General features: G+C 70.2%; 60 protein-coding genes and 1 pseudogene (1 of these 61 cut by a window edge). 36 read left to right on the top strand and 25 right to left on the bottom strand.

Annotated elements, in window-relative coordinates; translation table 11 throughout:
• The 12 genes from ACAG26_RS25535 to ACAG26_RS25480 all read left to right on the top strand — a co-directional run.
• Nucleotides 1–543, top strand: partial view of a DMT family transporter gene (locus tag ACAG26_RS25535; RefSeq protein WP_370485872.1) — the 3' portion only. Its footprint begins 366 nt before the window's first position; the window shows 543 of its 909 coding nt (coding positions 367–909); its start codon lies beyond the left edge, outside the window; it ends in the stop codon at nt 541–543.
• 139 nt (nt 544–682) lie between these two features.
• Nucleotides 683–1,594: a DMT family transporter gene (locus ACAG26_RS25530; RefSeq protein WP_370485871.1), complete on the top strand. Its 912-nt coding sequence runs from the start codon at nt 683–685 to the stop codon at nt 1,592–1,594.
• A 32-nt stretch (nt 1,595–1,626) separates the two neighbouring features.
• The gene (locus tag ACAG26_RS25525; protein WP_370485870.1) at nt 1,627–2,541 is read left to right on the top strand and encodes a DMT family transporter; all 915 of its coding nucleotides are present in this window, start codon (nt 1,627–1,629) and stop codon (nt 2,539–2,541) included.
• 9 nt (nt 2,542–2,550) lie between these two features.
• On the top strand, nt 2,551–3,231 hold the full coding sequence (locus ACAG26_RS25520; protein ID WP_370485869.1) for a hypothetical protein: 681 nt from the start codon (nt 2,551–2,553) through the stop codon (nt 3,229–3,231).
• Nucleotides 3,228–4,133: a tRNA (adenosine(37)-N6)-dimethylallyltransferase MiaA gene (miaA, locus tag ACAG26_RS25515; protein ID WP_370485868.1), complete on the top strand. Its 906-nt coding sequence runs from the start codon at nt 3,228–3,230 to the stop codon at nt 4,131–4,133. Before ACAG26_RS25520 ends, miaA begins: the two co-directional genes overlap by 4 nt.
• Before the next feature lie 4 nt (nt 4,134–4,137).
• Nucleotides 4,138–5,004, top strand: a complete 867-nt coding sequence (dapF, locus tag ACAG26_RS25510; RefSeq protein ID WP_370485867.1) for a diaminopimelate epimerase — start codon at nt 4,138–4,140, stop codon at nt 5,002–5,004.
• A 46-nt stretch (nt 5,005–5,050) separates the two neighbouring features.
• Nucleotides 5,051–6,460, top strand: a complete 1,410-nt coding sequence (gene hflX, locus ACAG26_RS25505; RefSeq protein ID WP_370485866.1) for a GTPase HflX — start codon at nt 5,051–5,053, stop codon at nt 6,458–6,460.
• Between the two features lie 156 nt (nt 6,461–6,616).
• Nucleotides 6,617–6,751: a hypothetical protein gene (locus tag ACAG26_RS25500; protein ID WP_095407231.1), complete on the top strand. Its 135-nt coding sequence runs from the start codon at nt 6,617–6,619 to the stop codon at nt 6,749–6,751.
• Nucleotides 6,752–7,065: 314 nt separating this feature from the next.
• The gene (locus ACAG26_RS25495) at nt 7,066–8,445 is read left to right on the top strand and encodes a DEAD/DEAH box helicase (protein WP_370485865.1); all 1,380 of its coding nucleotides are present in this window, start codon (nt 7,066–7,068) and stop codon (nt 8,443–8,445) included.
• 138 nt (nt 8,446–8,583) lie between these two features.
• Nucleotides 8,584–8,823 (top strand): AbrB/MazE/SpoVT family DNA-binding domain-containing protein, encoded by a 240-nt coding sequence (locus ACAG26_RS25490; RefSeq protein ID WP_370485864.1) that lies wholly within the window; start codon nt 8,584–8,586, stop codon nt 8,821–8,823.
• 14 nt (nt 8,824–8,837) lie between these two features.
• Nucleotides 8,838–9,254 carry a PIN domain-containing protein gene (locus ACAG26_RS25485; RefSeq protein WP_370485863.1) on the top strand — a complete coding sequence of 139 codons (417 nt, stop codon included), beginning with the start codon at nt 8,838–8,840 and terminating at the stop codon, nt 9,252–9,254.
• 121 nt (nt 9,255–9,375) lie between these two features.
• Nucleotides 9,376–10,536, top strand: coding sequence for an acyl-CoA dehydrogenase family protein (locus tag ACAG26_RS25480; RefSeq protein WP_370485862.1), 1,161 nt, complete (start codon nt 9,376–9,378; stop codon nt 10,534–10,536).
• A gap of 106 nt (nt 10,537–10,642) precedes the next feature.
• On the opposite strand, the gene pcaD is transcribed toward ACAG26_RS25480, so the two are convergent.
• Nucleotides 10,643–11,413 carry a 3-oxoadipate enol-lactonase gene (gene pcaD / locus ACAG26_RS25475; RefSeq protein WP_370485861.1) on the bottom strand — a complete coding sequence of 257 codons (771 nt, stop codon included), beginning with the start codon at nt 11,411–11,413 and terminating at the stop codon, nt 10,643–10,645.
• 217 nt (nt 11,414–11,630) lie between these two features.
• Here pcaD and ACAG26_RS25470 point away from each other — a divergent pair, with 217 nt between their 5' ends.
• Nucleotides 11,631–13,679 (top strand): LGFP repeat-containing protein, encoded by a 2,049-nt coding sequence (locus ACAG26_RS25470; protein ID WP_370485860.1) that lies wholly within the window; start codon nt 11,631–11,633, stop codon nt 13,677–13,679.
• Nucleotides 13,680–13,690: 11 nt separating this feature from the next.
• Here the strand turns inward: ACAG26_RS25470 and lexA are convergent, their stop codons facing one another.
• On the bottom strand, nt 13,691–14,404 hold the full coding sequence (gene lexA, locus ACAG26_RS25465; RefSeq protein WP_370485859.1) for a transcriptional repressor LexA: 714 nt from the start codon (nt 14,402–14,404) through the stop codon (nt 13,691–13,693).
• A 205-nt stretch (nt 14,405–14,609) separates the two neighbouring features.
• Between lexA and ACAG26_RS25460 the strand changes: the two genes are divergently transcribed.
• The 3 genes from ACAG26_RS25460 (at nt 14,610) to ACAG26_RS25450 (ending at nt 16,180) form a co-directional block, all read left to right on the top strand.
• On the top strand, nt 14,610–15,071 hold the full coding sequence (locus ACAG26_RS25460; RefSeq protein ID WP_370485858.1) for a LysM peptidoglycan-binding domain-containing protein: 462 nt from the start codon (nt 14,610–14,612) through the stop codon (nt 15,069–15,071).
• 90 nt (nt 15,072–15,161) lie between these two features.
• On the top strand, nt 15,162–15,641 hold the full coding sequence (nrdR, locus tag ACAG26_RS25455; RefSeq protein ID WP_370485857.1) for a transcriptional regulator NrdR: 480 nt from the start codon (nt 15,162–15,164) through the stop codon (nt 15,639–15,641).
• Nucleotides 15,642–15,694: 53 nt separating this feature from the next.
• Nucleotides 15,695–16,180, top strand: a complete 486-nt coding sequence (locus ACAG26_RS25450) for a peroxynitrite isomerase (protein ID WP_370485856.1) — start codon at nt 15,695–15,697, stop codon at nt 16,178–16,180.
• Nucleotides 16,181–16,187: 7 nt separating this feature from the next.
• Here the strand turns inward: ACAG26_RS25450 and ACAG26_RS25445 are convergent, their stop codons facing one another.
• From ACAG26_RS25445 to sthA, 3 genes are all read right to left on the bottom strand, one after another.
• Nucleotides 16,188–16,874 (bottom strand): PhzF family phenazine biosynthesis protein, encoded by a 687-nt coding sequence (locus tag ACAG26_RS25445; protein WP_370485855.1) that lies wholly within the window; start codon nt 16,872–16,874, stop codon nt 16,188–16,190.
• 23 nt (nt 16,875–16,897) lie between these two features.
• Nucleotides 16,898–17,878, bottom strand: a complete 981-nt coding sequence (locus ACAG26_RS25440) for a proteasome assembly chaperone family protein (RefSeq protein WP_370485854.1) — start codon at nt 17,876–17,878, stop codon at nt 16,898–16,900.
• Between the two features lie 145 nt (nt 17,879–18,023).
• Complete coding sequence (gene sthA, locus ACAG26_RS25435; RefSeq protein WP_370485878.1) at nt 18,024–19,430, bottom strand: Si-specific NAD(P)(+) transhydrogenase; 1,407 nt, start codon at nt 19,428–19,430, stop codon at nt 18,024–18,026.
• Nucleotides 19,431–19,585: 155 nt separating this feature from the next.
• Here sthA and ACAG26_RS25430 point away from each other — a divergent pair, with 155 nt between their 5' ends.
• A complete protein-coding gene (locus ACAG26_RS25430; RefSeq protein ID WP_370485853.1) occupies nt 19,586–20,641 on the top strand; it encodes a DUF4192 domain-containing protein in 1,056 nt (351 codons plus the stop codon).
• A 3-nt stretch (nt 20,642–20,644) separates the two neighbouring features.
• Here the strand turns inward: ACAG26_RS25430 and ACAG26_RS25425 are convergent, their stop codons facing one another.
• The 3 genes and pseudogenes from ACAG26_RS25425 to ACAG26_RS25415 form a co-directional block, all read right to left on the bottom strand.
• Entirely contained in the window at nt 20,645–21,337 is a 693-nt protein-coding gene (locus tag ACAG26_RS25425; protein ID WP_370485852.1) for an iron dependent repressor, metal binding and dimerization domain protein, read from the bottom strand.
• 120 nt (nt 21,338–21,457) lie between these two features.
• Nucleotides 21,458–22,447 carry a sigma-70 family RNA polymerase sigma factor gene (locus ACAG26_RS25420; RefSeq protein WP_370485851.1) on the bottom strand — a complete coding sequence of 330 codons (990 nt, stop codon included), beginning with the start codon at nt 22,445–22,447 and terminating at the stop codon, nt 21,458–21,460.
• A 122-nt stretch (nt 22,448–22,569) separates the two neighbouring features.
• Nucleotides 22,570–22,990, bottom strand: a pseudogene (locus tag ACAG26_RS25415) (DUF3099 domain-containing protein).
• A 61-nt stretch (nt 22,991–23,051) separates the two neighbouring features.
• On the opposite strand from ACAG26_RS25415, the gene ACAG26_RS25410 reads away from it, so the two are divergent.
• A complete protein-coding gene (locus tag ACAG26_RS25410) occupies nt 23,052–23,291 on the top strand; it encodes a DUF3039 domain-containing protein (protein WP_370485850.1) in 240 nt (79 codons plus the stop codon).
• Here the strand turns inward: ACAG26_RS25410 and ACAG26_RS25405 are convergent.
• Both ACAG26_RS25405 and ACAG26_RS25400 read right to left on the bottom strand, forming a co-directional pair.
• Nucleotides 23,278–24,255, bottom strand: a complete 978-nt coding sequence (locus tag ACAG26_RS25405; protein WP_370485849.1) for a YihY/virulence factor BrkB family protein — start codon at nt 24,253–24,255, stop codon at nt 23,278–23,280. The two genes, ACAG26_RS25410 and ACAG26_RS25405, sit on opposite strands and share 14 nt — an antisense overlap.
• 70 nt (nt 24,256–24,325) lie before the next feature.
• A complete protein-coding gene (locus ACAG26_RS25400; RefSeq protein WP_071026859.1) occupies nt 24,326–24,523 on the bottom strand; it encodes a hypothetical protein in 198 nt (65 codons plus the stop codon).
• A gap of 155 nt (nt 24,524–24,678) precedes the next feature.
• Between ACAG26_RS25400 and ACAG26_RS25395 the strand changes: the two genes are divergently transcribed.
• A complete protein-coding gene (locus ACAG26_RS25395) occupies nt 24,679–25,062 on the top strand; it encodes a DUF952 domain-containing protein (RefSeq protein WP_370485848.1) in 384 nt (127 codons plus the stop codon).
• 12 nt (nt 25,063–25,074) lie between these two features.
• On the opposite strand, the gene ACAG26_RS25390 is transcribed toward ACAG26_RS25395, so the two are convergent.
• Complete coding sequence (locus ACAG26_RS25390; protein ID WP_370485847.1) at nt 25,075–26,544, bottom strand: RNA polymerase sigma factor; 1,470 nt, start codon at nt 26,542–26,544, stop codon at nt 25,075–25,077.
• 179 nt (nt 26,545–26,723) lie between these two features.
• Nucleotides 26,724–27,542: a polyphosphate--glucose phosphotransferase gene (gene ppgK / locus ACAG26_RS25385; protein WP_370485846.1), complete on the bottom strand. Its 819-nt coding sequence runs from the start codon at nt 27,540–27,542 to the stop codon at nt 26,724–26,726.
• 81 nt (nt 27,543–27,623) lie between these two features.
• Between ppgK and ACAG26_RS25380 the strand changes: the two genes are divergently transcribed.
• Nucleotides 27,624–28,481, top strand: coding sequence for an inositol monophosphatase family protein (locus tag ACAG26_RS25380; protein WP_370485845.1), 858 nt, complete (start codon nt 27,624–27,626; stop codon nt 28,479–28,481).
• A gap of 4 nt (nt 28,482–28,485) precedes the next feature.
• Here the strand turns inward: ACAG26_RS25380 and cei are convergent, their stop codons facing one another.
• A complete protein-coding gene (gene cei, locus ACAG26_RS25375; protein WP_370485844.1) occupies nt 28,486–29,136 on the bottom strand; it encodes an envelope integrity protein Cei in 651 nt (216 codons plus the stop codon).
• Between the two features lie 185 nt (nt 29,137–29,321).
• Between cei and ACAG26_RS25370 the strand changes: the two genes are divergently transcribed.
• The gene (locus ACAG26_RS25370; protein ID WP_071026850.1) at nt 29,322–29,624 is read left to right on the top strand and encodes a DUF4193 domain-containing protein; all 303 of its coding nucleotides are present in this window, start codon (nt 29,322–29,324) and stop codon (nt 29,622–29,624) included.
• Nucleotides 29,625–29,645: 21 nt separating this feature from the next.
• Here the strand turns inward: ACAG26_RS25370 and ACAG26_RS25365 are convergent, their stop codons facing one another.
• Nucleotides 29,646–30,113, bottom strand: a complete 468-nt coding sequence (locus ACAG26_RS25365) for a DUF3093 domain-containing protein (RefSeq protein ID WP_370485877.1) — start codon at nt 30,111–30,113, stop codon at nt 29,646–29,648.
• A gap of 43 nt (nt 30,114–30,156) precedes the next feature.
• On the opposite strand from ACAG26_RS25365, the gene dut reads away from it, so the two are divergent.
• Complete coding sequence (dut, locus tag ACAG26_RS25360) at nt 30,157–30,621, top strand: dUTP diphosphatase (RefSeq protein ID WP_370485843.1); 465 nt, start codon at nt 30,157–30,159, stop codon at nt 30,619–30,621.
• A 13-nt stretch (nt 30,622–30,634) separates the two neighbouring features.
• Nucleotides 30,635–31,366 carry a DUF3710 domain-containing protein gene (locus ACAG26_RS25355; protein WP_370485842.1) on the top strand — a complete coding sequence of 244 codons (732 nt, stop codon included), beginning with the start codon at nt 30,635–30,637 and terminating at the stop codon, nt 31,364–31,366.
• On the opposite strand, the gene ACAG26_RS25350 is transcribed toward ACAG26_RS25355, so the two are convergent.
• A complete protein-coding gene (locus ACAG26_RS25350; protein ID WP_370485841.1) occupies nt 31,353–32,066 on the bottom strand; it encodes an alpha/beta fold hydrolase in 714 nt (237 codons plus the stop codon). The genes ACAG26_RS25355 and ACAG26_RS25350 overlap by 14 nt on opposite strands.
• 159 nt (nt 32,067–32,225) lie before the next feature.
• Between ACAG26_RS25350 and ACAG26_RS25345 the strand changes: the two genes are divergently transcribed.
• Together ACAG26_RS25345 and ACAG26_RS25340 are read left to right on the top strand one after the other, a co-directional pair.
• A complete protein-coding gene (locus tag ACAG26_RS25345; protein WP_071028318.1) occupies nt 32,226–32,597 on the top strand; it encodes an OB-fold nucleic acid binding domain-containing protein in 372 nt (123 codons plus the stop codon).
• Between the two features lie 47 nt (nt 32,598–32,644).
• Nucleotides 32,645–33,295 (top strand): DUF3159 domain-containing protein, encoded by a 651-nt coding sequence (locus ACAG26_RS25340; RefSeq protein ID WP_370485840.1) that lies wholly within the window; start codon nt 32,645–32,647, stop codon nt 33,293–33,295.
• A 144-nt stretch (nt 33,296–33,439) separates the two neighbouring features.
• On the opposite strand, the gene ACAG26_RS25335 is transcribed toward ACAG26_RS25340, so the two are convergent.
• The 3 genes from ACAG26_RS25335 to ACAG26_RS25325 all read right to left on the bottom strand — a co-directional run bounded on the left by ACAG26_RS25335 (nt 33,440) and on the right by ACAG26_RS25325 (nt 35,040).
• Complete coding sequence (locus tag ACAG26_RS25335; protein WP_071028321.1) at nt 33,440–34,102, bottom strand: TrkA family potassium uptake protein; 663 nt, start codon at nt 34,100–34,102, stop codon at nt 33,440–33,442.
• A 52-nt stretch (nt 34,103–34,154) separates the two neighbouring features.
• On the bottom strand, nt 34,155–34,826 hold the full coding sequence (locus ACAG26_RS25330) for a TrkA family potassium uptake protein (RefSeq protein ID WP_370485839.1): 672 nt from the start codon (nt 34,824–34,826) through the stop codon (nt 34,155–34,157).
• A 91-nt stretch (nt 34,827–34,917) separates the two neighbouring features.
• The gene (locus tag ACAG26_RS25325; protein ID WP_370485838.1) at nt 34,918–35,040 is read right to left on the bottom strand and encodes a hypothetical protein; all 123 of its coding nucleotides are present in this window, start codon (nt 35,038–35,040) and stop codon (nt 34,918–34,920) included.
• Here ACAG26_RS25325 and ACAG26_RS25320 point away from each other — a divergent pair.
• Both ACAG26_RS25320 and ACAG26_RS25315 read left to right on the top strand, forming a co-directional pair.
• Nucleotides 34,985–36,961, top strand: a complete 1,977-nt coding sequence (locus ACAG26_RS25320) for an APC family permease (RefSeq protein ID WP_370485876.1) — start codon at nt 34,985–34,987, stop codon at nt 36,959–36,961. The genes ACAG26_RS25325 and ACAG26_RS25320 overlap by 56 nt on opposite strands.
• On the top strand, nt 36,958–38,130 hold the full coding sequence (locus ACAG26_RS25315; protein WP_370485837.1) for a class I SAM-dependent RNA methyltransferase: 1,173 nt from the start codon (nt 36,958–36,960) through the stop codon (nt 38,128–38,130). The genes ACAG26_RS25320 and ACAG26_RS25315 overlap by 4 nt, the downstream gene beginning before the upstream one ends.
• A gap of 74 nt (nt 38,131–38,204) precedes the next feature.
• Here the strand turns inward: ACAG26_RS25315 and ACAG26_RS25310 are convergent, their stop codons facing one another.
• Nucleotides 38,205–38,642 carry a GbsR/MarR family transcriptional regulator gene (locus ACAG26_RS25310; RefSeq protein WP_370485875.1) on the bottom strand — a complete coding sequence of 146 codons (438 nt, stop codon included), beginning with the start codon at nt 38,640–38,642 and terminating at the stop codon, nt 38,205–38,207.
• Nucleotides 38,643–38,715: 73 nt separating this feature from the next.
• On the opposite strand from ACAG26_RS25310, the gene ACAG26_RS25305 reads away from it, so the two are divergent.
• Genes ACAG26_RS25305 through ACAG26_RS25295 form a run of 3 tightly spaced genes read left to right on the top strand, consistent with a single transcriptional unit; the run spans nt 38,716 to nt 41,053 of the window.
• Nucleotides 38,716–39,615: an ABC transporter ATP-binding protein gene (locus ACAG26_RS25305; RefSeq protein ID WP_370485836.1), complete on the top strand. Its 900-nt coding sequence runs from the start codon at nt 38,716–38,718 to the stop codon at nt 39,613–39,615.
• Complete coding sequence (locus ACAG26_RS25300) at nt 39,612–40,313, top strand: fluoroquinolone transporter permease (RefSeq protein WP_370485834.1); 702 nt, start codon at nt 39,612–39,614, stop codon at nt 40,311–40,313. Before ACAG26_RS25305 ends, ACAG26_RS25300 begins: the two co-directional genes overlap by 4 nt.
• The gene (locus tag ACAG26_RS25295) at nt 40,313–41,053 is read left to right on the top strand and encodes an ABC transporter permease (protein WP_370485833.1); all 741 of its coding nucleotides are present in this window, start codon (nt 40,313–40,315) and stop codon (nt 41,051–41,053) included. The genes ACAG26_RS25300 and ACAG26_RS25295 overlap by 1 nt, the downstream gene beginning before the upstream one ends.
• Here the strand turns inward: ACAG26_RS25295 and ACAG26_RS25290 are convergent.
• On the bottom strand, nt 41,041–41,760 hold the full coding sequence (locus ACAG26_RS25290; protein WP_370485832.1) for a TetR/AcrR family transcriptional regulator: 720 nt from the start codon (nt 41,758–41,760) through the stop codon (nt 41,041–41,043). The two genes, ACAG26_RS25295 and ACAG26_RS25290, sit on opposite strands and share 13 nt — an antisense overlap.
• Before the next feature lie 78 nt (nt 41,761–41,838).
• Here ACAG26_RS25290 and ACAG26_RS25285 point away from each other — a divergent pair, with 78 nt between their 5' ends.
• Nucleotides 41,839–43,389 carry an FAD-dependent monooxygenase gene (locus tag ACAG26_RS25285; protein WP_370485831.1) on the top strand — a complete coding sequence of 517 codons (1,551 nt, stop codon included), beginning with the start codon at nt 41,839–41,841 and terminating at the stop codon, nt 43,387–43,389.
• Between the two features lie 9 nt (nt 43,390–43,398).
• On the opposite strand, the gene ACAG26_RS25280 is transcribed toward ACAG26_RS25285, so the two are convergent.
• The 3 genes from ACAG26_RS25280 to ACAG26_RS25270 all read right to left on the bottom strand — a co-directional run bounded on the left by ACAG26_RS25280 (nt 43,399) and on the right by ACAG26_RS25270 (nt 45,735).
• A complete protein-coding gene (locus ACAG26_RS25280) occupies nt 43,399–43,854 on the bottom strand; it encodes a DUF5078 domain-containing protein (protein ID WP_370485829.1) in 456 nt (151 codons plus the stop codon).
• Between the two features lie 50 nt (nt 43,855–43,904).
• Nucleotides 43,905–45,194 carry an SLC13 family permease gene (locus tag ACAG26_RS25275; protein WP_370485828.1) on the bottom strand — a complete coding sequence of 430 codons (1,290 nt, stop codon included), beginning with the start codon at nt 45,192–45,194 and terminating at the stop codon, nt 43,905–43,907.
• A gap of 97 nt (nt 45,195–45,291) precedes the next feature.
• A complete protein-coding gene (locus ACAG26_RS25270; protein WP_370485827.1) occupies nt 45,292–45,735 on the bottom strand; it encodes a CBS domain-containing protein in 444 nt (147 codons plus the stop codon).
• A gap of 83 nt (nt 45,736–45,818) precedes the next feature.
• Here ACAG26_RS25270 and dxs point away from each other — a divergent pair, with 83 nt between their 5' ends.
• Nucleotides 45,819–47,735 (top strand): 1-deoxy-D-xylulose-5-phosphate synthase, encoded by a 1,917-nt coding sequence (dxs, locus tag ACAG26_RS25265; protein ID WP_370485826.1) that lies wholly within the window; start codon nt 45,819–45,821, stop codon nt 47,733–47,735.
• A 113-nt stretch (nt 47,736–47,848) separates the two neighbouring features.
• Here the strand turns inward: dxs and ACAG26_RS25260 are convergent, their stop codons facing one another.
• A complete protein-coding gene (locus ACAG26_RS25260; protein ID WP_370485825.1) occupies nt 47,849–49,105 on the bottom strand; it encodes an HRDC domain-containing protein in 1,257 nt (418 codons plus the stop codon).
• A gap of 1 nt (nt 49,106) precedes the next feature.
• The gene (locus ACAG26_RS25255) at nt 49,107–49,697 is read right to left on the bottom strand and encodes a DUF3000 domain-containing protein (protein WP_370485824.1); all 591 of its coding nucleotides are present in this window, start codon (nt 49,695–49,697) and stop codon (nt 49,107–49,109) included.
• A 147-nt stretch (nt 49,698–49,844) separates the two neighbouring features.
• On the opposite strand from ACAG26_RS25255, the gene hemE reads away from it, so the two are divergent.
• The 4 genes from hemE to ACAG26_RS25235 all read left to right on the top strand — a co-directional run bounded on the left by hemE (nt 49,845) and on the right by ACAG26_RS25235 (nt 53,824).
• Nucleotides 49,845–50,906, top strand: a complete 1,062-nt coding sequence (gene hemE / locus ACAG26_RS25250; protein ID WP_370485823.1) for a uroporphyrinogen decarboxylase — start codon at nt 49,845–49,847, stop codon at nt 50,904–50,906.
• A gap of 77 nt (nt 50,907–50,983) precedes the next feature.
• Nucleotides 50,984–52,330 carry a protoporphyrinogen oxidase gene (locus ACAG26_RS25245; RefSeq protein ID WP_370485874.1) on the top strand — a complete coding sequence of 449 codons (1,347 nt, stop codon included), beginning with the start codon at nt 50,984–50,986 and terminating at the stop codon, nt 52,328–52,330.
• 4 nt (nt 52,331–52,334) lie between these two features.
• Nucleotides 52,335–53,030 carry a hydrogen peroxide-dependent heme synthase gene (hemQ, locus tag ACAG26_RS25240; protein WP_370485822.1) on the top strand — a complete coding sequence of 232 codons (696 nt, stop codon included), beginning with the start codon at nt 52,335–52,337 and terminating at the stop codon, nt 53,028–53,030.
• Between the two features lie 44 nt (nt 53,031–53,074).
• Nucleotides 53,075–53,824 carry a class I SAM-dependent methyltransferase gene (locus ACAG26_RS25235; protein WP_370485821.1) on the top strand — a complete coding sequence of 250 codons (750 nt, stop codon included), beginning with the start codon at nt 53,075–53,077 and terminating at the stop codon, nt 53,822–53,824.
• The last annotated feature ends 123 nt before the right edge of the window (nt 53,825–53,947 follow it).

The raw sequence follows: 53,947 nt of genomic DNA, 5'->3' as shown, positions 1-53,947 counted from the left end.
GGCCATCCCACCGCCGGTCAGGCGCGGGCGTCGCTGGGCACCTGGATCGCGGTGGCCGCCGTGTTCGGGCCGGTGCTGGTGCTGTGCATGCTGGGGGCGCGGTATCGGCCCGGGCGGGTGGCGGCGGTGCTGTTGGCGGTGGTGTCGGCGTCGTCGTGGGGGCTGTTCGCGGTGCTCACCAAGGGGGTCGTCGACCTGCTCGGCCGCGGCCCGCTGCCGCTGCTGCGGTCACCGGAACTGTATGCGTGGCTGGTGGTGGCCACGGCCGGGACGGTGTTTCAGCAGTCGTCGTTTCGGGCCGGCGCGCTGACCGTCACGTTGCCGACGATGACGGTGACCGAACCGGTGGTGGCCTCGGTGCTGGGGGTCGCGCTGCTCGGTGAGGTGTTGCGGCCCGGCAAGCTGGGCTGGGCGACCCTGGTCGCGGCGGTGGTCGTGATGATCGTGGCGACCGCGGCGCTGGCCCGCGACGAGGCCGCCGACGCGCAGCTCGACCGCGCCGACGACATGGCCGCCGCGGCTAACCGGTCCGCGGGTCACTGACCGGTATCGTTCCCAGCAATAACTTGCAGAGTTTCGGCGCGCGACGCGCCACACCTTGACGTTGTCCAGCCACACTGGCGTGCCCGGTCACCGGGGTGTACCGCTGGCCGGGCCGGGACATGGGTTGAGGAGGCCGTCTATGCAGCCCGCGAACATCATCGCGGCGCTTTTGGCGCTATGCGCCGCCCTGGCGTCCGCGGTCGGCGATGTGATCCGGCAACGCTCCGCGCAAGAAATCACCGACGACGAGGTCGGCCACCTCGAGCTGTTCCGGATGTCGCTGCGCGATCCGCGCTGGTGGGGCGGCGGCGGGGCGGCCGTCGCCAATTACGCGCTGCAGGCGGCCGCGTTGGCGGCCGGATCGGTGATGCTGGTGACCGGGCTGCAGGTGACGGCGCTGCTGTTCGCCTTACCGATCTACGCCCGGCTGACCCGGCACCGGGTCAGCCGCCGGGAGTGGACCTGGGCGGCGCTGCTCGCCGCCGCGTTGGCGGTGGTCGTCGTGGTCGGCGACCCGTCCCCGGGGGCGGAGCCCGCCCCGGCCGGCACCTGGATCGCGGTCGCCGTGGCGCTGGGCGCGGTGCTGGTTGGCTGTGTGCTGGCGGCACGGGCCTTCGTCGGCCGGCCGGCCGCGGCGGTGCTGCTGGCGGTGGTGGCCGGCACCTCGCTGGCGGCGTTCGCGGTGCTGACCAAGGTGCTGGTCAACACGCTGCAACACGACGGATTCCTCGCGGTGCTGACCGCACCCCAGCTGGTTCCGTGGCTGCTGGCGACGCTGGCCGGGATGATCTTCCAGCAGTCGGCGTTTCGGGCCGGCGCGCTGACCGCCTCGATGCCGACCATGACGGTGGCCAAGCCGATGGTGGCCGCCGCACTCGGTGTGCTGCTGCTCGGGGAGACGATCGATGCCGGCGGCGTCGAGAATGTGGCGGTGGCGGCCGGGGCGGTGCTCATCATCGTCGCCACCGCGGCGCTGGCCCGCGGCGAAGCGGCCACGCTGGCGGCCAACGCCGAGGGCAGCGACAAGGCCCTGGCCATGGCGTCGCTGTAACGCCGCTCGTTCGGTAGCGAGGAGCACACGTGATGGCGAAGGCGGATATGGCGGTATTGCTGGCTTTGGCGGCCGCGCTGGCCTGCGCGATCGGCAATGTGATCCGCCAGCGCTCCGCGCAGGAGATCACCGACAATCCGGTCGGGCACCTCGCGCTGTTCCGCATGTCGGTGCGCGACCGTCGCTGGCAGCTGGGCGCCGCGGCGGCGGTGGCCAATTACGCCTTACAGGCCGCGGCCCTGTCGCTGGGGTCGGTGCTGTTGGTGACCGGGCTGCAGGTGGCGGCGCTGCTGTTTGCGTTGCCGATTTACGCGCGGCAGAGCGGTCAGCCGGTGACCCGCTGGCAGTGGCGGTGGGCGGCGTTGCTGGCCGGCGCATTGGCGGTGGTGGTGACCGTCGGCGATCCCACGGCTGGTCTCAACCGGGCTCCGGCGGAGACCTGGATCGTGGTCGGGGCGGTGGGCGGACCGGTGGTGGCGCTGTGCCTGTTGGGGGCGCGGATCTGGTCGGGACGCCCGGTCGCCGCGGTGTTGCTGGCGGCGGTGGCGGGGGCGTCGATGGCGCTGTTCGCGGTGCTGGTCAAGGGCGTTATCGAGGTGATCGGGCACGGGGTGGGGGCGGTGCTGGGTGCGCCCGAGGTGTATGGCTGCATCCTGGCTGCGCTGGCCGGGATGATGCTGCAGCAGTCGGCGTTTCGTGCCGGTTCCTTGACCGCCTCGATGCCGACGATGATCGTGGCAAAGCCGGTGGTGGGTTCGGTACTGGGAATCACGGTGCTCGGGGAGACGCTGCGGATCGATGGTCCGCAGGATTTCGCGCTGGTTGCGGCGGTGCTGCTGGTAATCGTGGCGACCGCGGCGTTGGCTCGCGGCGAGGCCGCCACCATGACGGTCCACCCCCGGGGCGGGGAAGCCACCGGCGAACCCGCCGCGGTGGTGAACCGTTAATTTGGTGGCGTGCTAGGCACCATCGCGATCATCCCGTCGGCACCGGTGCTGGTGCCCGCACTGGTCGGTGCCGCCGCTGTGGAGCTGACCGAGCTGCGTGACGCCGTGCTCACCGCCGCCGCCGCGTTGCCGCCGCGCTGGGTTGCGCTCGGCGCGGGCCGCACCGACGCCGTGATCGGCCCCGAGGCGGTCGGCACATTAGCCGGGTTCGGGGCCGACGTGCGGGTGCGGCTGTCCCCGCAGGCCGGCGGCGACCCGGTCGCGGTGCCGCTGTGCGCGCTGATCGCCGGCTGGGTGCGGGGGCAGACCCACCCCGACGCCGCCGTGCAGGTCCGCATCTACGGCGACGACGTGGCCGCGGCCCGCCGCCACGGCCGGCGGCTGCGCGCTGAACTCGACGACGCCGCCGACCCGATCGGGGTACTGGTCCTCGCCGACGGCGCCACCACCTTGACCGCGGCCGCCCCCGGCGGCTACCACCCCGGCGACGGCGAGCTGCAACGCCGGCTCGACGACGCCCTCGGCCGCGGCGACACCGCCGCCCTGACCGACCTGCCCGCCCAGGTCGCCGGCCGGGTCGGCTACGCGGCGCTGGCCGGGCTGGCCGAGCCGGGGCCGCGCTCGGCCAAGGAACTGTACTGCGGTGCCCCCTACGGGGTCGGCTACTTCGCCGGCGTCTGGCAGCCGTGAGACCCATCGCGATCGTCGGGCCCACCGGCACCGGCAAGTCCGCATTAGCGCTCGACGTCGCCGAGCGGGTGGGCGGCGAGATCGTGAACGCCGACGCCATGCAGCTCTACCGCGGGATGGATATCGGCACCGCGAAACTGCCGGTCGCCGAGCGCCGCGGCATCCCGCACCACCAGCTCGACGTGCTCGAGGTCACCCAAACCGCGACCGTCGCCCGCTACCAGCAGGCCGCCGCCGCCGACGTCGAGGCGATCGCGGCGCGCGGGGCGGTGCCGGTAGTGGTGGGCGGCTCGATGCTCTACCTGCAAGCGCTGCTGGACGACTGGGCGTTTCCGGCGACCGACCCGGCGGTGCGGGCCCGCTACGAGCGGCGGCTGGCCGAGGTGGGGGTGGCCGCTTTGCACACCGAGCTGGCCGGGGTCGACCCGACGGCGGCCGCGGCGATCTTGCCCACCGACGGGCGACGCATCGTGCGGGCGCTGGAGGTGGTGGAACTGACCGGCCAGCCGTTCGCCGCGTCGGCCCCGGTGATCGGCGCCCCCCGCTGGGACACCGTGATCATCGGATTGGATTGCGACACCGCGCTTCTCGACGAGCGGCTGGCCGCCCGCACCGACACGATGTTCGCGCACGGCCTGGTCGACGAGGTGCGCACCCTGCTGGGGCGCGGGCTGCGCGACGGCGTCACCGCCGCCCGGGCGCTGGGCTATGCGCAGGTGATCGCCGACCTGGACGCGGGCGGCGACGGCGCCGCCGCGCGGGAACCGACGTTCATCGGCACCCGCCGCTACGTGCGGCGGCAGCGGTCGTGGTTTCGCCGCGACCACCGGATCCACTGGCTGGACGCCACCGCGGCGGGCCTCCTCGAGGCGGTGGCAACCGCGTGGCGGCACGTATCCTGAGCAGGTGAGGTTCGCCAAGGGGCACGGCACCCAAAACGATTTCGTGCTGCTGCCCGACCTCGACGCCCACCGGCAGCTGACCCCCGCGGCGGTGGCCGCGCTGTGCGACCGGCGCCGCGGGCTGGGCGCCGACGGGCTGCTGCGGGTCACCACCGCGGGTGCGGCGCTGGCGGCCGGGGTGCTGGACCGCCTGCCCGACGGGGTCACCGCCGCCGACTGGTACATGGACTACCGCAACGCCGACGGCTCGATCGCCGAGATGTGCGGCAACGGGGTGCGGGTGTTCGCCCACTACCTGCGCGCCGCCGGGCTGGAGGACCGCGACGAATTCCTGGTCGGGTCGCTGGCCGGGCCGCGCCCGGTGGTGATGCATCACCTCGACGCGACCCGCGCCGAGGTGACCGTGGAGATGGGCAAGACCAACGAGCTGGGGGTGGGGGACGCCATCGTCGGCGGTCGGCCGTTCGCCGGGCTGGCGATCGACGTCGGCAACCCGCACCTGGCGTGTGTGGACTCCGACCTGACCGTCGACGAGTTGGCCGCCCTAGATGTGGGCGCCCCGGTCCGCTTCGACGCCGCGCAGTTCCCCGACGGGGTGAACGTGGAGGTGCTGACCGCACCGCACGACGGCGCGGTGACGATGCGAGTCCACGAGCGGGGGGTCGGCGAAACCCGGTCGTGTGGCACCGGAACGGTCGCCGCCACCGTCGCCGCGCTGGCCTGGGCCGGCGCCACCACCGGAACGCTGGCGGTGCGCATCCCGGGCGGTGAGGTCACCGTCACCATCACCGACGCCACCAGCTACCTGCGCGGGCCGTCGGTGCTGGTGGCCCACGGCGACATCGCGGAGGAGTGGTGGTGCGCGCTTTAATTCGGGTGCACAATCGCGCCGGTGCGGGCACCATCGGGTATTGACTATGAGCTATCCCGACATCCCCAGCACCGGTGAACTCGCCCTCGACGACCGCTCGGCGTTGCGCCGGGTCGCGGGCCTGTCCACCGAGCTCGCCGACATCTCCGAGGTCGAATACCGCCAGCTGCGCCTGGAGCGGGTGGTGCTGGTCGGCGTATGGACCGAGGGCAGCGCCGCCGACGCCCAAGCCAGCATGGTGGAGCTGGCCGCGCTGGCCGAAACCGCCGGCTCGCAGGTGCTCGAGGGCCTGATCCAGCGCCGCGACAAGCCGGACCCGTCGACCTACATCGGCTCCGGCAAGGCCGTCGAGCTGCGCGAGGTGGTGTTGGCGACCGGCGCCGACACCGTCATCTGCGACGGCGAGCTGTCCCCGGCGCAGCTGACCGCGCTGGAAAAGGCGGTGCGGGTCAAGGTGATTGACCGCACCGCGCTGATCCTCGACATTTTCGCCCAGCACGCCACCAGCAGCGAAGGCAAGGCGCAGGTGGCGCTGGCGCAGATGGAGTACATGCTGCCGCGGCTGCGGGGCTGGGGTGAGTCCATGTCACGGCAGGCCGGGGGACGCGCCGGCGGCAGCGGCGGCGGAGTGGGGCTGCGCGGGCCCGGCGAGACCAAGATCGAAACCGACCGGCGCCGCATCCGGGAGCGGATGGCCAAGCTGCGCCGCGACATCAAGGCGATGAAGCAGGTCCGCGACACCCAGCGCAGCCGCCGGCGGGCCAGCGACGTGGCCTCGATCGCGATCGTCGGCTACACCAACGCCGGCAAGTCCAGCCTGCTCAACGTGTTGACCGGGGCCGGGGTGCTGGTGCAGGACGCGTTGTTCGCGACGCTGGAACCCACCACCCGGCGCGGGCAGTTCGACGACGAGCGGCCGTTCGTGCTGACCGACACCGTCGGGTTCGTGCGGCACCTGCCCACCCAGCTGGTGGAGGCGTTCCGCTCCACCCTGGAGGAGGTCGCCGACGCCGACCTGCTGGTGCACGTGGTGGACGGCTCCGACGCCAACCCGCTGGCCCAGATCGACGCCGTGCGCCAGGTGGTGCGCGAGGTGATCGCCGAGTACGACGGCGTCGGGCATCAGTCGGTGCCGGAACTGTTGGTGGTCAACAAGATTGACGCCGCCGGGGATTTGGCGTTGGCGCAGCTGCGCCGGGCGCTGCCCGAGGCGGTGTTCGTGTCGGCGCACACCGGGGACGGGGTGGACCGGCTGCGGCAGCGGATGGGGGAGCTGGTGGCCTCCACCGACACCACCGTCGACGTCACCATCCCCTATGACCGCGGCGATCTGGTGGCCCGGCTGCACAACGAGGGCCGGGTGGACGCCACCGAGCACGGCGCCGGCGGCACCCGGGTCAAGGCCCGGGTGCCCGCGGCGCTGGCCGCCAGCGTGCGCGAGTTCGCCACCTTCTGAGGTGCGCTAATTGCGCCGAGTGTGCGGTTTCATACGCGATACGCCGCTGAGGCGTATGCAGCCGCACAGTCACGAACGAGCGGCTGCTAGGCACCGAACGCGAGCGTAGGCTCGGTGGATCGGGACCAACCAGGCCCCACAGTGAAGGGGTCAGCAGTGTCTGACAAGTCGCCCCGGCACATCACGTCGAAAAAGCCCGGCAAGTCGCTGAAGGAAAAGCGCGCCGCCAAGCGCGCCAAGGCGGAGCATCCCTCAGCGGTGGAAGCCTCGCTGCACCCGAAAAAGCGTTGAGGTGCCGTAGCTTTCACGGACCGGTCGGTACGCGCGGGGCGGGCTCGCCGCCCGCGGGCCGGTGCGTAATCACGGGCCGTCGCGCTCATGCGGTAGGCTGAGCGGCAACGTTGGCGTCACCGATGGCGCCAATACGTCGTGGAACGCTTAGTCACCCGTTCGGCCCCACCGCGGACCGGTGCGCTGCATCCGCACAAGCTCTTCTCGCGGCGATCGATTTTGCCCACCGGCAATCTCGCCACCTTGTGCCCCCATCCGCCAGACGCCGTCGTCGCGGCGATGCGGGCAACCGATGCCGGAAAGGCATGCCCCACATGACCACAACTTCATCCTTCGCTGACCTCGGCGTGCCCGGGCCGCTGGTGCGGGTGCTCGCCGAGCGCGGCATCACCAGCCCGTTCCCCATCCAGGTCGCGACCTTGCCGGACAGCCTCGCGGGCCGCGACGTGCTGGGCCGCGGCAAGACCGGCAGCGGCAAGACGCTGGCGTTTTCGCTGCCGCTGGTGACCCGGCTCACCGACACCAAACGGCAGCCCAGCCGACCGACCGGCCTGGTGCTGGCACCCACCCGCGAGCTGGCCACCCAGATCACCGCGACACTGGAGCCGCTGGCGAAGGCCCGCGGGTTGACGGTCACCACGATCTTCGGCGGGGTGTCGCAGACCCGTCAGGTGGCCGCGCTCAAGGCGGGCGTCGACCTGGTGGTGGCCTGCCCCGGGCGGCTCGAGGACCTGATGAAACAACGCCTGATCAGCCTGGACGCGGTGCAGATCAGCGTGCTCGACGAAGCCGACCACATGGCCGACCTCGGGTTTCTGCCCGGGGTGACCCGCATCCTGGCGGCGACCCCGGCCGGGGGGCAGCGGCTGCTGTTCTCGGCGACCCTGGACAACGGGGTGGACAAACTGGTGCGGCGGTTCCTACACAACCCGGTGTTGCACTCGGTCGACGAGGTCGACGCGCCACCGCCGGCGATGACCCACCACGTGTTCCACGTCGCGGGGGCCCAGGACAAGAAGGACCTGGTGCACCGGCTGGCGTCGGGCAGCGGGCGCCGGATCCTGTTCCTGCGCACCAAACATCAGGCCCGCAAGCTGGCCCGGCAGCTGACCGAATCCGGGGTGCCGTCGGTGGATCTGCACGGCAACCTGTCCCAGCCGGCCCGCGAGCGCAACCTGGCCGCGTTCACCGCCGGCCAGGCCCGGGTGCTGGTGGCCACCGACATCGCCGCGCGCGGGGTGCACGTCGACGAGGTCGAGCTGGTGGTGCACGTGGATCCGCCGGCCGAGCACAAGGCCTATTTGCATCGCTCCGGCCGCACCGCCCGAGCCGGCTCCGCCGGCGACGTGGTCACCGTGGTGCTGCCCGAGCAGCGCAGGGACACCCAGCTGCTGCTGCGCCGCGCCGGGATCACCGTCGCGCCGCAGCAGGTCACCGCCGACTGCGCGCCGGTGCACGCCCTGGTCGGCGAGGTCGCCCCGCTGCAGGCGCCCGCCCCGAAAGTGGTCGCGCCGGTGCAGCCCGCCGCCGGGCAGGCGCGGCGCACCGAGGGGGGCCGCCGGCGGCGACGCGGTGGCGGTCCGGGCCAGGGGCAAGGCCAGCAGCACGGCCGCGGTCACACCGGCACGCCGCGCGGTGACGGTCGCCGCCGCGCCCGTCGGAGCCAAGCCGGCCGGCCCCATCCGACGTCGTAGGTGCCGGGGGCGCAACCCCGCAGGTTGGACACGGCATGGGGCTTCATCCCGTCGGGGCAGGTGAGGGGTCGGCCCTGCCAGTTCGATCGATGGCTTGGCTGAATTGTCGACTGGGATCTCGTTGGTATCATGATCCCAATGGAGGCTGTGATTGATTCCGTGGGCCGCATTGTGGTGCCCAAACCGCTGCGCGACGCATTGGGTCTCACACCGGGAACGGTGGTCGACATTTCGCAGTACGGCAACGGGGTGCAGATCACGCCCGGCGGCCGTACCGCCAGACTTGTACGCGATGCGACCGGTCGGTTAGTCGCTCACAGCGACACCGCCGTCAGTGACGAGACGATGTTTGCGCTCATCGATGCGGGGCGCCGTTGACGGCGCCGGTTGTCGTGGCGGTCGATACCAGCGTTGCGGTACCGCTGCTTGTCGCTAACCATCAGCACCATGCGGAGGTTGCCGCGTGGGCCCGCGGCCGGACACTGTGCCTGAGTGGCCACAGTCTCGCCGAGACGTATGCGGTGCTGACTCGGCTGCCTGGCGATGCGCGCGTGTCCGCACCCGATGCGGTGCAACTCATTGACGACAACTTCGTTCAACCGCTGGTGCTCTCGGCTCGGGCCGCGCGATCATCCCACCGGGAGTGCGCCAGCAAGGGGGTGACCGGTGGCGCGACCTACGACGCCCTAGTCGCGCTAGCGGCTCGTGAGCACGATGTACCGCTGGCGACCAGGGATGCGCGGGCGCGGTCCACATATGAGGCGGTCGGAGTTGTCGTCGAGCAGGTGCCGGTCCAGATGGCTGATTGACGGCCAGCAGTGTCAGGCCGCCGCCGTAGCCCGGGGACCCGGCCCGCCGACCGACCAACCACCTGGTTGGTATATCTTCGGGGAAGGTTCGTTGCCCATTCCCTCAGACCTCGGAGGCCACATGACCAGCGCCGTCAAATACCAGCGCACCCTGTTCGAGCCGGAACACGAGCTGTTCCGCGAGTCCTACCGCGCGTTCTTGGACCGCCACGTCGCCCCGCACCACGAGGAGTGGGAGAAGGCCAAGATCGTCGACCGCGGCGTCTGGCTGGAGGCCGGGAAGCAGGGCTTTTTGGGGATGGCGGTGCCCGAGGAGTACGGCGGCGGCGGCAACCCCGACTTCCGCTACAACACGATCATTACCGAGGAAACCACCGCCGGCCGCTACAGCGGCATCGGGTTCGGCCTGCACAACGACGTCGTCGCGCCGTATCTGCTGCGGCTGGCCAACGAGGAGCAAAAGCAGCGCTGGCTGCCGAAGTTCTGCACCGGCGAGCTGATCACCGCGATCGCGATGACCGAGCCGGGCACCGGCAGCGACCTGCAGGGCATCAAAACCAAGGCGGTCAAGCAGGGCGACCACTACATCCTCAACGGCTCGAAGACGTTCATCACCAACGGCATCCACTCCGACCTGGTGATCGTGGTCGCCCAGACCGATCCGGAGAAGGGCGCCCAGGGCTTCTCGCTGCTGGTGGTCGAGCGCGGCATGGAGGGCTTCGAACGCGGCCGCCACCTCGACAAGATCGGCTTGGACGCCCAGGACACCGCCGAGCTGTCGTTCACCGACGTCAAGGTGCCCGCCGAGAACCTGCTCGGCCAGGAGGGCCTGGGCTTCATCTACCTGATGCAGAACCTGCCGCAGGAACGGATCTCGATCGCGATCATGGCCGCCGCCGCGATGGAGAAGGTGCTCGAGGACACCATCCAATACACCAAGGAGCGCAAGGCGTTCGGCAAACCGATCGGCAGCTTCCAGAACAGTCGATTCGTGCTGGCCGAGCTGGCCACCGAGGCCACCGTGGTGCGGATGATGGTCGATGAGTTCATCAAGCTGCACCTGGAGGAGAAGCTGACCGTCGAGCAGGCCGCGATGGCCAAGTGGTATGCCACCGAAAAGCAGGTGGAGCTCATCGACCGGTGTCTGCAGCTGCACGGCGGCTACGGCTACATGCGCGAATATGGGGTCGCCCGGGCCTTCCTGGATTCCCGGGTGCAGACGATCTACGGCGGCACCACCGAGATCATGAAGGAGATCATCGGGCGCAGCCTCGGCGTGTAGCCGCGGTCCGCGCCGGGTTGCACCGAGATCGACGTTTTCGCGGCCGGCACTCGCGCTTTTGCTACGAAACGTCGATCTCGGCGTACTCGTGCGCTACCCGGACGGCTCACGACGGCGCCAGATGCTCCAGGAGGGCCGGGGTGACGATCCCGGGCTGCTCGACGTTGGCGAGATGGGCGGCATCCGCGACGACCAGCAGCCGGCCGTCGCGGACCCCGTCGGCGATCTCGGTGAGCTTGGCCGGCGGCGTCGCCGGATCGTCGGCGCCGGCGATCGCCAGCGTCGGCGCGGCAATCGAGGCCAGGTCGGCGCGCAGATCGAGCGGCCCGATCGCCGCACAGCAGCCGGCGTACCCCTGCGCGGGGGTGGCGGCGACCATGGCCTGGTGCGCCGCTTTGACGTCGGGGTGGGCGGCCAGATACCCGGGCGTGAACCACCGCTGCACCACGGATTCGGCGACGGCGCCGGCGCCGTGGGCGCGCACCGTCGCGGCCCGCTCCGCCCAGTTGGCGGCCGGCGGCAGGCTGGTCGCGGTGCACAGCAGCACCAGCCGGTCCACCCGGTCAGGGTGGCGGGCGGCCACCCGCATCGCGGTCATCCCGCCCAGCGACAGCCCGACCAGGTGCGCGCGGCCCACACCGAGCCGATCCAGCAGGGCGATCAGGTCGCCGGCCAAATCGTCGATCGAGTACGGGCCGGCCGGAACGGGGGAGGCGCCGTGGCCGCGGGTGTCGTAGCGGATCACCCGGAACCGCCGCGCCAGGTCGTCGAGCTGGGCATCCCACATGCGGTGGGTGGCGCCCAGCGAGTTGGACAGCACCACCGCCGGGCCGTCGGCGCGTCCAGTGACGGAGGCGTAAACCGGAACTGCGCGCATGCCCTTCACGGTAGTGAGCGCCACCTCGGTGTCGGCCCGGCGTGGGTGAGCTCAACCGAGCCCGAATGAGCGACACGCGCAAACCTGCATCAATTGAACATCGGTTGTGCATCTATTTTCGTAATGTCGGAGGCACGCGTTCGCAATTTGTGTCCGGCGACGCAATAGTTATCCGCGACGTGACAGACAGCGGCATATGGGCGGCCGGGGAGGTTTGGTGACTGGGCAGAGAGGGCGACTAGGCAGGGCGGCCGTACGTGCGGCGCTCGGCCTGCTGACCACGGCGGCAACCGTCGTGCTGTGGGCACCCACCGCCGCGGCGACTCCGGAGTCCGACGCCGCCGACGCCATCAGCGCCGCGTGGGACGCCGCCGGCGGGGACAATTCCGAACTCGGCGCGCGGCAAGGTGATGTCTATCCGATCGGGGAGGGCTTCGCCGAGGACTTCGCCGGCGGGAAGATGTTTTACACCCCGGCCACCGGTGCCCGCGCGATGTACGGCGCGGTGTTGCAGAAGTACGAGTCGCTGGGCGGTCCCGCCGACAGCGACCTGGGCTTCCCGAACGTCGATGAGGCCCCCGGCTTGGCCAGCCCGGACAGTCGGTCGATCACCTTCGACGCCGCCGATCACCCGGTGCTCTTCTACACCCCCGAGCACGGCGCCTTCGTGGTGCGCGGGGCGATCAACGCCGCGTGGGACAAGTTGGGCAGTTCGTCGGGCACGCTGGGCGTCCCGGTTGCCGACGAAACCACCGACGGCGACGTGATCACCCAGAAGTTCAGCGGTGGTCAGGTGTCGTGGAACCGGGTGACCAAGGCATTCAGCACCGATCCGCCCGAGCTGGCTGGCGACCTCAAGGACTTGCAGGTCCCAATCGACGCGACCGCGTCCATCAACCGGGCGTGGCGGGCGGCCGGCGGCGCCTCCGGGCCGCTGGGCGCCAAACAGGGCGACCAATACACGGTCGGCACCGACGGTGCGGGCCAAGACTTCGCCGGCGGCAAGGTCTTCTTCTCCCCGGCCACCGGGGCCAACGCCGTCTCCGGCGACGTGCTGGCGAAATACGAGTCCCTGGGCGGGCCGGCCGGTAGCGATCTGGGCTTCCCGGTCAGCAGCGAGGCCGACGGGCCGATCCCGGGCAGCCGGGTCAGCACCTTCTCCGGCGAGGACAAGCCGGTGATCTTCTTCAGCCCCGATCATGGCGCCTTCGTGGTGCGCGGTGCGATGAAGGTCGCGTGGGACAAGCTCGGCGGCGCGTCCGGGAAGCTGGGCGCGCCGGTGGGCGACCAATCGGTCGACGGCAACGTGGTCTCACAGAAATTCACCGGCGGCACCATCTCCTGGGACCGGGTCGCCAACCGGTTCAGCACCGACCCGGAAAACCTGGCCGGCCAGCTGGCGGGGCTGCAGGTGCCGGGCCAGAACGCGCCGAGCGGTCCCGCGCTGAGTCACCACGGTGGCGGCGGCACCGGGCCCGGCTGGCATTGGTGGTGGCTGGCCGTCGCGCTGGCCGCGCTGGTGTTGCTGCCGCTGCTGGCGGGGCTGTGGTGGCAGCGGCGACGCAAGGCCGAACGATTCCTGTTGCGCCGCAACGGGCGTCGTCGCGCGACGGCCGGCGCGGTCGCCAACGGTGCCGCGCCGGGCATCGGCTATGACGCCGAGGACGACGAGCGGTGGTCGGCGGAGGCCGAGGAACCCGGAACCACGGTGCGCCTCTCGCGGTTCCCCGCTGGCTACGGCGAGGAGCCCGGCGGTTACGGCGAGGAGCCGGGCGGTTACGGCGAGGAGCCCGGCGGGCCGCCGTCGGGGGTGGACCTGTTCGGCGGGACCGGACCCGACGACAGCTGGATGCCCACGCCCGGCGGGTCGGCGGGCGGCTTCGGCGAAGCGCCGGTCGACGACGCGGAAGCCGACGAACTCGAGGAGGCCGAGGACCCCGACGCGGTCGACACCGCGCCGACCCGCATCCCGACCTCGTCGGAGGTGCAGGGCGCGCCGGAGCCGCAGACCGGGCGGCACGCGGCGTTGGGCGCCGCCGACGACGACGCCCCGGAGTCACCCGGCTACGACGGGGAGGCCTATCCAGCGGTGCACCTTCCGCTCGATGACCCCTATCAGGCGCCGGAGGGGTATCCGGTCAAGGCCAATACCGTGTCCGGCCTGTACTACACCCCCGACAGCCCCGCGTACTTCGAAAAAGCCGCCGAAATTTGGTTCGCCAGCGAGGAAGTGGCCCAGTTCAACGGTTTCGTCAAGGCCGACTAAAGCGCACCCGTCTAGATCTTGCGGATCACCGTGACGACTTTGCCCAGCACGGCGGCGTCGTTACCGGGGATGGGGTCGAACACCGGGTTGTGCGGCATCAGCCACACCTGGCCGCCGGTGCGCTTGAACGTCTTCACGGTGGCCTCCCCGTCGATCATCGCCGCGACGATGTCGCCGTTGTCGGCGACGTTCTGCTGACGCACCACCACCCAGTCGCCGTCGCAGATCGCCGCGTCGACCATGGATTCGCCGACCACCTTGAGCAAAAACAGCGCGCCCTCGCCGACCAGCTCCCGGGGCAGCGGGAACACATCTTCGACGGCCTCCTCGGCGAGGATCGGCCCGCCGGCGGCGATGCGGCCCAGCACCGGGATGTAGGCCGGCTCGGGTAGGGCATCGGAGCCGGCGACGTCGGTGTCGACCGGCGCCACCGCGGCGACGGTGCCGTGCGGGCCGCGCACGTCGACCGCCCGCGGCCGGTTCGGGTCGCGGCGCAGGTACCCCTTGCGTTCCAGGGTGCGCAGCTGGTGCGCCACCGAGGAGGTGGAGGTCAGCCCGACGGCGTCGCCGATCTCCCGGATGCTGGGCGGGTAGCCGCGTTTGGTGACCGAGGCGCGGATGACGTCCAGGATGGTGCGCTGCCGCGCGGTCAGCGTCGTATCCAGTGGCTTATCGGAACCTTGGTCCCGATCGCCGGGGCCCGAAGTGTCGCTGCTGTCGCTCATAGGAACGAATGTAGACCCGCAGCAGCCGATTCTCAAACACCTGTTCGACAAGTGTCGCGCCACCGGGGCCTGGGACTCATGTGACCGGTGTTGTCGGTGGGTCGGTCTAGAGTTCGACAACAGTTCGATCACATGTTCGTGCATCGAACACGTGATCGACTATAGTTCGAACACAGGAGCGATTGCGTCGGAGGAAGGAGCTCCCATGACACTCATCGAGACCGCCCCGCCGCGCCGGGTGATGCCGCGTCGGCCGGTCCGGGTACACCCGAACGGCCGGATGAGCGAGCAGGTGCGTCCGCCGCGGCCGCGGCCGGCCGGTGCGCCGCTGCGCTACCGGGGGACCGGCGTGCTGGTGTCGCGGGGTCCGCACCGTCGGCGCCCGATCACCCCGGGGACGACGGCGGCGCTGGCCATGCTGGCCGCCCTGATCACGGTGTGGCTGGGCCTGATCGCGCAATTCGGGGCGGCGGCCAACCACCCGGCGCCGGTGCCCGACCGGCTGGCCGTGGTGCGCGTCGAGCCGGGCGAAACCCTGCAGCACGTCGCCGCGCGGGTGGCGCCCGGGGCGTCCACCCGTCAGGTCGCCGACCGGATCCGGGAACTCAACGGGTTGGACTCGGCGGCACTGGACGCCGGCCAGACCCTGATCGCGCCGATCGGGTGAGTGGTGGTACCGCCACTGCTGACGCCGCACGCCGCGCAGGTACGCTCGGAGTCGTCTCAGACACCCTGCCCGCGCGGCGAAGGAGCGGCCATGCACTGCCCGTTTTGCCGTCACCCCGATTCTCGGGTGGTCGACTCCCGCGAAACCGATGAAGGCCAGGCGATTCGACGCCGCCGGTCCTGCCCGGAATGCGGGCGGCGGTTCACCACCGTGGAAACCGCGGTGTTGGCCGTGGTCAAGCGCAGCGGTGTCACCGAACCGTTCAGCCGGGAGAAGGTGATCAGCGGGGTGCGCCGCGCCTGCCAGGGCCGCCACGTCGACGATGACGCGCTCAACGTGCTGGCCCAGCAGGTCGAAGACACGGTGCGCGCGGCCGGATCGCCGGAGATTCCCAGCCACGAGGTCGGGCTGGCGATCCTGGGCCCGCTGCGCGAACTCGACGAGGTCGCCTACCTGCGCTTCGCCTCGGTGTACCGGTCGTTCACGTCGGCCGACGACTTTGAGCGGGAGATCGAGGCCCTGCGTGAGCACCGGGCGCTGGTGGGCCGAGCAGACGCAAAAGCACCGTAAAACGCGGTGTTTGGGGTGCGTTTGCGTCTGCTCGCGGTAGGTAGGCTGACGCCATGACGGCTGACCTGCACCCGAACCTTGCGGCATTGGCTCCACTATTGGGCACCTGGTCGGGCCGCGGCTCGGGGGTGTACCCGACCATCGACTCGTTCGACTATCTCGAGGACGTGGTGTTCGGCCACGTCGGCAAGCCGTTTTTGAGCTACGGGCAGAAAACCAAATCGGCCGCCGACGGGTTGCCGCTGCACGCCGAGACCGGTTATCTGCGGGTGCCGCAACCGGGTCGGGTGGAATGGGTGCTCGCCCATCCCAGCGGTATCACCGAGATCCAGGTGGGCACCTTGGCGGCCACTGGCGACGTCATCGAACTCGAGATGACCGCCGCCACCATCGGTTTGGCCCCCACCGCCAAGGAAGTGACCGCCCTGTCCCGGCGCTACCGGCTCGACGGCGACGAGCTGTCTTACACCCTGGAGATGGGTGCGGTCGGCCAGCCGCGGCAAAACCATCTGACCGCGGTGTTGCACCGGACCGGTTAGACGACCGTTAGACGACCGTCATCACCCCATCGCTGGCCACCCGGCCGGCGATGCGCACCCAGCCCTCGGGGCTCCAACGGGTGTAGATCACCGACCCGTTGCCCTGGGTAATGGTGAGGTCTCGGCTGAGGTAATCGGTGATGCGCACCGCGGCGGCGCCGGTCGCTTCGTCCTCGGGTACGCCCAGGTTGCCGGCGAACATCCGCGCGCGCAGCGCCCCGTTCTCCTGGTCGGTCCAGGTCCACAGGTAGTGCTGGGTGTCGTCGGGAAACTCGGCGGGATCGGCGGCGGCCAGCTCGTCGAGCGAATCCAGGTCGTGGATGGCGAATTCGGGCGCCCACTCCGAGCGGGCGCTGACCACGGTGAGCGCACCTTCGTAGCCGACCTGCACAATGCCGGCCGGCACCTGCAGGGTGCGGATCGGGCTGCCCCGCTCGCGCAGCCACCACGACACCCCGACGGTGGGGTGCCCGGCGAACGGCAGTTCGGTCATCGGCGTGTAGATGCGGGCGTGCGCGCTGGTCGACCCCGCTTCCGGCAGGTCGACGAATAGCGTTTCGCTGTACCCCAATTCGGCGGCGAGCCGCTGGCGGTCCGGGGGCGGCACCGCGGCCGCGTCGACGATGCCGAGCGGATTGCCGAAGTTGTCGTTCTCGTCGGTGAAAACGCGCACCACCGTCACGTCGATGCCCATAGGCCGACTCTACGTGTGGCCGCTCAGCTCTGGTCGTCGTCGCCGGACTTCTTCTTGCGGGCTTCGGCGGCCAAGAACCGCTCGAACTCCGCGCCGAGCTCGTCACCGCTGGGCAGGTCCTCGTCGCGCGCCAGCAGCGACCGGTTCTCCTGGGCGGTCATGAACGTGTCGTACTGGCGCTCCAGCGCCGTGACCACCTGCGCCACTTCGGGGCTCGCCTCGACCTGCTCGTCGATCTTGGCGCGGATGTCGGTGGCGGCTTCGCTCAACGCGGTCAGCGGCAGCTGCAGCGAACCGGTCTTGGCGACCTGTTCGAGCAGCGCCCGGGCGGCGTCCGGATAGTCGGTTTGGGCCAGGTAATGCGGCACGTGCACGGTGAAACCGACCACCTCGTGGCCGTGCTGGGCCAGCCGGTACTCCAGCAGGTTCGAGGCGCTGGCGGGCACCTGCACCTCGGCGATCCACGGGGTGTGGTCGGCGATCAGCTCGCGGTTGTTGGAATGCGCGGTCAACGTCACCGGCCGGGTGTGCGGAACCGCCATCGGGATGGTGCCCAGCCCGATGGTCTGGCGCACCCCGAGGCGTTCGGCCAGCAGCCGGACCGCGGTGATGAACCGCTCCCACTTCAGGTCCGGCTCCATGCCGGCCAACAGCAGAAACGGGGTGCCCACGCTGTCGTGCAGCGCGTACAGGCTCAACTCCGGCTCGTCGTAGGCGGTGAAGTGGTCGGTCTTGAACGTCATCAGCGGGCGCCGCGACCGGTAGTCCAGCAGCTCATCGATGGCGAACGAGGCCACCAGCTCGGTGTCCAATGCGTCCTTGAGGTGGCCGGCGGCCAGCCGGATCGCGTGGCCGGCGTCGGAGAAGCCCTGCAGCGCGTGGATCAGCACCGGGCCGCGGCCATCCGGTGACGACAGCTGCGGCGACGGGAACTCCAGCTCGTACATTCCGCCCTGCTCCGGCTGGTAGCGGTGCCCGTGATCTGGGTGTTGGTCCTGCTCCATCGGTTTCGCCTCCTCACCACGGTGTTGGTAGCACCAGGTTCCATTGTCCCCCAGTTGCGGTGGGTGCCCGTCGGCGCCCACGCCTACCCGGTGCCAACGCGGCGGCCGGCAGGTTTATTGCCGCACGTGAGCGGCCCGACACGCCTTAACTGCGGAACTGGTTGAGCGCCCGCATCTTGTTCATCACATCCAGCGCGGCCGTCTTGTAGGCCTCGGAGAACGTCGGATAGTTGAACACCGCGTCGACCAGGTACTCCACCGAGCCGCCGCAGCCCATCACCGCCTGCCCGATGTGCACCATCTCGGTGGCGCTGGTGCCGAAGATGTGCACGCCCAGCAGCTTGAGGTCCTCGGTGGACACCAGCAGTTTGAGCATGCCGTAGGAGTCGCCGGCGATCTGGCCGCGGGCCAGCTCGCGGTAGCGGGCCACCCCCACCTCGTAGGGGATCGCGTCCTTGGTCAGCTCCACCTCGGTGGCCCCGACATAGGACACCTCCGGAATCGAGTAGATGCCGATCGGTTGCAACTCGGTCATCCCGTCGGTCGGCTCGCCGAAGGCGTGGTAGGCGGCCAGCCGACCCTGCTCCATCGAGGTCGCGGCCAGCGCCGGGAAACCGATCACATCGCCGACGGCGTAGATGTGGTCGACCTTGGTTTGGAACTGGTCATCGACGAAGATCCGGCCGCGGTGATCGGTTTCCAGCCCGGCGTTGTGCAGGTCGAGGTGATCGGTTTGGCCCTGCCGGCCCGCCGAGTACATCACCGTCTCGGCCGGGATCTGTTTGCCGCTGGCCAACGTGGTGACGGTGCCCGCCGAGCCGACGTCGACGGCGGTCACCTCTTCGCCGAACCGGAACGTCACCGCCAGATCCCGCAGGTGGAACCGCAGCGACTCGACGATCTCGGGGTCGCAGAATTCCAGCATGGTGTCGCGTTTTTCCACCACGGTCACCTTGGTGCCCAGCGCGGCGAACATCGAGGCGTATTCGATGCCGATCACCCCGGCGCCGACCACCACCATCGACGCCGGGATCGATTTGAGGTCCAAGATGCCGTCGGAGTCCAGCACCCGTTCCTCGTCGAACTCCACCCCGGCCGGGCGGGCCGGCCGGGTGCCGGTGGCGATCACGATGTAGTCGCCGGTCAGGGTGGTCTTGTCGCTGCTGCCGTGCTCCTCGACCAGGATGGTGTGCGGGTCGACGAAGCGGCCGTGGCCCAGCACCAGGTCGATGCGGTTGCGCATCAACTGGTTGCGCACCACGTCGATCTCCTTGGTGATCACGTGCTGGGTGCGGGCCAGCAGGTCGGCCGGGGTGATGCGGTCCTTGACCCGGTAGCTGGCGCCGTACAGTTCGCGCTGGCTCATCCCGGTGAGGTAGAGCACCGCCTCCCGCAACGTTTTCGACGGGATCGTTCCGGTGTTGACGCACACCCCACCGACCATCCGGCCGCGTTCGACCACCGCGACCGACTTGCCCAGCTTGGCCGAGGCGATCGCCGCCTTCTGCCCGCCCGGCCCCGAACCGATCACGACGACGTCGTACTCCCGCATCGAACCCATGAGATAGACATCTACGCCCATTCGTCAAATTGCGCACCTTGGCTCGGCGGGGCCCGCCATCCCCAGTTGCGGGTTCGTCCCCAACTTGGCGATTTCGGGCCGCGGCGGCGGGTGCGATGACGGTGCCGGTTGCCAGCGTTGCCGCCATGAGGACATATCGGCCTGACTTCGAACTGCACCGCCCCGGCGCGCTGATCGCGGCGCTGCCGGCGATCCTGGGCTTCGTGCCGGAAAAATCCCTGGTCCTGGTCTCCGTGCAGGGCGGCGCACTGGGATCGGTGATGCGCGTCAACCTGTCCGACCGGCTCGCCGCACGGATGCCGCAGCTGGCCCAGGTCGCGGCCGCGGCCCGCCCCGAGGCCGCGATCGCGGTGATCGTCGACGCGAAGGGGGCGCGCTGTCCGGTGTGCAACTTCGACTACCGGCTGGTGTGCACGGCGTTGACCGAGGAGTTGGCGCGGCACGACATCGTGTTGTGGGCGGCGCACGTGGTGGACCGGGTGGACGCCGGCGGGCGCTGGCACTGCGTCGACGGCTGCGGGTCCAGGGGAGTGGTCGACGATCCGGCGGCGTCCCCGCTGGCGGTGGCCGCGGTGCTGGACGGGCGGCGGCTGTACGCGCGGCGGGCGGACCTGGAGGCGGTCATCGCCGTCGACGACGGCCGCCGGGCCGCGGTGCGGGCCGTGGTGGCCGAGCGGGCGGCCGCGCGGGAGGTGGCGCATCGCGCCGACCCCGACGGTCAGGGCCGCCGCGATGTCCGCGACGCGGTGGCCGCCGCGGCCCGGGTGGCCGACGGCCAGCAGCTCGACGACGCGCAACTGGCCGCGGTGGGGTGCGCGTTGACCGACGTACGGGTCCGGGACACGTTGTACGGCTTGGCGATCGGAGAGGGCGCCGCCGGGGCCGAGGAGTTGTGGGCGGTGCTGGCGCGGGTGTTGCCGGAGCCGTGGCGGGTCGAGGCGCTGGTGCTGCTGGCGTTTAGCGCCTACGTCCGCGGCGACGGGCCGCTGGCCGGGGTGTCGTTGGAAGCCGCGCTGCGCTGCCAGCCGACGCACCGGATGGCCGGCATGCTGGACACCGCGCTGCAGTCGGGATTGCGACCGGACAAGATCCGGCAACTCGCCCGCACCGGATACCGGCTGGCGAATCGGCTGGGGGTGCGGCTGCCGCCGCGGCAGGACTACAGTCGCCGCGTCGTGTAGGCGCTAGATCTTTTCGACCTTGACCGCGTGCGCCATCTCGTGGGGCAGGTCCACGTCGGCGTGGCCGGGCATCAGGATCGTCACGCCGCCGGCCGGGTTCGTCCGCACGGTCACCCGGGCATTGGGCACCACCCCGGCGTCCTTGAGCCGGCTGATCAAATCGACGTCGCCTTGCACGTGTTCGGTGAGTTGCCGCACCACCACCGCCACCGGCGACCCGGCCGGCAGCTCGGTCAACCGCACCAGGTTGGCGTCCCCGGCGCCGAATTCCGGCCCGACCCCCAGATCCAGCAGGCCCGGGATCGGGTTGCCGAACGGTGAGGTCGTCGGGTTGTTGAGCACCTTGACCAGCCGGCGCTCGACGTCCTCGCTCATCACGTGCTCCCAGCGGCACGCCTCGGCGTGGACTTCCTCCCACGGCAACCCGATGACGTCCACCAGCAGCCGCTCGGCCAGCCGGTGCTTGCGCATCACGGCGATCGCCAGCGTGCGGCCCTTGTCGGTGAGCTCCAGGTGACGGTCACCGGCGACCCGCAGCAGCCCGTCGCGCTCCATCCGGGACACGGTCTGGCTGACGGTGGGCCCGCTCTGCTCAAGCCGCTCCGCAATCCGGGCACGCAGCGGCGTCACGCCCTCTTCCTCGAGGTCGTAGATCGTCCGCAGGTACATCTCGGTGGTATCAACCAGCTCGTTCATTCCGCATCCTCCGTCGGTGCCGAGTCTACTTGCCCAGCTGCGCGGATGGTCATCTAACACTCCTGGTGACAGCAGTGTGCCCGCCGCAAGGGACGCGGCGGGCACACTGCTAGAGGTCGATCAGCTGGCGTACGAGCGGAGCCGGTCCGCGCGTTCACCGTGCCGCAGTTTCGCCATCACCTCGCGTTCGATTTGGCGGACCCGCTCGCGGGACAGGCCGAACAGCTTGCCGATCTGATCCAGGGTGCGCGGCTGCCCGTCGTCGAGACCGAACCGCAGCCGGATCACCTGGTGCTCGCGTTCGTCGAGGGTGGCCAGCACACTGCGGATGTCGGTGTGCAGCAGCTCGGCGATCACCGCGTTCTCGGCGGACATCGCCTCGGCGTCCTCGATGAAGTCGCCCAGCGGGGCCTCCTCGTCTGAGCCCACCGGCATGTCCAGGCTCACCGGGTCGCGGCTGTGTTCGAGCAGGTCGGCGATCTTCTCCGCCGGGATACCGGACTCCGCGGAGAGTTCCTCGTCGGTGGCTTCGCGGCCCAGCTGCTGGTGCATCTCCCGCTTGATCCGGGCCAGCTTGTTGACCTGCTCCACCAGGTGCACCGGCAGCCGGATGGTGCGGCTTTGGTCGGCCATCCCGCGGGTGATCGCTTGCCGGATCCACCAGGTGGCATAGGTGGAGAACTTGAATCCCTTTGCGTAGTCAAACTTCTCCATCGCGCGGATCAGACCCAGGTTGCCTTCCTGGATCAGGTCCAGCAGCGGCATGCCGCGGCCCGTGTAACGCTTGGCCAACGACACCACCAGCCGCAAGTTGGCTTCCAGCAGGTGCTGACGAGCCGCCTGGCCGTCGCGCACTACGGTCTGCAGGTCGCGTTTGCGGTTCTCGCCGAGGCGCTTGCGGGTTTCCAGCAGATGCTGGGCATACAGCCCGGCCTCGATCCGCTTGGCGAGCTCAACCTCGTCGGCGGCGGTCAGCAGCGCCGTCTTGCCGATGCCGTTGAGATACACGCGCACCAGGTCCGCGGCGGGGCTGGAAGCATCTAGATCGCTGTCAACCCGGCTTGTGGTGGCATTTGCCATGGCGACCTCCTGATCGGCTTGAACTGTCATCGGGTTTAACGCCCAACCCGAGTCAAGAGTTCCCGCCGAAGCGCCGTCTCACACCGTTTGACGTGCGGAAATAGGCCGATGACCTGAGAATGTGTTAAGAACCGCCCGCGGTGGGCGTGCGGCTACGAACCGTCGCCGTCGGCGGCCGCGGAGTCGGGTTGCGGCGGGTGCGGCCGGGGCCGCTCCAGCGCCGGACGTTCGGCCGTCGGGAACAGCGGGGTGCGTCGCTGCGCGTCGTCGAATCGCCGCGGCTCGTCGGGGCTGCGGGGCGGTCGGTCGTTGGCGATCAGCACCGCAATCCAGGGCAGCGGGATCGAGGCGACCACGATCAGCAGCGAGATCAGCCCGTTGTGCCAGGCGCCGTAGGCCATCGCCGCCAGGATCAGCGCCGGAATCCGGAACGCCATCAGGGTCAGATATTTGCGTACCCGCGCGCGATGCTGCACCTCATAGGAAGGCGCCGCCGCGGTGATCAGCACCGGCCGACCGTCGTCGTCGAAACCCAGCTCGGAGCCGTGCTTCATACCGTCTACTGTCCCACACCTGGCCGCCGCGGGGGCAAGCCGGTTTCCGGAGGTGCTCACTTCCGGGCAGAATATGCGGTATGCAGACCCAGACGATCGAGCGCACCGACACCGACGAACGCGTCGACGACGGGACCGACAGCGATACCCCGAAGTACTTCCACTACGTCAAGAAGGACAAGATCGCCGAGAGCGCGGTGATGGGCAGCCACGTGGTGGCGCTGTGCGGCGAGGTGTTTCCGGTGACCCGCTCGGCCAAACCGGGTTCCCCGGTCTGCCCGGACTGCAAACGGATCTACGAGACGCTCAAGAAGGGCTGACCTCTTCGGCCCGGTCGCCGGCCGTGTCGGCCCGGTCCGTAGACGGGCGGGGCTTCCACACCCGCGCCAGCACCCAGTTGCGCAGCCGGTGCGCGTGGGTGACCGGCGCCGGCCACTCCTCTTGAATGGCGGCGTTGAGTTCGGCGCCCAACATGACCGCGAAGCCGAGGAAAAACGCGAACAGCAGGAACGCGATCGGCGTCGCCAGCGCGCCGTAGGTGTACCCGGTGCTGGTGATGTAGCGCAGATAGACCCGCAGGCCCAGCGTGGCGACCACAAACACCGTGGTGGCCAGCAAGGCCCCGACGACCAGACGATGCGACGGCAGCGGTTTGGGCAGCGACGCCCGGTACAGCAGGGTCACCGCCACCAGCAGACCCAGCACCAACGCCGGGTAGTAGGTGAAGTGCAGCAAGTTCGCCCACCGCTCCGGAATGTGCTCGACCACCGCGCGCGGTCCCAGCGCGACGAACGGCGCGCCGGCGATCGCGACGATCAGCATCGCCACGTAGAGCCCCAGCGCGAAGAACCGTTGCCGCACCGGATGCCGCAGCGGGGTCTGATCGTGCGCCTCGACCACCGAGTCGACGAAGGCCGAGATCGCCGACGAGCCCGCCCACAGCGAGATCACGAAACCCAGCGACACCACCTCGCCGCGGGCGTTGGCGACGATGTCGCGGACCGTGGGTTCGATGATCTCGGTGACGACGTTCTTGGAGAAGAAACTGCTCGCCATCGTGATCAGCCGGTCCTGGATGGTGGGCAACGTGTCCGGGCCGAACAGCGGCGCAATGTAGGACAAGCTGCCCAGCATGCCCAGCAGCAGCGGCGGCAGCGACAGCACCGACCAGAAGCCCGCCTGGGCCGACTCGGAGAAGATGGAATCGTCCCAGCTCTTCGACAACGTGCGTCGAGCGATGTGGAGTAGGTGGTGGCGGGAGGGTTTCGGAATCTGGCCAGTCATGACCCGTCCAGCATTCCTGACGAGTGCCGTCACTGCCCAGTTCGGCAGGTGGGCGTGTCCCGGATGCTCGTTAGGAGTCGATCGGCTCGGCGCTGACGTGCAGCACGGCGGCCAACTCGATCAGCTTCGCCTCATGCTCGTTGGCGTGGTGCTGGCAGAACAGCAGTTCGGCTCCGGAGGGCAGCGTGGCGCGGACCCGTGCGGCGGCACCGCACCGATCACACCGATCAGCCCTGGTGAGTTCGGGACTGGTCAGAGTCGCGTTCATGGCTCCTCCGTTTCTCGCGTATCTCTCAAGTGTGTCAGACGTTTGGGCGTCAGGCCTTGTTCCCCGGTCCCGCTGTGTCGTGTCTCACGCTCGCGGGACGCCCAGCTCAGGCAGGCTGGTGGGGTGTCGGCGACGAGACAAAGGAAGTGGCGCCAGTGACAACGAGCTCCCCGCCGACGCCCCCGGTGCTGGTGCACCTGTGCACCGCCGCGGAGTGGGCGGGCGCGCAGCCGGACGCCCAGCTGCGCCCGGCCTCGTTAGGTAGTGACGGGTTCGTGCACCTGTCCACCCCCGAGCAGGTGCATCTGCCCGCCAACCGGCTGTACCGGGGCCGTACCGACCTGGTGTTGCTGTCGATCGATCCGGCGCGGCTCGACGCGCCGGTGCGCTGGGAGCCGGGGGTACCCACCGACCCGCAGGCGATGCTGTTCCCGCACCTGTATGGGCCGTTGCCGGTGGACGCCGTCATCGACGTGGTTGCCTACCGGCCGGGTCCTGGCGGTTTGTTCCCGCCAGCGGCGGGCTCGGGCGACGCCTAGAGGTGCTGCCGGTCAGTCCAGGTAGTCGCGCAGCACCTGGGAGCGGCTCGGGTGACGCAGCTTGGACATCGTCTTGGACTCGATCTGGCGGATGCGTTCGCGGGTGACGCCGTACACCTGCCCGATCTCGTCAAGGGTGCGGGGCTGGCCGTCGGTCAGCCCGAACCGCAGCCGCACCACGCCGGCTTCCCGCTCGGACAGCGTCTCCAGCACCGACTGCAGCTGATCCTGCAGCAGGGTGAAGCTCACCGCGTCGACGGCCACCACGGCCTCGGAGTCCTCGATGAAATCGCCGAGCTGGGAATCGCCTTCGTCGCCGATGGTCTGGTCCAGCGAGATCGGTTCCCGGGCGTACTGCTGGATCTCCAGCACCTTCTCCGGGGTGATGTCCATTTCCTTGGCCAGCTCCTCGGGCGTGGGCTCCCGGCCCAGATCCTGCAGCAGCTCGCGTTGGATGCGGCCCAGCTTGTTGATCACCTCGACCATGTGCACCGGGATGCGGATGGTGCGGGCCTGGTCGGCCATGGCGCGGGTGATGGCCTGACGGATCCACCAGGTGGCGTAGGTGGAGAACTTGTAGCCCTTGGTGTAGTCGAACTTTTCGACCGCGCGGATCAGGCCGAGGTTGCCTTCCTGGATCAGGTCCAAAAACGCCATGCCGCGGCCGGTGTAGCGCTTGGCCAGCGACACCACCAGCCGCAGGTTCGCCTCCAGCAGATGGTTCTTGGCGCGGTCCCCGTCCCGGCAGATCCAGGCCATGTCGCGGCGGTAGGCCACCGCCAGCTTCTCGCCCTTCTCGGCGTGCTCGGCCATCTTCTGGGTGGCATACAGGCCGGCCTCGATGCGCTTGGCCAGCTCGACTTCTTCCTCGGCGTTGAGCAGCGCCACCTTGCCGATCTGCTTGAGGTAGGCGCGCACCGAGTCCGCCGAGGCGGTGAGTTCGGCGTCCTTGCGGGCCTGCCGCAGCGCCTCGGATTCCTCTTCGTCCCAGACGAAATCGCCGGACGCCTTGTCCTTTTCGGACGGTTCCTCGATTTCGTCGTCCTCGTCGGTGGTTGCCGCACCGGCCGGGGTGGCGGCGGGCTCAGCGGCCTCCTCGGCGCCCTCGCCTTCCAGGTCGTCGAGCTCGAGGTCGCCGGCGTCGACCTCGATGTCGTCGTCGCCGGGCTCGGCGTCGAGTTCGACGTCCTCGACGGCGGCGTCGGGGTCAATGGCTTCGGTGTCGACCGCGGCGCCTTTGGCACCGGCGGCCTTCTTGGCCGGCCCGCGGGTGGTCCGCTTGGCGGCCTTGACGGGGCCGTCCTTGGTGGCCGCAGCGGTCTTGGTGGCCCGCGCGGTGGTCTTGCGCGCGGTGGTCTTGGTGGCCTTCTTGGCCGGCGCCGCGCCGTTGGCGGTCTTGGCTGCCGTCCGCTTAGCGGGGGCCTTGGTGGCGGTGCGTTTCACCGGCTCGTCGGTTGCCGGGCTTGCCTTGGTCGCTGCCACGTACACCCCTTCGGTCGGACGTCGGTTCGGGACGCTTGGGCATGCGCCACCGAAAATGTCGGATATGTCGAATGTTGGCGGTTTATCGACTTGGATACTCCCCGCTTTAATCGGTTGCGCGGCCGCCAGCGACCATTGTAACGACAATGCGCCCGCGCACCGCGCCGAGCGGGTGAAATTCAGCGCGTCACGTCGGTGGTGGACGCCATTGCCGCGCCGACGATGCCCGCGGTGTTTTGCAGCGCGGCCGCCACCACCGGGGTCCGGTTCTCCAACAGCGGCACCCACTTGTCGGCTTTGCGGCTGATCCCGCCGCCGGCGATGAACAGATCCGGGCAGATCGCGTTCTCGATGGCGACCAGCACCTTGGTCACCTCCCGCGCCCAGCGTTTGTAACTCCAGTCGTGCTTTTCTTTCACCGACGACGCCGCCCGGTGCTCGGCCTCTTTGCCGTCGACCTCCAGGTGGCCGAACTCGGTGTTGGGCAGCAACTTCCCGTTGTGAATGATCGCCGACCCGATGCCGGTGCCGAACGTCAGCAACACCACCACGCCGGTGTTGTCCTTGCCGGCCCCGTACCGTTCTTCGGCGAGCCCGGCCGCGTCGGCGTCGTTGAGCACGACGACGTCTTGGCCGTCGAGTTCGGCGCTGATCGCGTCGCGGGCGTTGACACCGAGCCAGGACTTGTCCACGTTGGCGGCGGTGCGTGCGACACCGCCGGTGACCACCCCGGGATAGGTCACCCCCACCGGCCCGGTCCAGTCGAATTGCTTGACCACCTCGGCGATGGTTTTGGCCACCGCGGGCGGTGTGGCCGGCTGGGGGGTGAGCAGTTTGAACCGGTCACCGAGCAACTGCCCGGTGTTCAGGTCGACGATTCCGCCTTTGATCCCGCTGCCGCCGACGTCCACGCCGAGCGCGCGATGCGGCGGCGGCGCGCCGGCGGGTGAAGCCTGCGGGCCCGGGGACGGGTCGGGTGTGGCATCGGTGCTGGACATGGGTCTCCTCGGCGGGCGGATGCGTCGGGGTCACACCTTAGTCGGTGGGCGCGGACTTGGCGGTTGTGCTGCGATGGAGGTGTGCCGACAGCAGAGAATCATCCCGCCCAGCTTCGTTCCGTAGCCGAAACGCTCGCCGGCGAGGCGGCGACGTTCGCGCGGCGGCGCCGCGCCGAGGTGTTCGGGGCAGTGGCGTCCGAGGCCGACGCGGTGCGGACCAAGAGCACCCCGACCGATCCGGTGACCGTGGTGGACACCGAGACCGAACGGCTGCTGCGCGACCGGCTGGCCCAGCTGCGTCCGGGGGACCCGATCCTGGGCGAGGAGGGCGGCGGCCCCGAGGCCGCGGCCGACGCCGACGCCATCACCTGGGTGATCGACCCGATCGACGGCACGGTGAACTTCGTCTACGACATCCCGGCCTACGCGGTGTCGGTCGCCGCCCAGATCGCGGGTGAGTCGGTGGCCGGCGCGGTTGCCGATGTCGTCGCCGGCCGGGTGTATTCGGCCGGGGCCGGGCTGGGTGCGCATGTCACCGACGCGCGTGGCCGCCACCCGCTGCGCTGTACCGCGGTGCAGGAACTGTCGATGGCGTTGCTGGGCACCGGATTCGGGTACTCGGCGCAGCGTCGGGCCGCGCAGGCGGCGCTGCTGGCCCGGCTGCTGCCGGTGGTGCGCGATGTGCGCCGCATCGGATCGGCCGCGCTGGATTTGTGCATGGTGGCCGCCGGTCGGCTGGACGCCTACTACGAGCACGGCCTGCAGCCGTGGGATTGCGCGGCGGGGACGCTGATCGCCGCCGAGGCGGGCGCGCGGGTGTTGGCGCCCCAACCGGCGGCCGGTGGTGCGCCGCTGGTGGCGGCGGCCGCCCCCGGCGTCGCCGACGAGTTGTTCGCGGTGCTGGAGCGCTTCGAGGGGCTGCCGTCGCTGCCGGAGTGAGCCCTCAGCAGGCCCCGGTGTGGATCTTCGACAGCAGCGCGGAATCGGCCGGTTCGGTGGCGTCCGGGCGCAGCCCGGCCAGCACCGCGTCGATGTCGTCGCTGTGGGCCAGCGTGGTGAAGTCGGTGCCCAACGCCAGGTCGACGGAATCGTCGGTGCGGTCGTCGCGGAACAACTCGGTGCACGGCGCCACCAGCCACACCGCGGCCGCACCGGCCTGACCGGCCGCACCGAAACGGATCTGGCCTTGGCAGTCCAACCGGGTGCTGGCATAGATCGGGTCGTTGGCGGCGGTGGGCTGCGCGAAGCCCAGATCCCGCAGTGCACCGGCGGTCTCGGCGGCTTGGCCGGCGCGGCCGCTGGCGTTGAGCACCCGAATTTTGGTCTCGGCCAACTTGGCCGGGGAGACATTCGTCATATCGGTGCGGGACACCGGCTTGCCCAGCGCGGGCTGATCGGGTCCGGCCGCCGGCGGCGGCGGGTTGCACACCGCGGCCTCGTGCACCTCCGGTGGGCGGGTCACCGCAATGGTCCACACCACGCCGGTCGCGACCGCCAGCACCACCAGCAGATAGATGGCGGGCCGGGGGTTACGCCGCCGAAATGGCCGACCGTGTTTATCGAAGGCGGTGCCCTCGGTGATTTGTGTGACCACAAACGCACTCTAGAGGCACCGGCACGATGCGGGTGCAGACCGCTCACCACGGCCGACTACGTAATGTGACGTAAATCACACTTAAAGTAGGCCGGATCCGGGCACGAATCATTTGGTGGATGCGTTCGACGCTGGTACAAAGCTTTGCTTGCAGGGTGACGACGGGGAGCGAGGGGATGAAGCCAATGGCTACCGACTATGACGCCCCAAGGCGTAGTGAAACCGACGATGTTTCGGAGGACTCGCTCGAGGAACTCAAAGCGCGACGGAATGAAGCGCAATCTGCCGTCGTCGACGTCGACGAATCCGAATCCGCGGAGTCCTTCGAACTGCCGGGCGCGGACCTATCCGGTGAAGAGCTGTCGGTGCGGGTGGTGCCCAAGCAGGCCGATGAGTTCACCTGTTCGTGTTGCTTCCTGGTGCAACACCGCAGCCGGCTGGCCAGCGAGAAGAACGGCGTGATGATCTGCACCGACTGCGCGGCCTAAGGGCCCCGTGGTCGGCTGCACTCAGCTCCTGAGCGCTGAGAGCACGCGCTCGGGGTGGCGGCAGCTCACCAACCAGTACGGCGTCGGGTCGTCGGGGTCGTCGAGGACCAGCAACACCATGGGGCCGACCCAGCCGCGGTGCAGCACGTACGCGGCGGGATCCAGCTGGCGGCCCAACGCCGCCGACTTGGCCGATTTTGGGACCTCGGCGGAGCGGGCGATGACGCTGACCGGCAGGTGCGCGTCGCCGGCCCACAGCTCGATGTCGCCGCCGGCCTCGGTGACCCGGACCTCGATGCGGCCCAGCCACAGCAGCGCCACCGCGGCGACCGGGAACAACACCGCGAACGGCACCCAGTCGGGCAGGCCGCGCACCGCGAGGTCGACCTCGTACGCGAGCAGCGCCGCCGGCACGAAACCCAGTGGCCACCACCACCAGGGCACCCGCAGCCGCTCGCGATACCGCACATTGCGCGAGGCCGGTGAGATTAGGTGCGAACCCGACACGCGGCCAAGGGTAGTCTGTGGCCTCGTGTCGACCAGTCTGGCGGTGGTTCGCCTGGATCCCGATCTGCCGCTGCCGCGGCGCGCCCACGACGGTGACGCCGGCGTTGACCTGTACAGCGCGCAAGACGTCGAACTGGCACCCGGGCAGCGCGCCCTGGTGTCGACCGGGATCGCGGTCGCCATCCCGTTGGGCATGGTCGGGCTGGTCCATCCACGCTCGGGTTTGGCTGCGCGGGTAGGGCTTTCGATCGTCAACAGCCCGGGAACCATCGACGCCGGATACCGCGGTGAGATCAAGGTCGCGCTGATCAACCTCGATCCGAGCACCCCGATCGTGGTGCACCGCGGCGACCGGATCGCCCAGCTGCTGGTGCAGCGGGTCGAGCTGCCCGAGCTGGTGGAGGTGACGTCCTTCGACGAGGCCGGGCTGGCCGACACCTCGCGGGGCGACGGCGGTCACGGTTCCTCCGGCGGACACGCGAGTTTGTGAGGAGCGGCGGCTAATGGCATTTGGTAAACGCAAAGACGACACCGGCGACGTTGCGCCGGAGGCCGGCGAGGTGGCAGCGCCCACCGGCGAGGAGCCGGCCGACGACCTCGTCGGCCCGTTCGACATCGAGGATTTCGACGACCCCAGCGCCGCCGAGTTCGCCCGGCTGGACCTGGGTTCGGTGCTCATCCCGATGCCGCAAGACGGCCAGGTGCAAGTCGAGCTGACCGAGACCGGGGTGCCCAGCGCGGTCTGGATGATGACCGCCAACGGTCGCTACACCATCGCCGCCTACGCCGCCCCGAAATCGGCGGGCCTGTGGCGCGAGGTGGCCGGTGAACTCGCCGATTCGCTGCGCCAAGACGGGGCCAAGGTGAGCATCGTCGACGGTCCGTGGGGCCGCGAGGTCACCGGCGCCGCGGCCGGCGTGGTTCGCTTTATCGGCGTCGATGGCTACCGCTGGATGATCCGCTGCGTGGTCAACGGCCCCGCCGAGACGATTGACGCGCTAACGGAGGACGCGCGAAACGCGCTGGCCGACACCGTTGTCCGTCGCGGTGACACCCCGCTGCCGGTGCGCACCCCGCTGCCGGTGCAGCTGCCCGAGCCGATGGCCGAACAACTGCGGCAGGCCGCGGCCCAACAGGCGGCCGACCAGCAGCAGCAAGATCCGCCCGAGCCGGCGGCGCGCCGCAGCGCGCAGGGCTCGGCGATGCAGCAGTTGCGCACCATCACCGGCGGCTAGCCGCCGCCTGCGCGAGCGCTCCTAGGCAGGCGGCGCCCAGCGCCGCCGGATCGGCGCCGATCTGATCCAGGGTGACGGTGTGCAGCGCCGCGTGCGGCGCGGTGGCGGCCCATTCGGCGGCCACCGCCAGCGGGTGGACCGGGTCGTCGGTGGCCGCGGCCACCCCCAGCGGCGCGGCCAGCCGCCGCAGCTCGGCGCTGTGCGGCGCGCGATAGCCGGCCGCTTCCTCCAGGGCGTCGGGCAGCTGCGGCCACTGGCCGGTCCAGGAGCGGGTGAGCTCGTCGGCCAACCAGCGCGGGCTGGAGGCCCGCATCTGCCGCACGGTGGCGGCCAAGCCGTCGTGCCGCAGCTGCTGGGCGGTGTGGCGGGCGGCGTGGGCGGCCGGCGCGGTGTCCGGGTCGCCGGTCCAGGCCGGCAGCGCCGCCAGCACCGCCATCGTGCGCTCCGGATGCTGCAGCGCCCAGGCGGTGGCCACCGCGGCCCCGATCGACACCCCGCCGACCGCGATCGGTCCGTGTTCGGCGGCCCGATCCAACGCGGTCAGATAGCCCTCGATCAGGCGCCCCGGCTGCGGTGGCGGCGCCACCAGCACCGCCCCGACCTGGCGCAGCGGGTCGCAAAACGCCCGGTAGACGTAGTCGTCGTCGGATCCGGTCCCGGGCAAGAGGACGCTGCTGACACCGCGCAAATCACCGAGCATTCCCCGATCGTGCCTGGTGGTCGGCGGCGTCGCTCACCCACCCCGTGGGCCGCGTGGCATAAGCGAACCAACAGGTCTACGGTGGCGTAGGCACACAACGGAGTGGCTTCCATCGATGGGTTTTCCATCCATGGAAACGCTGAAGTATCAGGAGAGGCCATGGCTACGGCCGAAGGTTATCTGCGACGACTCACGCGGCGGTTGACGGAGGACCCCGAACTGCGCGACGTCGAGCAGCTGTCCGACGAAGCAGTCAACACCGGCGCGCAACGTGCGATTGACTGCCAGCGCGGGCAGGAGGTCACGATGGTGGGCACGCTGCGCAGCGTGGAAGCCAACGGCAAGGGGTGCGCCGGCGGGGTCCGCGCCGAATTGTTCGACGGCACCGACACGGTCACCCTGGTGTGGCTGGGTCAACGCCGGATACCGGGCATCGACTCCGGCCGTACCCTGCGGGTACGCGGCCGGATGGGCAAGCTTGAGAACGGCAGCAAGGCGATTTACAACCCGCACTACGAAATTCAGCAGTGAACGATCCCAGTGACCGGCCCGGCCAACGTCGAGGCCGCTAGCACGTCGTGACCGATAACCGCACCGGAACCGAGCGCCTGCTGGCGCAGCTGGGCGGCGTGAGCGGGCTGATCTACTCCTCGCTGCCCGTCCTGGTCTTCGTACCGGTCTCCAGCACCTTGGGCTTGCGCCCCGCGATCGCGGCCGCCCTGACGGTGGCCGCCCTGATCCTGGTGTGGCGGCTGATCCGCCGCGAATCCACCCAACCGGCCGTCTCCGGCTTCTTCGGGGTGGCGATCTGCGCGCTGATCGCCTACCTGCTGGGGGAGTCCAAGGGCTACTTCCTGCTCGGCATCTGGATGTCGCTGCTGTGGGCGGCGGTCTTCGCGGCATCGGTGCTGATCCGTCGGCCGGTGGTCGGCTACCTGTGGAGCTGGGCCAGCGGCCAGGACCGCGGCTGGCGCGACGTCCGCCGCGCCGTGTACATCTTCGACCTCGCCACCCTGGCCTGGGTGGTGGTGTTTGCGTCCCGGTTCGTGGTGCAGCGCGTGCTCTATGACGCCGGCCACACCGGCTGGCTGGCGGTGGCCCGGATCGCGATGGGCTGGCCGCTGACTGCGGTGGCGGCGGTCGCGACCTACCTCGCGGTCAAGGCGGTGCGGCGGATCCTGCTGGCCGTCGCCGCGACGGAGACCGCGACCGAGCCGGCCCGCGACTGAGCCAGCCAGTCTGCGCCGGCGGCTGCCCTCGCGCCGAATGTGCATCTATGGCGAGATTTCCGCCGATTTCCCGCCCTGGACGCACGCTCGGCGCCGTCGAACACCGTCAGTGCACGTTCGACGGCGCCGGACGCGCGGCGCTCGTTAGTGGGCGGGCAGCAGCAGGTCGCGCAGCTCGGCTTCCACCTCGGTGACCGCGACGAACAGCAACTCGTCGCCGCCCTCCAGCGGCTCGTCGGCCTGCGGCACGATGACCCGCTGTCCGCGCAGGATAGTCACCAGTGAGGCGTCCCGCGGCAGCTGCAGCTTGCGCAGCGGTTTGCCGCCCCACGGGGTGTCGTCGGGCAGCGTGATCTCCAGCAGGTTCGCCTGGCCTTTGCGGAACTCCATCAGCCGCACCAGGTCCCCGACCGCGACGGCCTCCTCGACCAGCGAGGCCAGCATCCGCGGGGTGGACACCGCCACGTCCACCCCCCACGCCTCGGTGAACAGCCATTCGTTGCGGGGATCGTTGACGCGGGCCACCACCCGCGGCACCGCGAATTCGGTCTTGGCCAGCAGCGACAACACCACGTTGGCCTTGTCGTCGCCGCTGGCGGCGATCACCACGTCGAAATCTTCCAGGTGCATCGACTCCAGCAACGTCAATTCGCAGGCGTCGCCCAGATGCCACTGCGCCTCGGTGATGGCGTCCACGTCGACGTGGTCGGGGTTGCGTTCGATCAGGCTCACCTGATGGCCGCTTTCGATCAGCTCCCGCGCGATGGAGCGGCCGACGGCGCCGGCCCCCGCGATAGCGACCCTCATTTGCGCCACTCCTCAAACTCGGCTGCGCCGGCTGTATCGTCGTCAGCGCGCCTCATTCGCCCAGGTCCTCGCTGGGCGGCAGCGCGGCGATCGCTATCGCCTCGGCGGCCCGGCCGGCGACCGCGGCGACATACACCTGGTCGCTGGCCTGGATGACGGATTTCGGCTCCGGCAACACCCCGGTGCCGAAACGGATCAAAAACGCCACCCGGGCGCCGGTGGCCGCCTCGAGATCGGTGACCCGATGGCCCACCCACTCCTCGTGCAGCAGCACCTCCACCACGGCGACGGTGCCGGTGGGGTCGCGCCATTTGGTGGTCTCGGTCTCGCGGGTCAGCGCATTGAGCAGCCGGTCGGTGGTCCACGGCACGGTGGCCACGGTCGGGATGCCGAGGCGCTCGTAGACGGCGGCGCGTTTGGCGTCGTAGATGCGGGCCACCACGCGCTCCACCCCGAAGGTTTCGCGGGCCAGCCGAGCCGAAATGATGTTGGAGTTATCCCCGGACGACACCGCGGCGAATGCGCCGGCATCCTCGATCCCGGCCCGCAGCAGGACGTCCCGGTCGAAGCCCATGCCCTGCACCCGGTCGCCGCTGAATTCCGGACTGAGCCGGTTAAATGCCGTGCTGTCGCGGTCGATGATCGCGACGTCGTGGCCGATCCGCGACAGGCCGTCGGCCAGCGAGGCGCCCACTCGGCCGCACCCCATCACAACTACCCGCACCTGAGGTCCTTTCGGCTGCGTCGTGCTGGGCGCCAACCCGCAACCATCATGGCCGACGATTGAGCCCCGCGCATGTCGGTATCTCCGAACGCTACCGCCACCGGCTGGTGGGCTTACTCTTGGCTCTCGTGTCCAAACTTTCGACCGCCGCGCGTCGGCTGGTTTTAGGTCGGCCGTTTCGCAGTGACCGGCTGAGCCATACGCTGCTGCCCAAGCGCGTCGCCCTGCCGGTGTTCGCCTCGGACGCGCTGTCGTCGGTGGCCTACGGCCCGGAAGAGGTCTTCCTGGTGCTGTCGGTGGCCGGCCTCGCCGCCTACCGGATGACGCCGTGGGTCGGTCTAGCGGTCGCAATCGTGTTGATCACGGTGGTGGCCAGCTATCGGCAGAACGTGCACGCCTACCCGTCCGGTGGTGGCGACTACGAGGTGGTGACCACCAACCTGGGCCACACCGCCGGACTGACCGTGGCCAGCGCGCTGATGGTGGACTACGTGTTGACCGTGGCGGTGTCGATCTCCTCCGGGATCGCCAATATCGGCTCGGCGGTGCCGTATATCGCCGAGCACAAGGTCGTGTTCGCGGTGGGCACCGTGATCGTGATCGCCGCGGCCAACCTGCGCGGGATCCGCGAGTCGGGCACCGCATTCGCCGTTCCGACCTACGCGTTCATGATCTGCATGTACCTGATGCTGGGCTGGGGGTTCTTTCAGATCTACGTGCTGGGCCACCCGTTGCACGCCGACTCGGCGGCCTTCAAGATCCATTCCGCGCACGGGGAGGTGCTCGGCTTCGCGCTGGTGTTCCTGGTGGCCCGGTCGTTCTCGTCGGGATGCGCGGCGCTGACCGGGGTGGAGGCGATCAGCAACGGGGTGCCGGCGTTTCGTAAACCGAAATCGAAAAACGCGGCCACCACGTTGTTGATGCTCGGCGTGATCGCGGTGACGCTGCTGCTGGGCATCATCATGCTGGCCCAAAAGACCGGGGTGAAAATCGCCAACCGGCCCGCCGAGCAGCTGATCGGTGCGCCGCTGGACTATCAGCAGAAAACGGTGCTCGCGCAGCTGGCGGACACGGTGTTTCGGGGTTTTCCGCCCGGGCTGTGGGTCATCGCCGGGGTCACCGCGCTGATCCTGGCGTTGGCCGCCAACACCGCGTTCAACGGGTTCCCGGTGCTCGGATCGATTCTGGCCCAGGATTCCTACCTGCCGCGCCAGCTGCACACCCGCGGCGACCGGCTGGCGTTCTCCAACGGGATTCTGTTTTTGGCGGCGGTGGCGATCGCATTTATCGTGGCCTTCGGCGCCGAGGTGACCGCGCTGATCCAGCTTTACATCGTCGGTGTGTTCGTGTCGTTCACGCTGAGCCAGATCGGTATGGTCCGGCACTGGAACCGGTTGCTGCGCACCGAGACCGACCCGGCCGCCCGGCGCACCATGATGCGCTCCCGGGTGGTCAACACCATCGGGTTCGTCATGACCGGCACGGTGCTGATCGTCGTGGTGATCACCAAGTTCGTCGCCGGAGCGTGGATCGCCATCGTGGCGATGTCCACGCTGTTCGTGCTGATGAAGATGATCCGCAAGCATTACCAGGCGGTGAGCCGGGAGCTCGACGACCAGGCCGTCGACGAGGAAGACCAGGCTGTGCTGCCCAGCCGCAACCACGCCCTGGTGCTGGTGTCCAAGCTGCACCTGCCGACCCAGCGGGCGCTGGGCTACGCGCGCGCCACCCGACCCGACGTCTTAGAGGCCGTCACCGTCAGCGTTGACGACGCCGAAACCCGTGCGCTGGTGCGTAAGTGGGAAGACAGCGATATCGCCGTACCGCTCAAGGTCATCGCCTCGCCGTACCGGGAGATCACCCGGCCGGTGCTCGACTACGTCAAACGGATCAGCAAGGAGTCGCCCCGCACCGTGGTGACAGTGTTCATCCCCGAATACGTGGTGGGGCACTGGTGGGAGCATGTGCTGCACAACCAAAGCGCGCTGCGCCTCAAGGGCCGGCTACTGTTCATGCCCGGGGTGATGGTGACTTCGGTTCCCTGGCAGCTCAATTCGTCGGAACGTCGCAAGATGTTGGAACCGCACGTGGCGCCCGGCGACACCCGGCGGGGATTTTTGAACGGAACGAAGTGACGCCCGGTGAGCTGACGCTGACCGTCGGCCCGCCGGCCAACGGCGGCAGTTGCGTGGCCCGCCACGACGGGCGGGTGGTGTTCGTCCGCTACGCACTGCCCGGGGAGCGGGTCCGGGCGCGGATCACCGCGCAGCGCGAATCCTATTGGCACGCCGAGGCGGTCGAGGTGATCGAGCCGTCGGCCGACCGGATCGCGTCGGCCTGCCCGATCGCCGGCCGTGACGGCGCGGGCTGCTGCGATCTGGCGTTCGTCGAGCCGGCCGCGGCGCGCGCACTGAAAGCCGAGGTGGTGTCGGGTCAGCTGGCTCGACTCGGCGGCCACCCCTGGCACGGCGAGGCGGAGCCGGTGGGCACCGTGGGCCCCACCGGGTGGCGCACCCGGGTGCGGCTGGCGGTGGGCGCCGACGGGCGCGCCGGGTTTCACCGCTACCACAGCGACGAGTTGGTCACCGACCTGCGCTGCGGGCAGCTGCCGGACGGGATGCTCGACGGCCTGCCGCACGGACTTTCCCCCGGCGACCAGGTGCACGTGGTGGTCGACGACGACAACGTTCGGCATGTGGTCAGCACCGCACGCCACCGCCGCCCGGAGGTCGTCGAGGGGGACTATCACGCCACCCAGCGGGTGGGGCAGCGCCGCTGGCAGCTGCCGGTGACGGCGTTCTGGCAGGCGCACCGCGAGGGGGCCCGCGTGTACAGCGACCTGGTGGCCGATTGGGCGCAACCGGGCCCCGGCGCGGCCGCCTGGGACCTCTACGGCGGCGCCGGGGTGTTCGCCGCGGTGCTGGGCCAGGCGGTGGGGGAGTCGGGTCGGGTGGTGACGGTGGACACCTCCCGGGCCGCGGCCGGCGCGGCGCGGGACGCGCTGGCCGACCTGCCGCAGGTGCGGGTGGTCACCGATTCGGTGCGCCGGGCGTTGGCCGCCCAGCGCAGCGCCGCCGAGGTGGCGGTGCTGGACCCGCCGCGGGCCGGCGCCGGACGCGAGGTGATCGACCTGCTGGCCGGCGCCGGAGTACCGCGGGTGGTGCACATCGGTTGCGAGGCGGCGTCTTTCGCCCGCGACATCGGGCTGTACCGCCGCCACGGGTACACCGTCGAGCGGCTGCGGGTGTTCGACGCGTTCCCGCTCACCCACCACGTGGAGTGTGTGGCGCTGCTGACCCGCTAGCGCGGCGTGCCGAGTGCGCAATAGCCGACGCCGCCGCGGCGTGTCGCGTCGCCAGATTCACGCTCGGCGAGCGATCAGGACCGCTGCCGCCAGCGGTCCAGCACCGCCGGGATCTCGGCGAGCAAAAACGTGTAGAAGTCGCGCATCTGGGTGAGGCGCTGGCCGGCCAGGCTGTCGGCGCCGGTGGCGGCGATGCCGGCCGCGGCGGCGTCCTGCATGGCCGCGATGGTGACGTTTTGGTTGGTGAACAGCACCGCCCAGGCATCGTCGCGGAGCCGATAGTGATCGCGCCGGCTGGCCGGCACCGGAACCCGTTCGGCCAGGCCGACCGCGGTGAGCATCTTCAGCGCCGCGGAGATCGCGCCGGCGCTGGCCCGCAGTCGATCGGCCAGCTCGCCCATGGTCAGGGTGGGCTGTTCGGTGAACAGCAGCGCGGCCAGCACGCGCGCGGTCATGCGCTGCAGCCCAAGGCCGGTGAGCACCAGCGCGAGTTGCTCGGCCGCGTCGTGCAGATCCGATTCTTGCGTCACCCGCCGACCCTCCATTGTCTTCAGTAATTTCTGAAACTTCAGTATAGTGTGCCACATGGATGTGCGGACGGAGATCGCGTCGGACCTGGACACCGCGGTGATCCGGGTGCGCGGGCTGACCTACACCTATCCGAACGCGCCGCAGCCCGCGATTCGGCAGATGGACTTCGCGGTCGCCCGCGGCGAGATCTTCGGCTTCCTGGGCCCCAGCGGCGCCGGGAAGTCGACCACCCAGAAACTGCTGATCGGCCTGCTGCGCGGCCACGGCGGCCGGGCCGCGGTGTGGGGCAAGGATCCGCGGGACTGGGGACCGGACTACTACCAGCGGATCGGCGTCTCGTTTGAGCTGCCCAACCACTATCAGAAGCTGACCGGGTGCGAGAATCTGCGGTTTTTCGCGTCGCTGTACGACGGCCCCACCCGGGACCCGATGGCGCTGCTGGATGCCGTCGGGCTGGCCGAGCACGCCCACACCCGAGTGGGCGCCTACTCCAAGGGCATGCAGATGCGGCTGACCTTCGCGCGGGCGCTGCTCCACGATCCCGAGTTGCTGTTCCTCGACGAACCCACCTCCGGTCTGGACCCGGTCAACGCCCGCACCGTCAAGGATCTCGTGCTCGACCTCAAGGCGCGTGGCCGCACCGTCTTTCTCACCACGCACGACATGGCGACCGCCGACGAGCTGTGTGACCGGGTGGCGTTCGTCGTCGACGGGGCGATCGTCGCGCTGGACACCCCCACCGAGCTGAAGATCGCCCGCAGCCAGCGGTCGGTGCGGGTGACCTACCGCGGGGAACGGGACCGGCTGGCGACCGCGGAATTCCCGATGGAAAGCCTCGCCGACGACCCCGCGTTTCATGCGGTGCTGCGCGACCACCAGGTGGAGACCATCCACAGCCGCGAAGCCAGCCTCGACGATGTCTTCGTCGAGGTCACCGGGCGGCGGCTGCCATGATGCGGCTGCTCAGTGCGCTGCGGCTGGAGTTGACGCTGCAGGTGCGGCAAAAGTTTCTGCACGCCGCCATCTTCTCCGGACTCATCTGGCTGGCGGTGCTGCTGCCGATGCCCGCCGGGTTGCGCCCGGTCGCCGAACCCTATGTGTTGCTGGGCGATACGGCGATCATCGGGTTCTTTTTCATCGCGGGCTCGGTGTTCTTCGAAAAGCAGGAACGCACCCTGGCCGCGATCATTGCCACCCCGCTGCGGTTCGCCGAGTATCTGGCCGCCAAACTGGCGCTGCTGGTGGCGGTTTCGCTGACGGTGGCGGTGGTGGTGGCGACGTTCGACGGGGCCGGCTATCGCCCGGTGCCGCTGCTGGTCGGGGTACTGCTGGCAACCCTGGTGATGCTGCTGGTGGGGTTCGTCACCTCGTTGCCGTTCGCCTCGATCAGCGACTGGTTTTTGGCGGCGACGATCCCGTTGGCGGTGCTGACGTTGCCGATCCTGCACTACTGCGGCGTGTGGCCGACGCCGGCGCTCTACGCGATCCCCACCCAGGGGCCGCTGTTGCTGTTCGGCGCGGCGTTCCACCAGATCACCCTGACGCCCTGGCAGGTGGCCTACGCGGTGGGCTATCCGGTGCTGTGCATCGCCGGGCTGTGCCGGGCGGCCCGGGCGCTGTTCGGCCGCTACATCATCGAACGGGCGTCGTGATGGCCGGCGCCCGGGCCGTGGCGGCGTTCGGCCGCAACGATCTTCGCGGCACCTACCGTGACCCGCTGCTGGTCATGATCGTGCTCGCCCCGGTCATCTGGACCACCGGAGTCGCGGTCTTGACCCCGCGGTTCACCGCATTGTTGGCCGAGCGCTACCGATTCGACCTGGTGCCGTATTACCCGCTGGTGTTGACCGCCTTCCTGCTGTTGACGTCGATCATCATCGCCGGGGGCCTGGCCGCCTTCCTGGTTCTCGACGAACTCGACGCCGGCACCCTGGCCGCGCTGCGGGTCACCCCGGTACCGCTGTCGGTGTTCTTCGGCTACCGGGCCGGCACCGTCATCGCGGTGACCACCGTCTACGTGATCGCGACCATGTCGTTCAGCGGACTCCTGCAACCGGGCCTGACCCCGGCGCTGATCCCGATCGGACTATTGGCGGGCCTGTCGGCGGTGGTGACCCTGCTGCTGATCCTGGCCATGGCCCACAACAAGATTCAGGGCCTGGCCGCGCTGCGCGCGCTGGGCATGCTGATCGCCGGGCTGCCGTGTGTGCCGTGGTTCATTGACTCTGGCTGGAATCTGGTGTTCGGGGTGTTGCCGCCGTATTGGGCCGCCAAAGCGTTCTGGGTGGCCAGTGAGCACGGCACCTGGTGGCCGTATCTGCTCGGCGGCGTCGGCTACAACGTGGCGCTCGCCGTGCCGCTGTTTCGTCGCTTCCTGCGCTATTGCAGCTGAGCGGCGATCCCGTCGAGCACCGTGTCCAGGCCGCGCTCGAATTGGTCCTGCAGCGGGGGATGGTTGGCCTCGGCCACGATCCGGGCCAGCGTCGGATAGTGCCCGCTGGCCAGCATGCGCTGCAGGTACGGCCAGCTCGCGGCCTGCCAGCCGCTCTCGTCGAGACCGGAATCCTGTTCGGCGCGCAGCTCGTGCTGTTCGCTTTGCAGCGCACCGGTCACGTAGGCGAGCACCGTGCGGTAGGCCTGCAGCACCACGTCGATGCTGGCGAAGGTGTGGCTCAGCGCGGCGAACGCCTCCTCGCGGTGGGCGAACGCGTGCGGGCCGAACTGGGGGCGCCCGCCCAACAGGCCGACGAACCAGCGGTGGGCGTGGCCGGCCGCCCGGATCCGGTGGGCGATCTCGGTGAGCACCTGCCGCCACCCGCCCGGTAGCGGGCCCGTGATTTCGCCCCAGATTTCGTCGACCATGAGCGCCAACAACTCGTCTTTGGTCGCGACATAGCCGTACAGCCGCATCGGCCCGGCGTCCAGCGCGGCGGCGACCTTGCGCAGCGACACCGCGGCCAGGCCGTGCTCATCGGCCAGGGCGATCGCGGCCGCCACGATGCCCTCCCGGCTCAGCGGTGTCGGCGTCGGCCGGGCCACCGGCTCGGGTCGCTCCCAGACCGCGGTCGGGTGTGGGCCGTTCGTCGGGTTCGCCGCCACCGGGACCCCCTCTCTCGACATACATCGTATCTGCCGATACAGTGTATCGAACAAATACGGCGTATCGAAGGAGTGCTGATGACCGACCCGGTGTTGGTGGTCGGCGGGGGCCCGACGGGGCTGTCGACCGCGCTGTTTCTCGCGCACCGCGAGGTGCCCGTCGTGCTGGTTGAGAAGCATCCGGGCAGCTCACCGCATCCACGGGCGGTGGGCTGGACCCCGCGGACGATGGAGCTGTTCGCCGCGGTGGGCATCCACATCCCCGAAGCCGACGTCGCGGCGAGCAAACCGCGCCGGGTCCGGGTCGACACGCTGGCCGGGCCGTGGCACGAAGAACAGCCGTGGACCCCGGGCGGCGGCGCGCCCAGCGTCCGGTTCTCCCCGCACACCAATGCGCGCATGTCGCAGGATGAACTCGAACCGCTGCTGCGCCGGCGGGCCGCCGAACTCGGCGTCGACCTGCGGATGAGCACCACCCTGGTCGAGTTCGACCAGGATCCCGGCGGGGTGCACGCGCGGCTGCGCGGCCCCGACGGCACCGCGTCGACGCTGCGCGCGTCGTACCTGGTGGCCGCCGACGGGGCCCGCAGCCCGATCCGGGAGGCGCTGGGCATCGGTCGCAGCGGCGGGGGCGCGCTGCTGGCGATGCGCAGCGTGCTGTTCCGCGCGGCGATCCCAGCCGAGCTGCGGGCCCGCCTCGAGGAGGCGCGTGCCGAGGCGATCGTGCAGTTCGCGGTGCAGCAACCGGAATTCGGTGGCCTGCTGGGCCAATTCCCCGACGGCCGGTTCATCTTCATGTTCAACGACGACGTGGAGCGCGACGACGCCGCGCTGATCGCCATCGTGCGGCGCGCGCTGGGCGTCCGGGACGTGCCGGTGGAGCTGGTCGCCGGCGGCCGCTGGGAGGTCAGCGGCCTGATCGCCGACCGGTTCTGGTGCGGCCGGGTGTTTTTGGCCGGCGACGCCGCGCACGCCTTGCCGCCCAATCGGGGTGGTTACGGCGCCAACACCGGCATCGACGACGCCAACAACCTGGCCTGGAAGCTGGCGGCGGTGCTGCACGGGACGTCCACCGCCGCGCTGCTGGACAGCTACGACGCCGAGCGCCGCGCGATCGCCTGGCTGCGTCACCAGCAGATCTTCGTGCGCCCCGACCACGCCTACGGTGCCATCGGCGAGGGGGAGGTCCTCGACGACGACGCAATGGAATTCGGCCAGCTGTACCGCTCGTCGGCGGTGATCGGGGCCGGCGCCGAGCTGCCGCCGGCGGCCCGGCCCGACGAGTGGGCGGGCCAACCGGGCACCCGGGCACCGCACGTCTGGCTGACCCGCTCCGGTGCGCGGCTCTCCACCCTGGAGCTGTTTCAGCGCGGCTGGGTGCTTTTGACCGAGGAGCCGCGGTGGCGGCCGGCCGCGACCGAGCTGGGGATCGCGTGCACGGTGATCGGTGTCGACGCCGCCGACGACGGCGCCTTCCGAACGGCCTACGGGCTGGGCGTGAGCGGCGCGACCCTCGTGCGCCCGGACGGCTATATCGCCTGGCGCACAACCGGATTGCCCGACGACCTGGAACTCGCGCTGGGCGAGGCGTTCAGCCGGGTCGCCGCGCTGGCGCCGGTCTTGAGCTGAGGCTCGAGACTAGGTCCAGTCCCACACCGACATGTCGCCCGCCGGGTACCCCGAGCACGCCTCGGTGGATTTGGCCACCACGCCCTTGTTGTTGAAGAACAGCTTGGCGTGGTTGGGCCACTGGGTGGTGAGCGGGTCGGGCGGGTAGTGGGTGGCCATCTCCTCGGAGTACGCCCGGCGGTCGGCCGGAGACAGCGAGAAGAACCAGTGCATCTTGTCGATGGTGGCCTGCTGGACGTCCGGCGACTTGTTGTGCATGTCGATCATGTACCGCTCGTAGTACACCGGGGAGGTGTCCCGGGTGGCGGCCAGGATTTGCTCGGCGTCGCAGGTCGTCGCGATGATCCGCCGCGGGATCGGGTAGTCGTCGGTCGAGTCCGCGGAGGCGGTTCCCGGGAAAGCTACGGCCGCGATGCCGAGCGAAGCCAAGACGGCGCCAGCGCGCAGGGTGAGATGCCGCATCATGTTAGACACCTTAACTTATTGGCTGGGCGGTGGCGAGACCCGGCCGTGACCTAGCCCAGCACGAAGTAGCGCAGCCACAGGTAGAGCCCTGCGAGTGCGACGGAGACCACAGTCACCACCGCCCCCTTGCGGGTGAATTCCCAAAACGAGACGGGATTGTCTGCGCGGCGGGCGATTCCGAGCATGACGACGTTGGCGCTGGCGCCGACCGCGGTCAGGTTGCCGCCGAAGTCCGCGCCCAGGGCCAGCGCCCACCACAACGCGTCGTGGTGGACGTCGCCGGGCAGCGCGGCGGACAGTTCGGCCACGATCGGGGTCATGGTCGCCACATACGGGATGTTGTCGATGACCCCGGACACCGGGGCGGACACCGCGAGGATGCCCATCGTGGCCAGCAGCGCGTTCCCGCCGGTCACTTCGGTGGCCGCCCGCGCCAGGTCGCTGACCACGCCGGTTTTCACCAGGGCGCCGACCATGATGAACAGACCGGCGAAGAACAGCAGCGTCTCCCACTCCACCCCGGACAGATAGTCGGAGCGCTCCAACCCCGAGATCACCACCAGCACACCGGCGCCCAGCAGCGCCACCACCGACGGCTCGGTGTGCAGCGGGGTGTGGGCGATGAAGGCGGCGAACACCAGCCCCAGCACCACCCCGCACTTGATCAGCAGCCGGCGGTCGCGGATCGCCTCACCCTCGTGCAGCGCCATCACGTCGGCGACCCGGGCGGCGTCCACCGTGAACGAACCCGGAAACAGCCGGGGCAGCAGGGCCACGAACACGGCGATGACGATCACCACGATCGGGGTCAGGTGCAGCAGGAACGCGTTGAACGTCAACCCGGCACGGCTGGCGATGATGATGTTGGGCGGATCGCCGACCAGGGTGGCCGCGCCGCCGATATTGGACGCGAACACTTCGGCCATCAGAAACGGGGCGGCGCCCAGCGCCAACCGGTCGCAGACCAGCAGGGTGACCGGGGCAACCAGCAGCACCGTGGTGACGTTGTCCAGCAGCGCCGACGCGAACGCGGTGACCAGCACCAGCAGGATCATCACCCGCAGCGGCGAACCGCCCGCGCGTTTGGCCGCCCAGATCGCGATGTACTCGAACACCCCGGTCTGGCGCAGCACGCTGACGATGACCATCATGCCCAGCAGCAAGAAGATGACATCCCAGTCGATGCCGGTGTCGCGGGAGTAGAAGACGTCGTCGGCGTGAATCACCGGCAGGCACACGATGACCGCCGCGCCCGCCAACGCCACCAGGGTCTTGTTGATCCGGTCGCTGGCGATCAGCGCGTAGGCGACCGCGAACACGGTGATCGCGATGACGGTCATCGGCCGGGGCTCACGAGGCACTCCTGGTCATGGGACAGGTCACGCCGACCAGACTTCCCGGCACACCGGTCCAAACGGTATCAGCAGCCCCGGCGGCTCAATGCTGGAGCGCGGCGGCCAGCAGCCGGGACGCGGTGATCACCCCGTGCAGGGAGCCGTCCTTGACCACCGCGATCAGCGGGCTGCGCAACCGGGCCATGGTGGCGGCCACCTCGATGATGGTGTCGTCGGCGTGGGCGGCGGGCACGTTGCGCAGGTGTTCGGGCAGCACCTCGCGCACCGTCTTGCCGCCCAGCTTCTCGGCGGCCCGGTCGGCCATGGACTCGTCGAGCACCCCGGCCAGCGAGGGATCGTCTTGCACGTAGCCGGGCACGATGAACCGGACCACCTGGGAGGCCGGCAGCACCGCGTAGGGCTTGCCGGTGGCGTCGGTGACCACAATCCCGGGCAGCCGGTGCTCGGCCAGCAGCCGGGCCGCGTCCAGCGCATCGGAATCGATGGTGACCACCGGGAAGTCCTCGGCGATCTCCTCGGCGTGCATAACCCCGACGATACGTCGGTGTCGGGCCGGTGGTGCGGACCAGATTCGGCGAGTAGCGGTGGCGTCGTGCGTAGACTGGCCTGATGCTTGAACAGATCCGTGGGCCGGCCGATCTGCAACACCTTTCGCAGGCCCAACTCACCGATCTGGCAGCCGAGATCCGCGAGTTTTTGATCCACAAGGTCGCCGCCACCGGCGGGCATCTGGGCCCCAACCTCGGGGTGGTGGAGCTGACGTTGGCGCTGCACCGGGTGTTCGACTCGCCGCACGACCCGATCATCTTCGACACCGGCCATCAGGCCTACGTGCACAAGATGCTGACCGGCCGCTGCCCCGACTTCGAGACGCTGCGCAAAAAGGGCGGCCTGTCGGGGTATCCGTCCCGCGCCGAAAGCGAACACGACTGGGTGGAATCCAGCCACGCCAGCGCGGCCTTGTCGTATGCCGACGGGCTGGCCAAGGCGTTCGAGCTGAGCGGGCACCGCAACCGGCACGTGGTGGCCGTCGTCGGCGACGGCGCGCTGACCGGCGGCATGTGCTGGGAGGCGTTGAACAACATCGCCGCCGCGCACCGGCCGGTGGTGGTCGTCGTCAACGACAACGGGCGCAGCTACGCCCCGACCATCGGCGGGTTCGCCGAGCACCTGGCCGCGCTGCGGCTGCAGCCCGGCTACGAGCGGCTGCTCGACGAGACCCGCCGGCTGATCCGCGGCATCCCGATCGTCGGCGACCTGGCCTACCACGCCGTGCACAGCGTCAAGGTCGGCATCAAGGACGCGCTGAGCCCGCAGCTGCTGTTCACCGATCTGGGGCTCAAGTACGTCGGGCCGGTCGACGGCCACGACGAGCACGCGGTGGAAGCCGCACTGCTGCGCGCCCGCGGCTACGGCGGCCCGGTGATCGTGCATGTGGTGACCCGCAAGGGGATGGGCTACCCGCCCGCCGAAAACGACGAGGCCGAGCAGATGCACCAGTGCGGGGTGATCGACCCGGCGACGGGGCTGGCCACCACGATCGCGGGGCCGGGCTTCACGGCGGCGTTCTCCGAGGCGCTGATCGAATACGGCGCCAAACGTCGCGACATTGTGGCGATCACCGCGGCCATGCCGGGCTCCACCGGGCTGGCGCCGTTTGGGCAGCGGTTCCCGGACCGGCTGTTCGACGTCGGCATCGCCGAGCAGCATGCGTTGACGTCGGCGGCCGGGCTGGCGATGGGCGGCATGCACCCGGTGGTGGCGGTCTACTCGACGTTCCTCAACCGCGCCTTCGACCAAGCCATGATGGATGTCGCACTGCACAAGCTGCCGGTGACGCTGGTGCTGGATCGGGCCGGGATCACCGGCAACGACGGCGCCAGCCACAACGGCATGTGGGATCTGTCGATCCTGGGCATCGTGCCCGGGATGCGGGTGGCCGCGCCGCGCGACGCCGCCCGGCTGCGCGAAGAGCTCGGCGAGGCGCTCGACGTCGATGACGGCCCCACCGCGCTGCGGTTCCCCAAGGGCGACGTGGGCGCCGACATTCCGGCGGTGCAGCGCCGCGACGGGGTCGACGTGCTGGCGGAGCCCGCCGACGGGCTGGGCGCCGAGGTGCTGCTGGTGGCGGTCGGCGCCTTCGCGGCGATGGCGTTGGCGGTGGCGCAGCGGCTGCGCAACCAGGGCATCGGGGTGACCGTGATCGATCCGCGCTGGGTGCTGCCGGTGCCCGCGGTCGTGGGGGAGTTGGCGGCCGAGCACAAGCTGGTCGTCACGCTGGAAGACAACGGGGTGGCCGGCGGGGTGGGCTCGGCGGTGTCGGCGGCGCTGCGGGCCGCCGAGATCGACGTGCCGTGCCGCGATGTCGGCGTGCCGCAACGGTTCTACGAGCACGCCTCCCGCGGTGAGGTGCTGGCCGAGGTGGGGTTGACCGAACAGGACGTGGCCCGCCAGATCACCGGTTGGGTGGCCGCGTTGTCCGGCGGTTCGGTCACCGAGCGCGAGATCAGCGAACACCTGGACTAGTCGCGCGGCTTCGCGCCGACGCGGCTTTTGCGCCGAGATCGACGCTGGCGTGACGTCCACTCGACCTTTTCCGCGCTGCCGTCGATCTCGGCGGGGTGGGGTGGGTGGGGCGACTAGGGCGCCGACGGCAACGCCGCGGCTAGCACCGGCACCACCAGGTCGCGCTGCCAGGCCCGAGCGCCGCCGTCGCGCAGAAACGCGTCGATCGTCGCGGCGTCGCCGCCGGCCCAGTCCCAGCACAGCCGGCGCACCCGGTCGGGGGCGATCAGGTTCTCGGTGGGCACCGACACCTGCTCGGACAGCGCCGTCAACCCGGTGCGGGCCGCGTCCAGCCGGGCGGCGGCCTCCGGTTTGCGTTTGCTCCAGCGCGCCGCCGGCGGGGGTCCGTTGGTCGGTTCGGCGGTGTCCGGCGGTTCGGGGTTGTCCCGGGCGGCCTGCAGCGCCGCGAACCAGGTGTCCGCGCTGCGCCGCTGCTTGCGACCGCTGAACACCGGCAGCTTGACCAGGTCGTCGAGGGTTTTCGGGTCGGCGAGCGCGGCCTCGACGATGGCCGCATCCGGCAGGATGCGGCCGGGCGCGATATCGCGGCGCTGGGCGATCTGGTCGCGCACCGTCCACAACTCGCGCACCGCGGCCAGGCCCCGCTGACTACGCACCTTGTGGATGCCCGACGTGCGCCGCCACCGGTCCCGCCGGGTGGGCGGCGCGACGAAGGTCCGCAGATGCTCGAACTCCTGCGCGGCCCACTCGGATTTGCCTTGCTGGTCCAACACCGCGGCGATCGCCTCGCGCAGCTCGGCGAGCACCTCCACGTCCAGGGCCGCATAGTTCAGCCATGCCGCCGGCAGCGGCCGCTTGGACCAGTCGGCGGCACCGTGCCCCTTGGCGAGGCCCAGCCCAAGCAGCCGCTGCACCATGGTCGCCAGATTGACCCGGTCAAAGCCGGCCAGCCGGCCGGCCAGCTCGGTGTCATACAGCGCCGGTGGCCGCATCCCGACCTCGGCCAGGCAGGGGAGGTCCTGGTCGGCGGCGTGCAGGATCCATTCGCCCTCGGTGAGCGCCCGGGCGACCGGTGCCAGCGCGGTCACCGGGTCGGCGCCGTGGCTGACCGGGTCGATGAGCACGGTGCCGGCGCCGGCGCGCCGGATCTGGATCAAATACGCCCGGTTGGAGTAGCGAAAGCCCGACGCGCGCTCGGCGTCTACCGCGAACGGTCCGTGCCCGCGGCCCAGCCGCTCGGCCGCCGCCGCGATTTCACCGACGGTGACCGACAGCTCCGGGACACCATCGGCCGGATGCGGCAAGGGTGTGGGTTCTGGTTCGGTGCGGTCGAGGTGCTCGCTAGTGGCTTCGCAGATGTCGGAACACATATCAGACGCGGGACCGCGAACTCAAGTCGGTGACCCCGACCGGAGGCAGTCCCGCGGCATGTTCGAGTACCTCGCAGAAGGCCTGGACGTGGGTGTCCAGGTCGCCGGCGGTCGCCGTCCAGGACGCGCGCAGCTCCAACTGGTGGCCGCGCGGCGGGCCGGCGATGTCGCCGTAGCGCACCGAGGTGGTGGCGGTGACGGTTCCGCCGAGCGCGGTGACGTGCTCGGTGCGCGACTCCAGCGCCTCGACCAGCCAGCTCCAGGCCACCTCGGGCAGCAGCGGATCCAGCGCCTCATGCGAATCCAGGTCGGCCTGAATGTAGGCGACCAGCCGCATGGTGCCGTCCCAGGCCTCCGAGCCGTCCGGGTCGTACAGCAAAATCAGCCGGCCGAACGCGTCGCCCTCGGAGTACTCCGGGACACCCCCGGCCTCGGCGGCCTCGGGGTGTTTGACCTCGGCGCCCAGCGCATAGCTATACGGTGCCAGACGCTGCGGCGGCCGGATCGGGCCCAACTCGATCTCCGAGCGCACCACCGCAGCGGTCATCGCCGCGACCGCTTCGCGAAATGGGGCCGGTTCGGCTGGGGTCATTGAGCGCCGCTCCTCCTCATCGCTGCGCACTTCTCGTCGCGGCGCTTGGCATCGTCGCGGCGCAGGTCACACCATCCCACGCTAGACCCCTGCACCGACCCGCCGCGACAGGCGCGCCGAACCCGCGTCGTGGCAGCATGGGGCGTGATGAGTACCCGCCGTGAGCTGCCTGAGTCGCCGTATCTGACCGCCATCGCCGGCGGTAAACCGCGCCGGATGCCGGTCTGGTTTATGCGGCAGGCCGGCCGGTCGCTGCCCGAGTATCGGGCGCTGCGCGCCCAGCACAGCATGCTGGCGGCCTGCTTCGACGCCGAGCTGGTCGCCGAGATTACCCTGCAGCCGGTGCGCCGCCACGACGTGGACGCCGCGATCCTGTTCTCCGACATCGTGGTGCCGCTGCGCGGCGCCGGCGTCGAACTGGACATCGTGCCCGATGTCGGGCCGGTGATCGCCCACCCGGTGCGCACCGCCGCCGACGTCGCCGCGCTCAAACCGCTCGACCCGCAGGCGGTGCAGCCGGTGTCGGAGGCGGTGTCGCAGCTGGTGGCCGCGCTCGGCGCGGTGCCGCTGATCGGTTTCGCCGGCGCGCCGTTCACATTGGCCTCCTATCTGGTCGAAGGCGGCCCCAGCCGCACCCACGCCCGCACCAAGGCGATGATGCTGGCCGCGCCGGACAGCTGGCGCGCGCTGATGGAGACGCTGACCGACCTGACCATCGCGTTCCTGCGGGTCCAGCTGGACGCCGGGGTGGACGCCATCCAGGTCTTCGACTCGTGGGCCGGCACCTTGTCGCTGGCCGACTACCAGGCCCACGTGCTGCCGCACAGCTCGCGGGTGTTCGCCGCGCTGGCCGACGCCGACGTGCCGATGACCCATTTCGGGGTCGGCACCGCCGAGCTGCTCGGGGCGATGTCGCAGGCCGTGCAACCGGCTCGGGCGGGCATGGTCGGGGTCGACTGGCGGACCTCGCTGGTCGACGCCGCGGCCCGGGTCGCCCCCGGCACCGCGCTGCAGGGCAACCTCGATCCGGCGGTGCTGCTGGCCGGCTGGCCGGTGGTGCAGCGGGCGGCCCGCGCGGTCGTCGACGACGGGCGTCGTGCGGTCGCCGCCGGCGCGGCCGGTCACGTCTTCAACCTGGGGCACGGGGTGTTGCCGGACACCGACCCCGGCATCCTCACCGACCTGGTGGGACTGGTGCACTCGCTGTGACCACCGGGGTCCCGTCTGGCGACGCCGCGGGCCGGGACGGTCCGCGGCGGAGCCGGGCCGGCCGGCCGCAGTATTGCGTGGTCGGCGGCGGGATCTCCGGGTTGACCGCCGCGTATCGGCTGCGCACCGCCTTGGGCGGCGACGCGGTCATCACCTTGTTCGATCCGACCGACCGGCTCGGCGGGGTGTTGCGCACCGAGCGGCTGGGCGGGGTGCCGATGGATATCGGCGCCGAGGCGTTCGTGGTGCGCCGTCCCGAAGTGCCGGCGCTGCTGTCCGAGCTGGGCCTGGCCGGCCGGCAGGTCGGCACCACCGGGCTGCGGCCGCTGATCTACAGTCAGCGCCGCCTGCATCGGCTGCCGCCGGACACGGTCAACGGGATCCCGTCGGCGGCGCCGGCGCTGGCCGGGCTGGTCGACGACGCCACCGTGGCGCGCATCGACGCCGAGCCCAGCCACGCCCTGCACTGGCGTCCGGGGGCCGACCCCACCGTGGCCCGGTTGGTGGGCGACCGGTTCGGTGACCAGGTGGTGGGCCGGTCGGTGGATCCGATGCTGGCCGGGGTGTATGCGGGTTCGGCGTCGACGATCGGGTTGCGCGCCGCGGCCCCCACGGTGGCGGCGGCGCTGGATCACGGCGCACCCAACCTGACCGAGGCGGTGCGCCGCGCCCTGCCGGCCGACCGCAACGGGCCGGTGTTCGGTGCGCTGGCCGGGGGCTACGCGGTGCTGATCGACGAGCTGATCCGCCGCAGCCAGCTGCGCTGGGTGCAGGCCGCCGTGCAGTGGATTCACCGCAGCCCCGACGGCTGGTCGCTGCGGGATTCCGCCGGCGGCTACTGGCGCGCCGACGCGGTGATCTTGGCGGTGCCGGCACCGCGGTTCGCCCGGCTGGCCACCGATATCGCGCCGCGCGCCGCCGCGGTGGCCAGCCACATCGGGTGCGCGTCGTCGGCGGTGGTGGGGCTGGCGGTGCCCGCCGGCAGCGGGTTCGGCGACCACTCCGGGGTGCTGGTGGCCAGCGGAGAACGGTTGCGGGCCAAGGCGATCACGTTCACCTCCCGCAAATGGGGGGCCTTTGGCTATGGCGGCAAGGTGGAGCTGCTGCGGCTGTCGTTCGGGAAGTTCGGCGACAGCCTCGCCAGCCGGGCCACCGACCAGGAGCTGCTGAACTGGGCGATCGCCGACCTCGCGACCGTGTTCGGGGTCGACGCCGACCCGCTGGACGTGTGCGTGCGGCGCTGGATCGCCGCGATGCCGCAGTACCGCCCCGGCCACGCCGGGCTGGTCGCCGAGCTGCGGGCCCACCTGCCGCCGACGGTGGCGGTGGCGGGCAACTACCTGGACGGGATCGGGGTGCCGGCCTGTGTGGCCGCCGCCGGGCGAGCGGTCGCGGAGCTGCTCGGCGCGGGCGTGGCACGATAGGGACATGGCCCGCCTCGACTTTGACGCGTTGAATTCCACCCTCCGCTACCTGATGTTCTCGGTGTTCTCGGTGCGTCCGGGCGCGCTCGGCGATCAGCGCAACGGCGTCATCGACGAGACCAGCACCTTCCTCAAACAGCAGGAAGAGCGCGGCGTGGTGGTGCGCGGGCTGTACGACGTCGCGGGGCTGCGCGCCGACGCGGACTTCATGATCTGGACCCACGCCGAGAAGGTGGAGGCCTTGCAGGCCACCTACGCCGACTTCCGGCGCACCACCACGCTGGGCCGGGCCAGCACCCCGGTGTGGAGCAGTGTGGCGCTGCACCGGCCCGCGGAGTTCAACAAGAGCCACGTCCCGGCGTTCATCGCCGGCGAGGCGCCCGGCGCCTACGTGTGCGTGTACCCGTTTGTGCGGTCCTACGAGTGGTATCTGCTGCCCGACGAGGAGCGTCGCCGGATGCTGTCCGAGCACGGCATGGCCGCCCGCGGCTACAAGGACGTGCGCGCCAACACCGTGCCGGCGTTCGCGCTGGGGGATTACGAGTGGATCCTGGCTTTCGAGGCCCCCGAATTGGATCGCATCGTCGATCTGATGCGGGATCTGCGGGCCACCGACGCGCGTCGGCACACCCGCGAGGAGACCCCGTTCTTCACCGGGCCGCGGGTTGAGGTCGAGCGCCTGGTGAACGCGCTGCCCTAACCGTTGCCGTTGCATCGCGATAGGTAGCGATATATCGTTTAGGGATGACGCAACCCGCTGCCACCGATCCCGCCCGCTTCGAAGAGATGTACCGCGACGAGCGGACCTCGCATGGCCTGCCCGCCGCCACCCCGTGGGACATCGGCGGGCCGCAACCGGTCGTCCAGCAACTGGTGGCGCTGGGCGCCATCAAGGGTGAGGTGCTCGACCCGGGCACCGGCCCCGGCCACCACGCGATCTACTACGCGTCGCAGGGCTACGCGGCCACCGGCATCGACGCCTCGCCGGCCGGGCTGGAGCGGGCCCGCCAGAACGCGGCAAAAGCGGGGGTGTCGGTGAACTTCGCGTTGGCCGACGCGACCAAGCTGGAGGGACTGGAAAACCGGTTCGACACCGTCGTCGACTGCGCCTTCTACCACACGTTCAGCACCGACCGGGACCTGCAGCACTCCTATGCGCGCGCGTTGCACCGCGCCACCAAACCCGGTGCGCGGCTGTACATGTTCGAGTTCGGGGCGCACAACGTCAACGGCTTCCGGATGCCGCGGTCGTTGTCCGAGGACGACTTTCGTGACGTGCTGCCCGGCGGGGGTTGGGACATCACCTATTTGGGGCCGACCACCTACCAGATCAACATGAGCGTGCAAACGCTGGAGATGATGGCCGCCCGCAACCCCGATGCGGCCGACCAGGTCAGCGAGGTGCTGGAACGGTTCCGGGTTATCGAGCCGTGGCTGACCAATGGCCGGGCCTACGCGCCGTTCTGGGAAGTCCACGCCACCCGGCTGGACTGAGCTGGGCCGAGCTTCGCCGAGATTGCGGCTATGGCTGTGCCGACGGCCTTGGATTCAAGCGGTGGCTGCAACGAATGTGGACGGGTTTGAGAGTAGTCGCTCGAGTTCTTCGGCGGGTGTTCG

Origin of the sequence: Mycobacterium sp. pUA109 (assembly GCF_041287095.1) — a bacterium.
In the GTDB taxonomy this organism is placed as follows: Bacteria; Actinomycetota; Actinomycetes; order Mycobacteriales; family Mycobacteriaceae; genus Mycobacterium.
This window is presented reverse-complemented; position numbering and strand designations above follow the sequence as displayed.

What these genes read in the sequence shown, in the direction of transcription:
- hflX (WP_370485866.1), top strand. Translation starts at nt 5,051, where the DNA reads ATGAGCTATCCCGACATCCCCAGCACCGGTGAACTCGCCCTCGACGAC.
- ppgK (WP_370485846.1), bottom strand. Translation starts at nt 27,542, where the DNA reads ATGTCCAGCACCGATGCCACACCCGACCCGTCCCCGGGCCCGCAGGCT.
- ACAG26_RS25370 (WP_071026850.1), top strand. Translation starts at nt 29,322, where the DNA reads ATGGCTACCGACTATGACGCCCCAAGGCGTAGTGAAACCGACGATGTT.
- ACAG26_RS25300 (WP_370485834.1), top strand. Translation starts at nt 39,612, where the DNA reads ATGATGCGGCTGCTCAGTGCGCTGCGGCTGGAGTTGACGCTGCAGGTG.
- hemQ (WP_370485822.1), top strand. Translation starts at nt 52,335, where the DNA reads ATGGCCCGCCTCGACTTTGACGCGTTGAATTCCACCCTCCGCTACCTG.
- ACAG26_RS25430 (WP_370485853.1), top strand. Translation starts at nt 19,586, where the DNA reads ATGAGGACATATCGGCCTGACTTCGAACTGCACCGCCCCGGCGCGCTG.
- hemE (WP_370485823.1), top strand. Translation starts at nt 49,845, where the DNA reads ATGAGTACCCGCCGTGAGCTGCCTGAGTCGCCGTATCTGACCGCCATC.
- ACAG26_RS25530 (WP_370485871.1), top strand. Translation starts at nt 683, where the DNA reads ATGCAGCCCGCGAACATCATCGCGGCGCTTTTGGCGCTATGCGCCGCC.
- ACAG26_RS25350 (WP_370485841.1), bottom strand. Translation starts at nt 32,066, where the DNA reads ATGCTCGGTGATTTGCGCGGTGTCAGCAGCGTCCTCTTGCCCGGGACC.
- ACAG26_RS25235 (WP_370485821.1), top strand. Translation starts at nt 53,075, where the DNA reads ATGACGCAACCCGCTGCCACCGATCCCGCCCGCTTCGAAGAGATGTAC.
- ACAG26_RS25275 (WP_370485828.1), bottom strand. Translation starts at nt 45,194, where the DNA reads ATGACCGTCATCGCGATCACCGTGTTCGCGGTCGCCTACGCGCTGATC.
- ACAG26_RS25450 (WP_370485856.1), top strand. Translation starts at nt 15,695, where the DNA reads ATGACGGCTGACCTGCACCCGAACCTTGCGGCATTGGCTCCACTATTG.
- ACAG26_RS25420 (WP_370485851.1), bottom strand. Translation starts at nt 22,447, where the DNA reads ATGACAGTTCAAGCCGATCAGGAGGTCGCCATGGCAAATGCCACCACA.
- ACAG26_RS25445 (WP_370485855.1), bottom strand. Translation starts at nt 16,874, where the DNA reads ATGGGCATCGACGTGACGGTGGTGCGCGTTTTCACCGACGAGAACGAC.
- ACAG26_RS25355 (WP_370485842.1), top strand. Translation starts at nt 30,635, where the DNA reads ATGGCATTTGGTAAACGCAAAGACGACACCGGCGACGTTGCGCCGGAG.
- ACAG26_RS25305 (WP_370485836.1), top strand. Translation starts at nt 38,716, where the DNA reads ATGGATGTGCGGACGGAGATCGCGTCGGACCTGGACACCGCGGTGATC.
- ACAG26_RS25410 (WP_370485850.1), top strand. Translation starts at nt 23,052, where the DNA reads ATGCAGACCCAGACGATCGAGCGCACCGACACCGACGAACGCGTCGAC.
- ACAG26_RS25525 (WP_370485870.1), top strand. Translation starts at nt 1,627, where the DNA reads ATGGCGAAGGCGGATATGGCGGTATTGCTGGCTTTGGCGGCCGCGCTG.
- ACAG26_RS25295 (WP_370485833.1), top strand. Translation starts at nt 40,313, where the DNA reads ATGGCCGGCGCCCGGGCCGTGGCGGCGTTCGGCCGCAACGATCTTCGC.
- ACAG26_RS25280 (WP_370485829.1), bottom strand. Translation starts at nt 43,854, where the DNA reads ATGATGCGGCATCTCACCCTGCGCGCTGGCGCCGTCTTGGCTTCGCTC.
- nrdR (WP_370485857.1), top strand. Translation starts at nt 15,162, where the DNA reads ATGCACTGCCCGTTTTGCCGTCACCCCGATTCTCGGGTGGTCGACTCC.
- sthA (WP_370485878.1), bottom strand. Translation starts at nt 19,430, where the DNA reads ATGCGGGAGTACGACGTCGTCGTGATCGGTTCGGGGCCGGGCGGGCAG.
- lexA (WP_370485859.1), bottom strand. Translation starts at nt 14,404, where the DNA reads ATGAGCGACAGCAGCGACACTTCGGGCCCCGGCGATCGGGACCAAGGT.
- ACAG26_RS25460 (WP_370485858.1), top strand. Translation starts at nt 14,610, where the DNA reads ATGACACTCATCGAGACCGCCCCGCCGCGCCGGGTGATGCCGCGTCGG.
- ACAG26_RS25260 (WP_370485825.1), bottom strand. Translation starts at nt 49,105, where the DNA reads ATGTGTTCCGACATCTGCGAAGCCACTAGCGAGCACCTCGACCGCACC.
- pcaD (WP_370485861.1), bottom strand. Translation starts at nt 11,413, where the DNA reads ATGCGCGCAGTTCCGGTTTACGCCTCCGTCACTGGACGCGCCGACGGC.
- ACAG26_RS25400 (WP_071026859.1), bottom strand. Translation starts at nt 24,523, where the DNA reads ATGAACGCGACTCTGACCAGTCCCGAACTCACCAGGGCTGATCGGTGT.
- ACAG26_RS25345 (WP_071028318.1), top strand. Translation starts at nt 32,226, where the DNA reads ATGGCTACGGCCGAAGGTTATCTGCGACGACTCACGCGGCGGTTGACG.
- ACAG26_RS25255 (WP_370485824.1), bottom strand. Translation starts at nt 49,697, where the DNA reads ATGACCCCAGCCGAACCGGCCCCATTTCGCGAAGCGGTCGCGGCGATG.
- ACAG26_RS25495 (WP_370485865.1), top strand. Translation starts at nt 7,066, where the DNA reads ATGACCACAACTTCATCCTTCGCTGACCTCGGCGTGCCCGGGCCGCTG.
- dxs (WP_370485826.1), top strand. Translation starts at nt 45,819, where the DNA reads ATGCTTGAACAGATCCGTGGGCCGGCCGATCTGCAACACCTTTCGCAG.
- ACAG26_RS25335 (WP_071028321.1), bottom strand. Translation starts at nt 34,102, where the DNA reads ATGAGGGTCGCTATCGCGGGGGCCGGCGCCGTCGGCCGCTCCATCGCG.
- ACAG26_RS25405 (WP_370485849.1), bottom strand. Translation starts at nt 24,255, where the DNA reads ATGACTGGCCAGATTCCGAAACCCTCCCGCCACCACCTACTCCACATC.
- ACAG26_RS25440 (WP_370485854.1), bottom strand. Translation starts at nt 17,878, where the DNA reads ATGGAGCAGGACCAACACCCAGATCACGGGCACCGCTACCAGCCGGAG.
- ACAG26_RS25490 (WP_370485864.1), top strand. Translation starts at nt 8,584, where the DNA reads ATGGAGGCTGTGATTGATTCCGTGGGCCGCATTGTGGTGCCCAAACCG.
- ACAG26_RS25285 (WP_370485831.1), top strand. Translation starts at nt 41,839, where the DNA reads ATGACCGACCCGGTGTTGGTGGTCGGCGGGGGCCCGACGGGGCTGTCG.
- ACAG26_RS25270 (WP_370485827.1), bottom strand. Translation starts at nt 45,735, where the DNA reads ATGCACGCCGAGGAGATCGCCGAGGACTTCCCGGTGGTCACCATCGAT.
- ACAG26_RS25425 (WP_370485852.1), bottom strand. Translation starts at nt 21,337, where the DNA reads ATGAACGAGCTGGTTGATACCACCGAGATGTACCTGCGGACGATCTAC.
- ACAG26_RS25480 (WP_370485862.1), top strand. Translation starts at nt 9,376, where the DNA reads ATGACCAGCGCCGTCAAATACCAGCGCACCCTGTTCGAGCCGGAACAC.